This window comes from Cellulomonas sp. HD19AZ1, from assembly GCF_004535805.1.
In the GTDB taxonomy this organism is placed as follows: domain Bacteria; phylum Actinomycetota; class Actinomycetes; order Actinomycetales; family Cellulomonadaceae; genus Cellulomonas; species Cellulomonas iranensis.
In genome coordinates this window covers 113,301-169,671 of the sequence record NZ_SPHX01000008.1, presented here as the reverse complement: position 1 = coordinate 169,671, position 56,371 = coordinate 113,301, and the positions used below count along the sequence as shown (strand labels likewise).

The 56,371-nt window shown below is 74.9% G+C and carries 54 protein-coding genes (2 of these 54 only partly in view); 15 read left to right on the top strand and 39 right to left on the bottom strand.

The genetic code is table 11. The features are described from left to right. From E4A51_RS17680 to E4A51_RS17590, 19 genes are all read right to left on the bottom strand, one after another. Positions 1-1,105: the 5' portion of an RDD family protein gene (locus E4A51_RS17680; protein WP_134852530.1), read on the bottom strand. Its footprint begins 560 nt before the window's first position; 1,105 of the gene's 1,665 nt are visible here — the first part of the coding sequence; its start codon is at positions 1,103-1,105; its stop codon lies off the left edge, out of view. Between the two features lie 28 nt (positions 1,106-1,133). Then, on the bottom strand, positions 1,134-1,901 hold the full coding sequence (locus E4A51_RS17675) for a PP2C family serine/threonine-protein phosphatase (RefSeq protein ID WP_070320206.1): 768 nt from the start codon (positions 1,899-1,901) through the stop codon (positions 1,134-1,136). A 13-nt stretch (positions 1,902-1,914) separates the two neighbouring features. Continuing rightward, a complete protein-coding gene (locus E4A51_RS17670; protein WP_134852529.1) occupies positions 1,915-2,922 on the bottom strand; it encodes a polyprenyl synthetase family protein in 1,008 nt (335 codons plus the stop codon). A 91-nt stretch (positions 2,923-3,013) separates the two neighbouring features. Continuing rightward, entirely contained in the window at positions 3,014-4,678 is a 1,665-nt protein-coding gene (gene nuoN, locus E4A51_RS17665) for an NADH-quinone oxidoreductase subunit NuoN (protein ID WP_370297514.1), read from the bottom strand. A gap of 35 nt (positions 4,679-4,713) precedes the next feature. Further along, the gene (locus E4A51_RS17660) at positions 4,714-6,267 is read right to left on the bottom strand and encodes an NADH-quinone oxidoreductase subunit M (protein ID WP_134852528.1); all 1,554 of its coding nucleotides are present in this window, start codon (positions 6,265-6,267) and stop codon (positions 4,714-4,716) included. 25 nt (positions 6,268-6,292) lie between these two features. Next, on the bottom strand, positions 6,293-8,269 hold the full coding sequence (nuoL, locus tag E4A51_RS17655; RefSeq protein WP_134852527.1) for an NADH-quinone oxidoreductase subunit L: 1,977 nt from the start codon (positions 8,267-8,269) through the stop codon (positions 6,293-6,295). Positions 8,270-8,280: 11 nt separating this feature from the next. Then, the gene (gene nuoK / locus E4A51_RS17650; RefSeq protein ID WP_046529033.1) at positions 8,281-8,580 is read right to left on the bottom strand and encodes an NADH-quinone oxidoreductase subunit NuoK; all 300 of its coding nucleotides are present in this window, start codon (positions 8,578-8,580) and stop codon (positions 8,281-8,283) included. Further along, a complete protein-coding gene (locus E4A51_RS17645; protein WP_134852526.1) occupies positions 8,577-9,509 on the bottom strand; it encodes an NADH-quinone oxidoreductase subunit J in 933 nt (310 codons plus the stop codon). The genes nuoK and E4A51_RS17645 overlap by 4 nt, the downstream gene beginning before the upstream one ends. Next, the gene (gene nuoI, locus E4A51_RS17640; protein ID WP_226239410.1) at positions 9,506-10,189 is read right to left on the bottom strand and encodes an NADH-quinone oxidoreductase subunit NuoI; all 684 of its coding nucleotides are present in this window, start codon (positions 10,187-10,189) and stop codon (positions 9,506-9,508) included. The genes E4A51_RS17645 and nuoI overlap by 4 nt, the downstream gene beginning before the upstream one ends. 121 nt (positions 10,190-10,310) lie before the next feature. After that, complete coding sequence (gene nuoH, locus E4A51_RS17635; RefSeq protein ID WP_134852525.1) at positions 10,311-11,693, bottom strand: NADH-quinone oxidoreductase subunit NuoH; 1,383 nt, start codon at positions 11,691-11,693, stop codon at positions 10,311-10,313. Beyond that, complete coding sequence (locus E4A51_RS17630) at positions 11,690-14,356, bottom strand: NADH-quinone oxidoreductase subunit G (protein WP_134852524.1); 2,667 nt, start codon at positions 14,354-14,356, stop codon at positions 11,690-11,692. Before E4A51_RS17630 ends, nuoH begins: the two co-directional genes overlap by 4 nt. After that, on the bottom strand, positions 14,353-15,687 hold the full coding sequence (gene nuoF, locus E4A51_RS17625) for an NADH-quinone oxidoreductase subunit NuoF (protein WP_206120100.1): 1,335 nt from the start codon (positions 15,685-15,687) through the stop codon (positions 14,353-14,355). The genes E4A51_RS17630 and nuoF overlap by 4 nt, the downstream gene beginning before the upstream one ends. Next, entirely contained in the window at positions 15,687-16,574 is an 888-nt protein-coding gene (gene nuoE / locus E4A51_RS17620; RefSeq protein ID WP_134852522.1) for an NADH-quinone oxidoreductase subunit NuoE, read from the bottom strand. Before nuoE ends, nuoF begins: the two co-directional genes overlap by 1 nt. Next, positions 16,574-17,926, bottom strand: coding sequence for an NADH-quinone oxidoreductase subunit D (locus tag E4A51_RS17615; RefSeq protein WP_070320200.1), 1,353 nt, complete (start codon positions 17,924-17,926; stop codon positions 16,574-16,576). Before E4A51_RS17615 ends, nuoE begins: the two co-directional genes overlap by 1 nt. After that, complete coding sequence (locus E4A51_RS17610) at positions 17,926-18,747, bottom strand: NADH-quinone oxidoreductase subunit C (RefSeq protein WP_134852521.1); 822 nt, start codon at positions 18,745-18,747, stop codon at positions 17,926-17,928. The genes E4A51_RS17615 and E4A51_RS17610 overlap by 1 nt, the downstream gene beginning before the upstream one ends. Beyond that, a complete protein-coding gene (locus E4A51_RS17605; RefSeq protein WP_046529040.1) occupies positions 18,744-19,295 on the bottom strand; it encodes an NADH-quinone oxidoreductase subunit B family protein in 552 nt (183 codons plus the stop codon). The genes E4A51_RS17610 and E4A51_RS17605 overlap by 4 nt, the downstream gene beginning before the upstream one ends. A gap of 30 nt (positions 19,296-19,325) precedes the next feature. Then, on the bottom strand, positions 19,326-19,688 hold the full coding sequence (locus tag E4A51_RS17600) for an NADH-quinone oxidoreductase subunit A (protein WP_046529041.1): 363 nt from the start codon (positions 19,686-19,688) through the stop codon (positions 19,326-19,328). A gap of 81 nt (positions 19,689-19,769) precedes the next feature. Continuing rightward, positions 19,770-21,074: a geranylgeranyl reductase family protein gene (locus E4A51_RS17595; RefSeq protein WP_370297513.1), complete on the bottom strand. Its 1,305-nt coding sequence runs from the start codon at positions 21,072-21,074 to the stop codon at positions 19,770-19,772. 387 nt (positions 21,075-21,461) lie between these two features. Then, entirely contained in the window at positions 21,462-22,154 is a 693-nt protein-coding gene (locus E4A51_RS17590; protein WP_046529042.1) for a demethylmenaquinone methyltransferase, read from the bottom strand. A gap of 104 nt (positions 22,155-22,258) precedes the next feature. Between E4A51_RS17590 and E4A51_RS17585 the strand changes: the two genes are divergently transcribed. Continuing rightward, a complete protein-coding gene (locus E4A51_RS17585) occupies positions 22,259-23,590 on the top strand; it encodes an isochorismate synthase MenF (RefSeq protein ID WP_134852520.1) in 1,332 nt (443 codons plus the stop codon). Between the two features lie 199 nt (positions 23,591-23,789). Here E4A51_RS17585 and E4A51_RS17580 read toward each other — a convergent pair whose 3' ends face one another. From E4A51_RS17580 to E4A51_RS17570, 3 genes are all read right to left on the bottom strand, one after another. Then, on the bottom strand, positions 23,790-25,400 hold the full coding sequence (locus tag E4A51_RS17580) for a S1C family serine protease (protein ID WP_167748957.1): 1,611 nt from the start codon (positions 25,398-25,400) through the stop codon (positions 23,790-23,792). Between the two features lie 124 nt (positions 25,401-25,524). Further along, positions 25,525-27,402: a 2-succinyl-5-enolpyruvyl-6-hydroxy-3-cyclohexene-1-carboxylic-acid synthase gene (menD, locus tag E4A51_RS17575; RefSeq protein WP_134852518.1), complete on the bottom strand. Its 1,878-nt coding sequence runs from the start codon at positions 27,400-27,402 to the stop codon at positions 25,525-25,527. After that, positions 27,399-28,346 (bottom strand): o-succinylbenzoate synthase, encoded by a 948-nt coding sequence (locus E4A51_RS17570; RefSeq protein ID WP_070320552.1) that lies wholly within the window; start codon positions 28,344-28,346, stop codon positions 27,399-27,401. The genes menD and E4A51_RS17570 overlap by 4 nt, the downstream gene beginning before the upstream one ends. A gap of 106 nt (positions 28,347-28,452) precedes the next feature. Between E4A51_RS17570 and E4A51_RS17565 the strand changes: the two genes are divergently transcribed. After that, positions 28,453-29,436, top strand: a complete 984-nt coding sequence (locus tag E4A51_RS17565) for a 1,4-dihydroxy-2-naphthoyl-CoA synthase (RefSeq protein ID WP_070320553.1) — start codon at positions 28,453-28,455, stop codon at positions 29,434-29,436. A gap of 7 nt (positions 29,437-29,443) precedes the next feature. Here the strand turns inward: E4A51_RS17565 and E4A51_RS17560 are convergent, their stop codons facing one another. Together E4A51_RS17560 and E4A51_RS17555 are read right to left on the bottom strand one after the other, a co-directional pair. Next, positions 29,444-29,632 (bottom strand): hypothetical protein, encoded by a 189-nt coding sequence (locus E4A51_RS17560; protein ID WP_046529047.1) that lies wholly within the window; start codon positions 29,630-29,632, stop codon positions 29,444-29,446. Positions 29,633-29,803: 171 nt separating this feature from the next. Continuing rightward, positions 29,804-30,877 carry a DUF3048 domain-containing protein gene (locus tag E4A51_RS17555; RefSeq protein ID WP_134852517.1) on the bottom strand — a complete coding sequence of 358 codons (1,074 nt, stop codon included), beginning with the start codon at positions 30,875-30,877 and terminating at the stop codon, positions 29,804-29,806. Positions 30,878-31,038: 161 nt separating this feature from the next. Between E4A51_RS17555 and menE the strand changes: the two genes are divergently transcribed. Beyond that, entirely contained in the window at positions 31,039-32,196 is a 1,158-nt protein-coding gene (gene menE / locus E4A51_RS17550; RefSeq protein ID WP_134852516.1) for an o-succinylbenzoate--CoA ligase, read from the top strand. A gap of 80 nt (positions 32,197-32,276) precedes the next feature. Then, positions 32,277-33,146 (top strand): 1,4-dihydroxy-2-naphthoate polyprenyltransferase, encoded by an 870-nt coding sequence (locus E4A51_RS17545; RefSeq protein WP_134852515.1) that lies wholly within the window; start codon positions 32,277-32,279, stop codon positions 33,144-33,146. 53 nt (positions 33,147-33,199) lie between these two features. Here the strand turns inward: E4A51_RS17545 and E4A51_RS17540 are convergent, their stop codons facing one another. Beyond that, complete coding sequence (locus E4A51_RS17540; RefSeq protein WP_087510498.1) at positions 33,200-33,517, bottom strand: DUF4229 domain-containing protein; 318 nt, start codon at positions 33,515-33,517, stop codon at positions 33,200-33,202. Positions 33,518-33,597: 80 nt separating this feature from the next. On the opposite strand from E4A51_RS17540, the gene E4A51_RS17535 reads away from it, so the two are divergent. Further along, entirely contained in the window at positions 33,598-33,915 is a 318-nt protein-coding gene (locus E4A51_RS17535) for a PLDc N-terminal domain-containing protein (protein WP_070320557.1), read from the top strand. A 15-nt stretch (positions 33,916-33,930) separates the two neighbouring features. Here the strand turns inward: E4A51_RS17535 and ccsB are convergent, their stop codons facing one another. The 6 genes from ccsB to E4A51_RS17505 are packed head-to-tail and all read right to left on the bottom strand — an operon-like array spanning position 33,931 to position 39,735. After that, positions 33,931-34,965 (bottom strand): c-type cytochrome biogenesis protein CcsB, encoded by a 1,035-nt coding sequence (gene ccsB, locus E4A51_RS17530; RefSeq protein WP_070320558.1) that lies wholly within the window; start codon positions 34,963-34,965, stop codon positions 33,931-33,933. Further along, complete coding sequence (locus tag E4A51_RS17525) at positions 34,962-36,755, bottom strand: cytochrome c biogenesis protein ResB (RefSeq protein ID WP_134852514.1); 1,794 nt, start codon at positions 36,753-36,755, stop codon at positions 34,962-34,964. The genes ccsB and E4A51_RS17525 overlap by 4 nt, the downstream gene beginning before the upstream one ends. 58 nt (positions 36,756-36,813) lie before the next feature. Beyond that, the gene (locus tag E4A51_RS17520) at positions 36,814-37,746 is read right to left on the bottom strand and encodes a cytochrome c biogenesis CcdA family protein (protein ID WP_046529054.1); all 933 of its coding nucleotides are present in this window, start codon (positions 37,744-37,746) and stop codon (positions 36,814-36,816) included. Continuing rightward, the gene (locus tag E4A51_RS17515; protein ID WP_134852513.1) at positions 37,743-38,456 is read right to left on the bottom strand and encodes a TlpA disulfide reductase family protein; all 714 of its coding nucleotides are present in this window, start codon (positions 38,454-38,456) and stop codon (positions 37,743-37,745) included. Before E4A51_RS17515 ends, E4A51_RS17520 begins: the two co-directional genes overlap by 4 nt. 1 nt (position 38,457) lies before the next feature. Then, positions 38,458-39,114 carry a histidine phosphatase family protein gene (locus tag E4A51_RS17510; RefSeq protein ID WP_087510493.1) on the bottom strand — a complete coding sequence of 219 codons (657 nt, stop codon included), beginning with the start codon at positions 39,112-39,114 and terminating at the stop codon, positions 38,458-38,460. A 51-nt stretch (positions 39,115-39,165) separates the two neighbouring features. Next, positions 39,166-39,735 (bottom strand): MarR family winged helix-turn-helix transcriptional regulator, encoded by a 570-nt coding sequence (locus E4A51_RS17505; RefSeq protein WP_134852512.1) that lies wholly within the window; start codon positions 39,733-39,735, stop codon positions 39,166-39,168. A gap of 74 nt (positions 39,736-39,809) precedes the next feature. On the opposite strand from E4A51_RS17505, the gene E4A51_RS17500 reads away from it, so the two are divergent. Then, positions 39,810-40,355 carry a YceI family protein gene (locus tag E4A51_RS17500; RefSeq protein ID WP_046529057.1) on the top strand — a complete coding sequence of 182 codons (546 nt, stop codon included), beginning with the start codon at positions 39,810-39,812 and terminating at the stop codon, positions 40,353-40,355. Positions 40,356-40,429: 74 nt separating this feature from the next. On the opposite strand, the gene E4A51_RS17495 is transcribed toward E4A51_RS17500, so the two are convergent. Together E4A51_RS17495 and E4A51_RS17490 are read right to left on the bottom strand one after the other, a co-directional pair. Continuing rightward, complete coding sequence (locus E4A51_RS17495; protein WP_134852511.1) at positions 40,430-41,161, bottom strand: redox-sensing transcriptional repressor Rex; 732 nt, start codon at positions 41,159-41,161, stop codon at positions 40,430-40,432. 49 nt (positions 41,162-41,210) lie between these two features. Continuing rightward, positions 41,211-41,531 carry a glutaredoxin family protein gene (locus E4A51_RS17490; RefSeq protein ID WP_134852510.1) on the bottom strand — a complete coding sequence of 107 codons (321 nt, stop codon included), beginning with the start codon at positions 41,529-41,531 and terminating at the stop codon, positions 41,211-41,213. Between the two features lie 64 nt (positions 41,532-41,595). On the opposite strand from E4A51_RS17490, the gene E4A51_RS17485 reads away from it, so the two are divergent. Beyond that, positions 41,596-42,462, top strand: a complete 867-nt coding sequence (locus E4A51_RS17485) for an HAD family phosphatase (RefSeq protein WP_082740264.1) — start codon at positions 41,596-41,598, stop codon at positions 42,460-42,462. Between the two features lie 31 nt (positions 42,463-42,493). On the opposite strand, the gene E4A51_RS17480 is transcribed toward E4A51_RS17485, so the two are convergent. Together E4A51_RS17480 and E4A51_RS17475 are read right to left on the bottom strand one after the other, a co-directional pair. Then, a complete protein-coding gene (locus E4A51_RS17480) occupies positions 42,494-43,609 on the bottom strand; it encodes an arabinan endo-1,5-alpha-L-arabinosidase (RefSeq protein ID WP_206120099.1) in 1,116 nt (371 codons plus the stop codon). After that, positions 43,606-44,946, bottom strand: a complete 1,341-nt coding sequence (locus E4A51_RS17475; protein WP_134852509.1) for a TIM-barrel domain-containing protein — start codon at positions 44,944-44,946, stop codon at positions 43,606-43,608. Before E4A51_RS17475 ends, E4A51_RS17480 begins: the two co-directional genes overlap by 4 nt. A gap of 345 nt (positions 44,947-45,291) precedes the next feature. Here E4A51_RS17475 and E4A51_RS17470 point away from each other — a divergent pair, with 345 nt between their 5' ends. From E4A51_RS17470 to E4A51_RS17450, 5 genes are read left to right on the top strand one after another with little or no spacing between them, the layout of a single operon-like run. After that, positions 45,292-46,644, top strand: a complete 1,353-nt coding sequence (locus E4A51_RS17470) for a sugar ABC transporter substrate-binding protein (RefSeq protein ID WP_070320995.1) — start codon at positions 45,292-45,294, stop codon at positions 46,642-46,644. A 35-nt stretch (positions 46,645-46,679) separates the two neighbouring features. After that, a complete protein-coding gene (locus E4A51_RS17465; protein WP_082740213.1) occupies positions 46,680-47,642 on the top strand; it encodes a carbohydrate ABC transporter permease in 963 nt (320 codons plus the stop codon). Between the two features lie 11 nt (positions 47,643-47,653). After that, complete coding sequence (locus tag E4A51_RS17460; RefSeq protein ID WP_082740212.1) at positions 47,654-48,556, top strand: carbohydrate ABC transporter permease; 903 nt, start codon at positions 47,654-47,656, stop codon at positions 48,554-48,556. A 4-nt stretch (positions 48,557-48,560) separates the two neighbouring features. Further along, a complete protein-coding gene (locus E4A51_RS17455) occupies positions 48,561-49,910 on the top strand; it encodes an arabinan endo-1,5-alpha-L-arabinosidase (RefSeq protein WP_134852508.1) in 1,350 nt (449 codons plus the stop codon). Positions 49,911-49,946: 36 nt separating this feature from the next. Continuing rightward, entirely contained in the window at positions 49,947-50,576 is a 630-nt protein-coding gene (locus E4A51_RS17450; protein WP_046529062.1) for a YesL family protein, read from the top strand. Between the two features lie 65 nt (positions 50,577-50,641). Here E4A51_RS17450 and E4A51_RS17445 read toward each other — a convergent pair whose 3' ends face one another. The 4 genes from E4A51_RS17445 to E4A51_RS17430 form a co-directional block, all read right to left on the bottom strand. Continuing rightward, on the bottom strand, positions 50,642-51,658 hold the full coding sequence (locus tag E4A51_RS17445; RefSeq protein WP_046530731.1) for a LacI family DNA-binding transcriptional regulator: 1,017 nt from the start codon (positions 51,656-51,658) through the stop codon (positions 50,642-50,644). A gap of 218 nt (positions 51,659-51,876) precedes the next feature. Then, positions 51,877-51,975, bottom strand: a complete 99-nt coding sequence (locus E4A51_RS17440) for a 30S ribosomal protein bS22 (protein WP_003792170.1) — start codon at positions 51,973-51,975, stop codon at positions 51,877-51,879. Between the two features lie 202 nt (positions 51,976-52,177). Then, positions 52,178-52,414, bottom strand: coding sequence for a helix-turn-helix domain-containing protein (locus tag E4A51_RS17435; protein ID WP_046529063.1), 237 nt, complete (start codon positions 52,412-52,414; stop codon positions 52,178-52,180). Between the two features lie 231 nt (positions 52,415-52,645). After that, a complete protein-coding gene (locus E4A51_RS17430; protein ID WP_134852507.1) occupies positions 52,646-53,854 on the bottom strand; it encodes an acetoin utilization protein AcuC in 1,209 nt (402 codons plus the stop codon). Between the two features lie 192 nt (positions 53,855-54,046). On the opposite strand from E4A51_RS17430, the gene E4A51_RS17425 reads away from it, so the two are divergent. The 3 genes in view from E4A51_RS17425 to E4A51_RS17415 are tightly spaced (at most 47 nt apart) and all read left to right on the top strand, a layout consistent with a single transcriptional unit that may run on beyond the window. Further along, a complete protein-coding gene (locus tag E4A51_RS17425; protein ID WP_134852506.1) occupies positions 54,047-55,420 on the top strand; it encodes a TrkH family potassium uptake protein in 1,374 nt (457 codons plus the stop codon). Then, complete coding sequence (locus tag E4A51_RS17420; RefSeq protein ID WP_046529066.1) at positions 55,413-56,120, top strand: TrkA family potassium uptake protein; 708 nt, start codon at positions 55,413-55,415, stop codon at positions 56,118-56,120. The genes E4A51_RS17425 and E4A51_RS17420 overlap by 8 nt, the downstream gene beginning before the upstream one ends. 47 nt (positions 56,121-56,167) lie before the next feature. Then, on the top strand, positions 56,168-56,371 hold the beginning of the coding sequence (locus E4A51_RS17415) for a PPK2 family polyphosphate kinase (protein ID WP_134852505.1). 849 nt of this gene lie beyond the right edge of the window; only the first 204 of its 1,053 coding nucleotides appear in the window; it begins with the start codon at positions 56,168-56,170; its stop codon lies off the right edge, out of view.

Genomic DNA, 56,371 nt, shown 5'->3' with positions numbered 1-56,371 from the left:
GGTCCGGCGCCGGCGCGGGCGGGCGCGGCGCCGGCGGCCCCACGGGGGGCGGGGGCACCGGACCGCGGACGTCGCGCGGGGGCGGGGCGTACAGCGCGTCGCCGGGCGGGACGACGGCCCGGCCGGGGACCTGCGCGGGAGCGCCCGCCGGGGCCGTCCGCACCGCGGCGGCGGCCGTGGCCGTCGTGCGCACGACGCGCGTGCCCGACGCCTTGTCGTGCCACCCCCGGCTCTGCGGGCCCTTGTCCCACGCCGCCGACGCCGCGACCACCCAGTTGCCCACGAGGCACACCGGCGTGCCGAGCGCCACGACGAGCTGCCGCACGAACGCGCGCGGGACGCCCGGGGCCGCGCCCGTCCGCTCGTCGACCGTGCGGACGCCGAGCAGCCGGGCGCCGAGCGTGGTGCCCCGCAGACCCTCGGCGACGATCTGAGCGGCGCCGACCACGAGGCCGAGCGCCCACGCGAGCAGCGTGCCGTCGACGCCCGTGGCCAGCCCCAGCAGCACGCCCACGAGGCCCGCCGCGAACGCGAGCGCGAGGTCGATCGCGTACGCACCGACGCGACGCCCCACGGACGGCGGCACGTCCGCGCGCGCGCCCCCCGAGGCGCGCACGGCCGACCGCAGGTCGCGCACCGCCGCCGCCTCGAGACGCGGCGAGGACGGCGCGGCAGCAGGGACGCCCGGCCCCGGTGCGGCGGGGGTCGGCGGCGGCGCGACGGGCGACGACGACACAGGTGAGGTCGGCACGCCGGGTACCGACGGCGACGCGTCCGCGGCCGGCCCGGCGATCGGGTGCCCGGCGGACGACGCGGCCGCCCGGTCGTCGCCCGCGCGCGGGGTCGGCCACGCGGACGGCCGCGGAGCGTCCGCCGAGAGCGGGTCCGAGGAGAAGCCGTCCGCGCCGCCGCGGGCTGCGGCGCGGCGCCCCGAGAGCCCACCCACGGGGCGGGACGGGGTCTCCGGCGCGGCCTGCGCATCCTCCTCGCCGGACGTGCGGGCGATGAGCGGCACGCGCGCGCCGCACACGGCGCACGCCGTCGCGTCGGGCGCGAGCGGCATGCCGCAGGACGCACAGCGGGGGGCCGAGGCGCGGGTGCTCACGGACGATCCTCCGGGGTCGGGTGAGGCGTCATCGTCCCACGTCAGGGCCGGTGGGCGCGTCGGACGGGCGGGTGACGGCCACCGCGTCGACCACGACGACGGTCACGTTGTCCTGCGCGCCCGCGGCCAGCGCCTCGCGCACCAGCCGGTCGGCCGCCGCCTGCGGGTGACGCTCGGCACGCAGCACCGCCTGCACGCGTGCGTCCGGCAGCGCGTCGGTCAGCCCGTCCGAGCACACGACCATGCGGTCGCCCGGGCTGACGGGGAACATCCGCAGGTCCGGCTCGACGCGCGACGCACCGCCGCCCAGCACGCGCGTCACGACGTGCCGTCGCGGGTGGTGCGGCGCGTCCTCGACCGCGACCAGACCCTGGGCGACGAGCTCGGCGACCTCCGAGTGGTCGTGCGTGAGCTGCTCGAGGACGCCGCCGACCATGCGGTAGGTGCGCGAGTCGCCGACGTTGACCACGAGCCAGCACGGCACGCCCGCGTGCTCGGTGAGCACCACGCCGGACAGGGTCGTCCCCGGCCGCCGCTCCCCCTCGGCACGCAGCGCGCGCACCCGGCGGTGCGCCTCGCGCACGACACGCACCGCGTCGTCGAGGGACGGGTTCGTGCCGCCGAGCGAGCGCACGACGTCCACGGCGACGCTCGACGCGACCTCACCGGCCTCGTGCCCACCCATGCCGTCGGCGACGACGAACACCCCGTCGGAGGCCCACGCGGTGTCCTCGTTGCTGTCGCGCGCGGCCTGGTCGGTGGCGAGGGCGGACCGTAGCCGGACCCGGGTACCCATCACCACCGCCGCGTCACGACGCGCGGTCGACGAGCGCGTCCGCGAAGGCGACCAGCGCGTCCTTGACCGGCCCGGCCGGCAGCGGCGCGAGCTCGGTGACCGCCTGCCGCGCGAGCTCCACGGCCCGTCGACGCGTCTGCGCGACGACGTCGTGGTCGCGCAGCGCCGCGACCGCCGTGGCGAGGTCCGCGTCGTCCGTCAGGTCGCCGTCCAGCAGCGCGAGGACGTCGCGGTCCGCCGCGCCGCCCGACGCCGCCGCGACCCGCGACCGCAGCAGCAGCGCGGGCATCGTCGGGACCCGCTCACGCAGGTCCGTGCCGGGGGTCTTGCCCGTCACGGTGCCGTCGGACGTGAGGTCGATGACGTCGTCGGCGAGCTGGAACGCCACGCCGATGGTCTCGCCGAACTGCGTGACCGTGCGCACCACCTCCGCGCTGCAGCCCCCGAACATCGCCCCGAAGCGGGCGGACGTGGCGATGAGCGACGCGGTCTTGTCGGAGAGCACCTGCAGGTAGTGCGCGACGGGGTCCTCGTCCGCACCGGGGCCCACGGTCTCGTGGAGCTGGCCGAGGCACAGCCGCTCGAAGGTCTGCGCCTGGATGCGCACGGCCTCCGGTCCCAGCCCGGACACGAGCGAGGACGCGCGGGCGAAGAGCAGGTCGCCGGTGAGGATCGCGACCGAGTTGCCCCAGACCTCGTGCGCGGCGGGTGCGCCGCGACGGACCGGGGCCGAGTCCATGACGTCGTCGTGGTACAGCGTCGCGAGGTGCGTCAGCTCGACCACGGCGGCGGCGTCGACCACCTCGCGGCGCGCGCCGTCGCCGAGCTCCGCGGTCAGCAGCGTGAGCAGCGGGCGCAGGCGCTTGCCGCCCGCGTTGACGAGGTGGCTCGACGCGTCGTGCGCGATGGGGTCGGCGTACGTGACGGCGCTGCGCAGCAGCTCCTCGACGAGACCGAGGCGCCCCGTCAGGCGCTCGGCGAGCGCGGCGTCGTGCAACGGGAGGGCGAGAGCGGTCGTCACGGGACGAACCTATCCGCACCCTGGCGCGGTCGCGGAACCGGGAGCGCTCGGTGTCCGATCGCTCCCGGTTCGCGCAGCCACGACACGGACGTCACGGCAGCAGGACCGCCACCGAGGCGATGGCGTCCAGGACCGGCGACGGGGCGACGCCGAGCAGCACCGTGAGGACGGCGCACACCGCGACGGCGACGACCGTGAGCCCCTCGCCGGCCGCGACCGTCGTGGTCGCGCGCTCGGGCGCAGACGTGGCCACGGCGACGCCGGTCGCGGCGGCCTGGGTGCCCCCGTCCGCGACGTCGTCGGACGCGACCGCACCGACCGCGGGGGTCGGACCGGCCGGCGCGTCGTCGGCCGCGTCGTGCGGCGAGGTGAAGAACATCAGCACGATGATGCGGACGTAGAAGAACGCCGCGGCGGCCGAGGCCAGCACGCCGACGAGCGCGAGCTGCCAGGCGCCGCCCTCGACGGCCGCCGAGAAGACGGCGAACTTGCCGACGAACCCGGCCGTGAGCGGGATCCCCGCGAACGACAGCAGGAAGAGCGTGAACGTCACGGCCACGACGGGGTGCGTGCGACCGAGCCCGGCCCACTGCGGCAGGCGCGTGGCCTCGCCCAGCAGCGTGGTCGTGCCGTCCTCCCCCGGTCCCTGCTCGCGCACGAGCGACACGAGCCCGAAGGCGCCGACGGTCGCCGCGCCGTAGGCCAGCAGGTAGAACAGCACGGCCGTCAGACCGGCGTCGTCGAGCGCGACGACGCCCGTGAGCACGAAACCGGCGTGCGCGATCGACGAGTACGCGAGGAGGCGCTTGACGTCGGTCTGGACGAGGGCGGCGACCGTGCCGACGACCATCGTGAGGATCGCGACGACCCACAGGACGACGTCCAGGTCCCACGCCATGCCCGGGAGCATGCCGTACACGACGCGCAGCAGCGCGCCGAACGCGGCGACCTTGGTGCACGCGGCCATGAAGCCCGTGACGGGGGTCGGGGCGCCCTGGTAGACGTCGGGCGTCCACATGTGGAACGGCACGGCGCCGACCTTGAAGAACAGACCCGCGAGCAGCATTAGCGCGCCGACGACCAGCAGCCCCTCCATGCCGTTGGGCGTGGCCGTCGCGGCGGCGATGTCCGCGAACCGCAGCGAGCCGGAGTACCCGTACAGCAGGCCGATGCCGAACAGCATGATCGCCGAGACGAACGCGCCGAGCAGGAAGTACTTCATCGACGCCTCCTGCGACAGCAGGCGCCGGCGGCGGGCCATGCCCGACAGCAGGTACAGCGGCAGCGAGAGCACCTCGAGCGCCACGAACAGCGTCAGCAGGTCGGTCGTCGCGGGGAAGACCATCATGCCGCCGGTCGCGAACAGCAGGAGCGGGAAGACCTCCGTCTGGCGCAGCCCGCGGCGGCGCGCGAGCTCCTCGTAGTCCGAGCCGGGCACGGCAGCGGCCGCGGGGGCGAACGCGTCCTCGCCGCCCGTGACGCGGTCGGCCACGACGAGCGTGGACAGCAGCGCGAGCAGCGCGATCGTCGCCTGCAGCACCAGCGTGGGGCCGTCGACCACGAGCGAGCCGCCGAGCACGTCGGTGCCGCCCGTCCGCTCGGTGTCGGACCACAGCGCGGCGATCGCGACGATCGACCCTGCCAGCGCCGCGAGCGTGAGCGTGAGCTGCACCGCGCGGCGGTGCGCGGCGGGCACGAACGCCTCGACGAGCACGCCGACCACGGCGGTCAGCAGCACGACCATCACGGGGACCATCGGTCCCCACGCGATCTCGGGGACGGTGAAGCCGCTCACTGGTCGCTCCCTTCGGCACCGGCGGTGGCGATCGACACGGTCGGCGCGACGTCGTCGACGCCGACCTGCTCGAGGCTCACGTGCGCGGGTGGCCGCACGAGGTCGAGCGCGGGGCCGGGCAGGAACCCGAGCACGAGCATGAGCGCGACCAGCGGGCCGATCACCCAGCGCTCACGCGCGCCGAGATCGGGCGTGCTCGCGAGCTCGGGACGGACGGGGCCCGTGAACACACGCTGGTACAGCCACAGCACGTACAGCGCGGCGAGCACGACGCCGAAGGTCGCGGCCACCGCGACGCCCGGGTGCCGCGCGAACGTGCCGACGATCACGAGGAACTCGCTCACGAACGTCGACAGGCCGGGCAGCGACAGCGCGGAGAGGCCGACCACGAGGAACAGGCCGGCCATCACGGGCACGACCTTCTGCAGCCCGCCGAAGTCGCCGATCTGCTGCGACCCGCGGCGCGCCGCGAGGAAGCCCACGAGGAGGAACAGCCCACCGGTCGAGAGCCCGTGGTTGACCATGTAGAACGACGAGCCGGCGATCGACGTCGACGTGAACGCGAAGATCCCCAGGACGATGAACCCGAAGTGCGACACCGACGTGTACGCCACGAGCCGCATCATGTCCTTCTGCCCGATGGCGAGCAGCGCCCCGTAGAGCACCGAGACCACCGCGAGCACGACGATCACGGGCGCGGCCCAGCGCGACGCGTTCGGGAACAGCGGCAGGCAGAGCGTCAGCATCCCGAACGTGCCGACCTTGTCGAGCACGCCGACCAGCAGCGTCGAGGTGCCGGCCGGCGCCTGCTGCGCCGCGTCGGGCAGCCACGTGTGCACCGGGAACATCGGCGCCTTGATGGCGAACGCCAGGAAGAACGACAGGAACAGCCACTTCTCGACCGTGGGGTCGAGCGCCGTGCCGACGAGGTTCTCGGTGAGGAAGCCCTCCGGCCCGCCCGGTCCCTGCAGGTACAGCGCGATGACGCCGACCAGCATGACGAGGCCGCCGGCGAGCGAGTACAGCAGGAACTTCACCGCCGCGTAGCGCCGCTGGGCGCCGCCGAACGCGCCGATCATGAAGTAGACCGGGATGAGCATCGCCTCGAAGACGACGTAGAACAGGAACACGTCGCGCGCCGCGAACACCAGGACGATGAACGCCTCGAGCAGCAGCACGAGCGCCAGGTAGTGGCGCAGCCGGTCCGTGGGCCCGCTGACCGAGCCCTGCTCGCGCCAGGCGGCGAGCACGACGAGCGGCACCAGGACCACCGACATCGCGATGAGCGCGAGCCCCACGCCGTCGACGCCGAGCGCCCACGAGACCCCGAGCGCCGGGATCCAGGGGTACGTCTCGACGAGCTGGTGGGTCGCGGCGTCCGCGACGTCGAACGCGGAGAACGCGGCGACGACCAGCGCGACCTGCGCGAGGGCGAACCCGAGCGCGACGGCGCGGGTGTGGCGACGGGCGCCGGTGGGCAGGACCCACAGCGCGACCGCGCCGAGCAGCGGCAGCACCACCAGGGCGCTGAGCCAGGGGAAGTCCGACATCAGTTCTCGCTCTCCTCCGACTCGATCAGCCGCGTACGGCCAGGACGACGACCGCGAGCACGACCACGCCGACGACCATCACCGCGGCGTACGAACGGGCGAAGCCGTTCTGCGCGCGGCGCACGAGGTCGCCGATCCCGACGGTCACGCGCGCCAGACCGGTGACGGCGCCGTCGACGACGGCCTTGTCCCCGTAGACCAGCGACCGCGTGAGGTACTGCCCGGGCTCGACCAGCACCGCGTCGTTGACCGCGTCCTGGTAGAGGTCGACGCGCGCGGCGCGCGTGAGCACCGTGCCGACGGGCGGCACGACCGGGACGGTGGACACCGCGTACCGGCGCCACGCGAGCGCGAGGCCGAGCGCGACGGCGATGAGCGTGAGGCCGATGAGCACGGGCACGCCCAGCACGGGTTCCTCGTGCTCGGCGTGGCCGACCGACGGCTCGAGCCACGTGACGAACCCGACGGCCTGCAGCACCCAGCCGAGCGCGACCGAGCCGACCGCGAGGACGGCCATGGGCACCCACATGAGGGCGGGCGACTCGTGCGGGTGCTGCTCCTTGCCCTCGCGCGTGGTGCTCCAGCGCTTCTGCCCCTCGAACGTCATGAAGAACAGGCGGGACATGTAGAAGGCCGTGATGCCGGCGCCCAGCAGCGCGACGGTGCCGAACACCCACGCGCGCCACGGCTGGCCGTCGACGGGCACGAACGCGGCCTCGATGATCTTGTCCTTGCTGAAGAACCCGGCGAACGGCGGGATGCCGAGGATCGCGAGCCAGCCGGCCATGAACGTGAAGTACGTGATCTTCATGTACCGGCCCAGTCCGCCGAAGCGGCGCATGTCGACCTGGTCGTCCATGCCGTGCATGACCGACCCGGCGCCGAGGAACATGCCGGCCTTGAAGAAGCCGTGCGTGACCAGGTGGAAGATCGCGAACGCGTACCCGATGGGCCCCAGGCCCGCGGCCAGCACCATGTAGCCGATCTGGGACATGGTCGACGCGGCAAGCGCCTTCTTGATGTCGTCCTTCGCGCAGCCGACGACCGCCCCGAACAGCAGCGTGATCGCCCCGATGATCGCGACGACGAGCTGCGCGGTGGGCGCACCGGCGTAGATCACGCCCGAGCGCACGATGAGGTAGACGCCCGCGGTGACCATGGTCGCGGCGTGGATGAGCGCGGAGACCGGCGTCGGGCCCGCCATCGCGTCGCCCAGCCAGGACTGCAGCGGGAACTGCGCCGACTTGCCGCACGCCGCGACGAGCAGCGCGATGCCGATCAGCGTGAGCGTCGACTCCGAGGTCTGCGCGACGTTCGCGTGCACGGTCGAGAAGTCCAGGCTGCCGAAGGTCGCGAACATCAGGCCCATGGCGACCAGCAGCCCGACGTCGCCGACGCGGTTGGCGACGAACGCCTTCTTGGCGGCGACCGCGTAGGGCGTGTGGTGGTTCCAGAAGCCGATGAGCAGGTAGGACGCGAGGCCCACGCCCTCCCAGCCGACGAACAGCAGCGCGTACGAGTCCGCGAGGACCAGCAGCAGCATCGCCGCGACGAACAGGTTGAGGTACGCGAAGAACCGGCGCCGCGCGGCGTCGTGCTCCATGTACGCCACGGAGTAGACGTGGATGAGCGTGCCGACGAACGTCACGAGCAGCACGAACGTGAGCGACAGCGGGTCGACCCGCAGCCCGGCGTCGATGCTCAGGGCGCCCGCGTCGAGCCACGTGCCGAGGTGCACGTCGTGCACGCGCTGCTCGGCCGGCAGGCCGAGCATGCCCAGCAGCAGCACGAGGCCCACGACGAACGACCCGGCCGAGGCCAGCACGCCGAGCCAGTGGCCCCAGCGGTCGGAGCGGCGCCCGAGCAGCAGCAGGACCGCGGCCGAGAGCAGCGGCAGCGCGACCAGCAGCACGGCGGCGTCGGCGCCGGGCCAGTCGGCGGCCACGACGGGCTCGACGGCCGGCACGACGGCAGGGGCCGTCAAAGAAATCAGGGTGTGCACGTCGGAGCCCCTCAGCTCTTCAGCAGGTTGACGTCGTCGACCGACGCCGAGCGTCTGGTCCGGAAGATGGTGACGATGATCGCCAGCCCGACGACCACCTCGGCGGCCGCGACGACCATGACGAAGAACGCGAGCACCTGGCCGGACAGGTTGCCGTGCATGCGCGAGAACGTCACGAGGAGCAGGTTCGTCGAGTTGAGCATGAGCTCGACTCCCATGAACACGATGATCGCGTTGCGCCGCAGCAGGACCGTCGTGGCGCCGATCGCGAACAGGATCGCGGCCAGCACCAGGTAGTGGGTGAGGCTCACCGGGCCCCCTCCTCGTCGTCGGTCTCGGTGGCGTCGGTGCCGGGGGTGCCCGGGGTCGGTGCGGTCCGGCCGTGCGGGTCGTCGACGTCGCGGTTGGACGTGAACGTCCCGGCGCCGGACGCCCAGCCGCCCGCGAGCACGCGGTCGATCCGCGCGGCGTACTCGCGCGCGTCGGCCTCCTGGCCGCGCACGCGCAGCACGCGCGGCACCGAGGCCTCGATCGGGCGACCCTCGGGGTCGAGCGCGGGCACGTCGAGCGCGTTGTGCCGCGCGTACACGCCGGGGGCGGGCAGCGACACGGGGTAGCCGCCCTCGCGCAGGCGACGCTCGGCGCGCTCGCGCTGGCCGACCTTGCGCGTCAGCCGCTGGCGGTGCGTCAGCACCAGGGCGCCGAGCGCCGCGGTGACGAGCAGCGCGCCGACGACCTCCATCGCGAACACGTGCTGGCCGAAGATCACGTGCGCGATCGCCGTCGGGTTGGAGCCGTCGTTGACCTCGGTGATGCCGACCGGCGCGCCGTAGGTGGCGCGCCCCACGACGCCCGCGAGGACGACCGCGAGGCCGATCCCGGCGAGTGCGCCGATCCAGCGCTGGCCGCGGATCGTCTCGACGAGCGAGTCGGAGCGGTCGACGCCCACGAGCATGAGCACGAAGAGGAACAGCATCATGACGGCGCCGGTGTAGACGACGACCTGCACGACGCCCAGGAACTCGGCGCCCTGCGCGACGTACAGGAACGCGAGCGAGATCATGACCAGCACGATCGCGAGGGCCGCGTGCACGGCCTTGCGGGCGAACAGCAGGCCGAGCGCCGCGAGCACCATGATCGGGCCGAGCACCCAGAACAGGACGGCCTCGGCCGTGCTGGTCTGACCGGACTCGGTCAGGGCGCCGGCGGCCGCCGGCAGCACCGTGAGGACGTGGCTCACCGGGCACCCCCCTGGCGGTGCGCGCCCGCCGTGATCTCCCGCTGCGCGAGGCGCGTGGCCCCGAGGTCCGGCACGACCGCGCCCTTGGCACGGTTCTCCGGCAGCGTGGGGTCGTCGGGGCGGTGCTCGGCGACCCACGCGACCTGCTCGTCGGTGGTGCCGGTGACCTCGCCCCGGTAGTACTCGGTGTCGGTCGTGCCCTCGACCATGGGGTGCGGCGTGGACAGCTGCCCCTCGCGCAGGGGCGCGAGCAGGTCCTGCTTCTCCCAGATCATGCCCGGCCGGGTGGGGCCCGCGAGCTCGTACTCGTTGGTCATCGTGAGCGCCCGCGTGGGGCACGCCTCGATGCACAGGCCGCAGAAGATGCAGCGCAGGTAGTTGATCTGGTAGACGCGCCCGTACCGCTCGCCGGGCGAGAACTGCTGCTCGGGCGTGTTGTCGGCGCCCTCGACGTAGATCGCGTCCGCGGGGCACGCCCACGCGCACAGCTCGCAGCCGATGCACTTCTCGAGGCCGTCGGCGTACCGGTTGAGCTGGTGCCGGCCGTGGTAGCGCGGCTTGGTGGGGACGCGCTCGCGCGGGTACTGCTCCGTGACCGTGGGCCGGAACATGTTGGAGAACGTCACGCCGAACCCGGCGACGGGCGCCAGCAGCTCGCCGAGGCCCGACCGCTTCTCGATGAGCGAGCGGTACCCCTCGGCGGCCGGGCGGTCGACCTCGCCGCCCGTGCGTCCGGTGCGCTGCACCTGGCCGCCCGACGACGCGGGCGTCGCGCCCGGGCGGGCCTTCTTCTTGCGCTGCTCAGCCACCGCGCACCTCCAGCGGGGTCTCGGGTCCGGACGGGTCGCCCGCGTCGGTCGCGGTCGCGGCGAGGCGACGCTGCGCGCGCGGCGAGGGCGGGAGCACCTGCCCCGGCAGGGGCGGGACGGGGTAGCCGTCCGCGAAGGGGTCGATCTCCTGCGGTCCGGTCGGGCCCGGCTCGGGCGCGGGCGTCTTCTCCGGCACCAGGAACGACACGACGAGGCCGACGAGCACGAGGCCCGCGAGCACGAACAGCAGCGTGCGCAGGTCGACGTCCCACAGCTGGCGCGCGGCCTGCACGAGCGAGACGCACACGACCCACGCGAGCGCGGCCGGGATGAGGACCTTCCAGCCGATCTTCATGAACTGGTCGTAGCGGAACCGCAGGACCGACCCGCGGATCCACACGAACAGGAACATGAACATCCAGACCTTGGCGACGAACCACAGGACCGGCCACCAGCCGGTGTTGAACATGCCGTCGTTGATCGCCGAGAGCGGCCACGGGGCGCGCCAGCCGCCGAAGAACAGCGTGGTCGCGACCGCCGAGACGTTGAGCATGTTGATGTACTCGGCGAGGAAGAACCACGCGAACTTCATCGACGAGTACTCGGTGGTGTAGCCGCCGACGAGCTCGCCCTCGGCCTCGGGGAGGTCGAACGGCAGACGGTTCGTCTCGCCGACCATCGAGATGACGTAGATGACGAACGCGGGCAGCAGCGGCAGGAACCACCACACCGAGGTCTGGGAGTCGACGATCTGCGACGTCGACATCGAGCCCGCCATGATGAAGACCGACACGAGGGACAGGCCCATCGCGAGCTCGTAGCTGATGACCTGCGCGGTCGAGCGCACGCCGCCGAGCAGCGGGTACGTCGAGTTGGAGGACCAGCCGCCGAGCACGATGCCGTACACGCCGACCGACGCGCACGCGAGGATGTACAGCACCGCGACCGGGAAGTCGGTGAGCTGCAGCGGCGTCACGACGCCGAAGATGCTCACCTCGGGCCCGAACGGGATGACCGCGTACACGAGCAGCGAGCACAGCACCGCGATCATCGGCGCGAGGATGTAGACGAGCTTGTCGGCCGCCTTGACGGTGATGTCCTCCTTGACCAGGAGCTTCATCGCGTCGGCGAGCGACTGCAGCAGGCCGAACGGGCCGTGCACGTTCGGGCCGGGCCGCAGCTGCATGATGCCGACCACGCGCCGCTCGAACCAGATCGCGATGAGCACGCTGGTCAGCAGGAACACGATGATCGCGACGGCCTTGAGCAGCCACACCCAGAAGACGTCGTTGCTGAAGTCGGCGACGACGGGCGCGACGGCGCCGTCCCCGACCGCGCTCGGCAGCGCGGTCAGCGCCGCGGGCAGCACGCTCATGCCTGCTCCTCCTCGTCCGCGCGGACGCCGGCGACCGCGTCGGCGGCGTCGCCGCTCACCGGGCCCGTCGCGCCGTCCACGACCAGGGGTGCGTCCGACGCCCCCGCGCGCTCGAGGCGCACGACCGTGCCGGCGACCGCGCCGAGCACGTCGCGGACCGCCGCGCCGCGCGGGTTGGTCGGCAGCCACACCACGTGGTCCGCCATGTCGGTGACCTGCACGGGCACGGTGACGGTGCCGCGGTCGGTCGAGACGGCGACGTCGTCGCCGTCCGCGAGGCCCGCCGCCTGCGCGGTCGCGGGCGACACGCGCGCGACGGTCCGCTTGGCGGTGCCGGCGAGGTACTGCTCGCCGTCCTGCAGGCGGCCCGCGTCGAGCAGCTGGTGCCACGTCGCGAGCACGGCGTGGCCCGGCGGCACCGCGGGAGGCTCGGCCGGGGCCGTCGCGGGCGCGTCGCCGCGCGCGCCGGCCCAGCCGCCGAGGCGGTCGAGCTCGTCGTGCACGGCCGTGAGCGTCTGCAGCCCGAGGTCGACGCCGAGCGCGTCGGCCAGGCGGTCGAGCACGCGGTGGTCGGCGAGCTGCGTCGTCGTGAGCGCCTGCGGGAAGGGTCGCGGGCGGCCCTCCCACGTGACGAACGTGCCGGGCTTCTCGACCGGCGGTGCGACGGGCAGCACGACGTCGGCACGGTCGGTGACCTCGCTGCGCCGCACCTCGAGCGACACGACGAACGGCACCGTGTCGAGCGCGGCGCGCGCGAGCACGGGGTCCGCGTGGTCGGCCGGGTCGACGCCGCCCACGACGAGCGCGCCCAGGCGCCCCTCGGCGGCGGCGGCGAGGATCTCGTCCGCGCTGCGGCCGGGCGCGGCGGGCAGCTCGTCGACGCCCCACGTCGCGGCGATGTCGGCGCGTGCGGCCGCGTCGGCGACCGGGCGGCCGCCGGGCAGCAGGGTCGGCAGCGTGCCGGCCTCGATCGCGCCGCGCTCGCCCGCGCGGCGCGGGACCCAGGCGACGCGCGCGCCGGTGCGCTCGGCGAGCCGCAGCACCGCCGTGAGCGTGCCGGGGACGGTCGCCGCGCGCTCGCCGACGACGATCACGGCGCCCTCGGCGGCCAGCGCGTCGGCGGTCGCGCCGAGCACGTCGTCCGCACCCGTCGCGATCGCGTCGAGCACCTCGGGCTCGGTGCCGGGCGCGGCCGCGAGGAGCGTGCCGTCCAGACGCTCGAGGCCGCGGCTCGCGAGGGCCGCGACCGAGAACACGCGCGTGCGGCCCGCGACCACGGAGCCGCGCAGCCGCAGGAAGACGATGCCGCCCTCCTCCTCGGGCTCGTACGCGACGCACAGCACGGCGGGTGCGGCGACGAGGTCGCCGAACGTCACCTGCAGCGTGCGCCCCGCGACGTGGTGCGCGAGGAACGCGGTCTCCTCGGCCGAGTGCGGCCGGGCGCGGTGGTCGACGTCGTTGGTGCCGAGCGCGACGCGCGCGAGCTTGCCGTACGCGTACGCGTCCTCGAGCGTGAGGCGGCCGCCGGGCAGCACGCCCACGCCCGCTCCCGCGATCGCGGCCCGCAGGCCCTCGGCCGCCGTGTCGAGCGCCTCGACCCACGAGCACGGCTCGAGCTCGCCACGCGTGCCGTCCGCGTTGCGGCGCCGCACCATCGGGGTGGTGACGCGGTCGGGCGCCGACTGCCAGTGGAAGCCGAAGCGGTCCTTGTCGGTGATCCACTCCTGGTTGACGACCGGGTCGTCGCCCGCGAGGCGGCGCAGCACGACGCCGCGCCGGTGGTCGACGCGGATGGCCGACCCGTTCGCGTCGTGCTCGGCGACGCCCGGCGTCGAGACCAGGTCGAACGGACGCGCACGGAACCGGTACGCGGCCGACGTCAGCGCGCCCACGGGGCAGATCTGCACGGTGTTGCCCGAGAAGTACGACGCGAACGGGCGCCCGCTGGTGTCGACCGTCGACGCGCCGACCGGCGCGTCGCCCGCGAACCCGAGCACCTGCGTGTCGAACGTGCCGATCTGCTGCTGCGCACCGCGCTTCTGCAGGTCGATCCACACGTCGCCCGCGATCTCCTCGGAGAACCGCGTGCAGCGCTGGCACAGCACGCACCGCTCCCGGTCGAGCAGGATCTGCGTCGACACCGCGATCGGCTTGGGGAACGTGCGCTTCACGTCGACGAACCGCGTCGCCGCCCGGCCGTTGCTCATGGCCTGGTTCTGCAGCGGGCACTCGCCGCCCTTGTCGCAGACCGGGCAGTCGAGCGGGTGGTTGATGAGCAGCAGCTCCATGACGCCGTGCTGGGCCTTGTCGGCCTCGGGCGACGTGTGCTGCGTCTTGACCTGCATGCCGGGCGTCGCCTCGAGCGTGCAGGACGCCTGCGGCTTCGGCATCTTCGCGACGTTGCCGTCGCGGCCGGGCGCCCACACCTCGACCAGGCACTGCCGGCACGCACCCGCGGGCGCGAGCAGCGGGTGGTCGCAGAACCGCGGGATCTGGATGCCGAGCTGCTCGGCGGCGCGGATGACGAGCGTGCCCTTGGGCACGGTCGTCTCGATGCCGTCGACCGTGAACGTCACGGTCGCCTCCGGCTCGGGCGCGGTGACCGGCGGCGCGGCCGGCACGAGCGGCGTGCCCGAGGTGTTCCTCGGGGTCGTGATCGTCATGCGTGCACCCCCGCGAGCTGCGTGCGACGACGCGGCGTGTAGTCGAAGAGCGCGCTGCGCTCGGGCGGGAACAGGACGTCGGCGGGCGTGTGCGTGCCCGCCTCGAACTCCTCCCGGAAGTACTTGATCGCGCTCGTCACGGGGCTCGTCGCCCCGTCGCCGAGCGCGCAGAACGCGCGGCCCAGGATGTTGTCGCACAGGTCCAGCAGCAGGTCGATGTCGGCGCTCGTGCCCTGACCGGCCTCGAGGCGCGCCATGATCTGCGCGAGCCAGAACGTGCCCTCGCGGCAGGGCGTGCACTTGCCGCACGACTCGTGCTTGTAGAACTGGATCCAGCGCGACACCGCGCGGACCACCGACGTCGTCTCGTCGAAGATCTGCAGCGCGCGCGTGCCGAGCATCGACCCCGCCTTGCCGACCGACTCGTAGTCGAGCGGCACGTCGAGGTGCTCGGCGGTGAAGATCGGCGTCGACGACCCGCCGGGCGTCCAGAACTTCAGCTCGTGGCCCTCGCGGACCCCGCCGGCCATGTCGAGCAGCTCGCGCAGCGTGATGCCCAGCGGCGCCTCGTACTGGCCGGGGCGCGTCACGTGCCCCGACAGCGAGAAGAGGCCGTGGCCCGCCGAGCGCTCGGTGCCCATCGACGTGAACCACTCGGCACCGCCGCGCAGGATGCCCGGCACCGACGCGATCGACTCGACGTTGTTCACGACCGTGGGGCGCGCGTACAGGCCCGCGACCGCGGGGAACGGCGGCTTGAGGCGCGGCTGGCCGCGCAGGCCCTCGAGCGAGTCGAGCAGCGCCGTCTCCTCGCCGCAGATGTACGCGCCGGCGCCCGCGTGCACCGTGATCTCGAGGTCGAAGCCCGACCCGAGGATGTCGGTGCCGACGTACCCGGCCTCGCGCGCCTCGCGCACGGCCTCCAGCAGGCGGCGGTAGACGTGCACGACCTCGCCGCGCAGGTAGATGAACGCGTGGTGGCAGCCGATCGCGTAGGACGTGATGATCACGCCCTCGATGAGCTCCTGCGGGCTCGCCATCATGAGCGGGATGTCCTTGCAGGTGCCCGGCTCGGACTCGTCGGCGTTGACGACGAGGTAGCGGGGGCCGCCGTCGGGCGCGGGCAGGAAGCCCCACTTCATGCCCGTCGGGAAGCCGGCGCCGCCACGACCGCGCAGGCCCGAGTCCTTGACCGTCGTCACGACGTCGGCGGCGGGCATGCCGAGCGCGCGCCGCAGGCCGCGGTAGCCGCCGTCGGCCTCGTAGCGCGCGAGCTTCCACGACCGGTCCGCGTCCCAGTGCGCGGACAGCACGGGGGTCAGGGTCGTCATCACGACTCCTTCGCGTCGTCGGACTTCTGCTTGCGCTGCTCGCCCGTGGGCGAGGTGTCGGCCGGGGTCGTCGGCGCGTGCTGCGCGCTCGACCGCTCCTCGCCGACCTCGGGCGCACCGTCGTCGACCTGCGCGGCCGTCGCGGCGGCCCGCTCGTCGGCGTCGAACGACGGGGCCGTCCAGCCGCGCTCCTTGGCGAGCGCCGTGCCGCGCAGCGTGGCCTCCCCCGCGCCCACGCCCTCGTCGGCGCGGCCGTCGGGGAACCCCGCGAGCACGCGGCTGATCTCCTTGAACGTGCCGACCTGCGACGCTCCGCGCGTCGGCGCCACCGGCTCGCCCGCGACCAGCCTGTCGACGACCTCGACCGCCGAGGCGGGCGTCTGCTCGTCGAAGAACTCCCAGTTGACCATCATGACCGGCGCGTAGTCGCAGGCCGCGTTGCATTCGATGCGCTCGAGCGTGATCGCCCCGTCGGGGGTCGTCTCGTCGTGCCCGACCCCGAGGTGCTCGCTGAGCTCCTCCCAGATCGCGTCGCCGCCCATGACCCCGCACAGCGTGTTGGTGCACACGCCCACCGTGTACGTGCCGTTGGGGTGCCGCTTGTACTGCGTGTAGAACGTCGCGACGGCCGACACCTCGGCGGTCGTCAGGCCCAGGTGCGCCGCGCAGAACGCGATGCCGCGCGGGCTGACGTAGCCGTCCTCGGACTGCACCAGGTGCAGCATCGGCAGCAGGGCCGAACGGGCCTGCGGGTACCGCGCGACGATCTCGTCGGCGTCACGCGTCAGGCGCGCGCGCGTCTCGTCGTCGTAGCCGGTGGCGTGCCGCTCGCCGGGCACGCGACCGTGCCCGTGCGGCGCGGCCGCGTCTGCGTGCTCGACGGACATCAGCGGTCCACCCCTCCCAGCACCGGGTCGATCGACGCCACGGCGACGACCACGTCGGCGATCTGCCCGCCCTCGCACATCATGGAGACGGCCTGCAGGTTGTTGAACGACGGGTCGCGGAAGTGCGCCCGGTACGGCTTGGTGCCGCCGTCGGACACCAGGTGCACGCCCAGCTCGCCGCGCGGGTGCTCGACGGTCTGGAACACCTGGCCCGCGGGGACGCGGAAGCCCTCGGTGACCAGCTTGAAGTGGTGGATCAGGGACTCCATGGAGGTGCCCATGATCTCCTTGATGTGGTCGAGCGAGTTGCCCATGCCGTCGGTGCCGATCGCGAGCTGCGCGGGCCACGCGACCTTCTTGTCGGCCACCATGACCGGGCCCGGCTTCGCGAGCCGCTCGAGGCACTGCTCGACGATCCGCATCGACTGGTAGCACTCCTCGATGCGCAGCAGCAGCCGGCTCCACGCGTCCGCGCCGTCGTTGACGGGCACGTCGAAGTCGTACGTCTCGTAGCCGCTGTACGGGTTCGCCTTGCGCACGTCGTACGGCAGGCCGGTCGAGCGCAGGATCGGACCCGTGACGCCCAGGGCCATGCAGCCCGCGAGGCTCAGCGTGCCGACGTCCTTCATGCGCGCGTGCAGGATCGGGTTGGCCAGCATGAGGTCCTCGAGCTGGCGCAGGTAGCCCCGCACCTTCCCGAGCGCCTCGCGGACGGCGTCGATCGAGCCAGGGGGCACGTCCTGCGCGACGCCGCCGGGGCGGATGTACGCGTGGTTCATGCGCAGGCCCGAGATCATCTCGAAGATCTTGAGGATCTCCTCGCGGGCCGTGAACCCGAGGATCATGATCGTCGTGGCGCCGAGCTCGTTGCCGCCCGTGGCCAGGAAGACCAGGTGCGACGAGATGCGGTTGAGCTCCATCATCAGCACGCGGATGACGCTCGCGCGCTCGGGCACGTCGTCGGTGATGCCGAGGAGCTTCTCGACCGCGAGGCAGTACGCGGCCTCCTGGAACAGCGGCGCGACGTAGTCCATGCGGGTGCAGAAGGTCACGCCCTGGGTCCAGGTGCGGAACTCCATGTTCTTCTCGATGCCCGTGTGGAGGTAGCCGATGCCGGCCCGGGCCTCGGTGACGGTCTCGCCGTCGATCTCGAGCATGAGGCGCAGCACGCCGTGCGTCGACGGGTGCTGGGGCCCCATGTTGACGACGATGCGCTCCTCGCCGAGGCGAGCGGCCTCCTCGGCGATCTGCGACCAGTCGCCGCCGGACGCCTCGAACGAGGGCACGCCCTCGGTCTGGTCCTGCGGGACGCTGCGGGTCGCGTGGGGGGTGTGCGACGTGGGGGCGGTCATCAGCTGTACGACCTCCGCTGGTCCGGGGGCGGCACGGTCGCGCCCTTGTACTCGACCGGGATGCCCCCGAGGGGGTAGTCCTTGCGCTGCGGGTGGCCCGGCCAGTCGTCGGGCATCTGGATGCGCGCGAGGCCGGGGTGCCCGTCGAACACGATCCCGAAGAAGTCCCAGGTCTCGCGCTCGTGCCAGTCGTTGGCGGGGTAGACCCCCGTGGTCGACGGGATGTGCGGGTCGGCCTCGGGCGCCGCGACCTCGAGCCGCAGCCGGCGCCCGTGCGTCACCGAGACGACGTGGTAGACGGCGTGCAGCTCGCGGCCCGCGTCGTGCGGGAAGTGCACGCCCGAGACCCCGAGCGACAGCTCGAAGCGCAGGTCGGGGTCGTCGCGCAGCGCGCGGGCGACCTCGACGAGGTGCGCGCGGGCCACGACGAGCGTGAGCTCGCCACGGTCGACGACCACGGCCTCGACCGCGTTCGCGTACCCCGTGCCGGACTCGTCGAGCAGCTCGGTGAGGACGTCGACGACCTCGTCGAACCAGCCGCCGTAGAGGCGCTCGCTCGGACCGGGCATCGCGACCGTGCGCACGAGGCCGCCGTAGCCGGACGTGTCGCCCGTGCCGTGCGCGCCGAACATGCCGGTGCGCACGTCGACCACCTCGAGCGGCGTGCGGGCGCCGGCGTCCGCCGGCAGGTTCTGCGACCCGGCCTCGAGGGCCGCCGCGCTCGTGCGCTGCGCACCCACGGGTGCGCTCTCGCCCGGCTTCACGGCGGCCGACGCGTCGGCCTTCTCGCCCGCGGGCGTCGTCCTCTTCTCGTCGGTCATCGCAGCAGCCCCGTCATGTGCGACGTCGGCGTGGCGGCCATCGCGGCCTCCTGCGCCTTGCGCGCGGCCTCGGCCCGGTTGACGCCCAGCGGCTGGTCCTGGATCTGCTGGTGCAGCGCGAGGATCGCGTGCAGCAGCATCTCGGGCCGCGGCGGGCAGCCGGGCAGGTAGATGTCGACCGGCACGACGTGGTCGACGCCCTGCACGATCGCGTAGTTGTTGAACATGCCGCCGGACGACGCGCACACGCCCATCGACAGGACCCACTTGGGCCCCGGCATCTGGTCGTAGACCTGCCGCACGATCGGCGCCATCTTCTGGCTCACGCGCCCGGCCACGATCATGAGGTCCGCCTGGCGCGGCGACGCGCGGAAGACCTCCATGCCGATGCGCGAGATGTCGTAGCGGCTCGTGCCCGCGGCCATCATCTCGATCGCGCAGCACGCGAGCCCGAAGGTCACGGGCCACAGCGACGCCTTGCGGAAGTAGCCGACGAGGTCCTCGACCGTCGTCAGCAGGAAGCCCGAGGGCGCTTCCTCGATGCCCATGTCAGACCCTCCTCGTCCCCGTCGTCTCCGTCAGTCCCACTCCAGGCCGCCGCGCTTCCACTCGTAGACGAAGGGCACCGTGATCAGCAGCAGGAACGCGAGCATCGCGACCAGGCCGAACGTGGCGAGCTCCGCGAAGCTCACCGCCCAGGGGTAGAGGAACACCACCTCGATGTCGAACACGATGAACGTCATCGCGACGAGGTAGTACTTGATCGGGAACCGCCCGCCGCCGATCGCGTGCGGGGTCGGCTCGATGCCGCACTCGTAGGCCTCGAGCTTGGCGCGGTTGTAGCGCTTGGGTCCGAGGATCGCGCTCGCACCGACGCCGCCGAGGGCCAGGACCGCGGCGATCCCGATCATCACCAGGAGCGGGACGTACGGGTTGCTCATCGGGCTGTCCTCCTCGTCGTCGAGGCCGGTCCGCTGCGGGGCCGGCGGTGGGGGTCGGGCGCGTGCGTCACGGTGCGGGGCTCATGCGTCCGGCGCCAGCCGGGCGAGCCCGGCGATCACGCGGTCGACCACGTCCCCGCCGCGTGGCTCGTAGCAGTCGGACAGCAGCTTGAGCACGAACTTCATGAGCAGCGGCCGCGGCAGGCCGTAGCGCGTGCACAGCTGCATGATGCGCGGGTGCTCGATGAGCCGCACGAAGACGCGCCCGAGCGTGTAGTAGCCGCCCAGGTCGTCCTTCATGCGGTGCTGGTACGTCGCGAACGCGCGCTCGCGGCCCGCCGCGGACCCGCGCGCCAGGCCCTGCGCGAGCGCGTCGGCGGCGACACGCCCGGCCTGCAGGCCGTACGCGATGCCCTCGCCGTTGAACGGGCTGACCATGCCGGCCGCGTCGCCCGCGAGCAGCAGGCCGTTCGCGTACAGCGGGCCGCGGTTGAACCCCATCGGCAGCGCGGCACCGCGCACCGGCGCGACCTGGTTGTCGGGCGTGAACTCCCACTCGGCGGGGGCGTTCGCCATCCACCGCGCGAAGAGGTCCTTGTAGTCGACCTTGGTCGCCGCGGCCGTCGAGGACACCGAGCCGAGCCCGACGTTCGCGGTGCCGTCCCCGAGCGAGAAGATCCAGCCGTAGCCGGGCATGAGGTTCGAGCGCCCGGGGGCGCCGTCCCACAGCTCGAGGTGCGACTCCATCCACGGGTCGTCGTGCCGCGGCGTGCGGAAGTAGGTGCGCACGGCGACCCCCATCGGGCGGTCGTCGCGCTTGGTGCGGCCCACCGCGGTCGCGAGCCGCGCGGACACGCCGTCCGCGGCGACCACGACGGGCGCGCGGTACTCCACCTGGTCACCCGCGTCGACCGTGCGGCGGCCGTCGGACGCCACGGCCCGCGCACGCACGCCGACGACGCGGCCGGTGCGCTCGTCGCGCACGGGGCTCGTGACCGACGTGCCCTCGAGCAGCTTGGCGCCCGCGGCGCGCGCGTGCTCGGCGAGGGTCTGGTCGAACGACGTGCGCGCCCGCGCGAGCCCGTAGGACGGGTAGCTCGACAGCTCGGGCCAGGGCAGCTCGAGGCGGTGGCCGCCGCCGATGACGCGCAGGCCGCGGTTGCGGATCCAGCCGTCCTCCTCGCGGATCGGCACGCCCATGCGCACGAGCTCCGAGACCGCGCGCGGCGTCAGGCCGTCGCCGCAGATCTTGTCGCGCGGGAACGTCGCCTTCTCGAGGAGCAGCACGTCGAGCCCGGCGGCCGCGCAGTGGTAGGCCGTCGATGCGCCTGCGGGACCTGCGCCGACGACGATGACGTCGGCGTCATCCGTCGGTACGCGCACCACGCTGGGACCCCACTTGTGACGATGTTCACGTGCAACTCCGGCGAGTGTAACCACGCCCCCAGGGCCTGTCTGCGAAGGTTTGGCTTACCTTGGTAGACCCCCGGGACGATGGTCCCGGGACGCGTGCCGAGCAGGGGTGACACCCCCTCCGGGGCGCCGCGGACCGCACCGTCGACGCCCGGTCCGTCCCCATCGTCCCGCGCGGCGGCCGCGTCCGCACCGCGGGTGCGGCCGTCCGGGCGGTCCGAACGGCCGGCCACCGGGCCGCGCGGCGCGACGATCGTCACACCCGAGACGTCCGCGGACGCCGCGAGCCCGCCCCGCCGGGCGGCGGGACGGGCTCGTCGACAGAGGTCAGGACAGCCCCCGGGAGAGGCCGTCGCGACGTCAGGGACGCACGGCGCGGTGCAGCGCGACGATGCCGCCCGACAGGTTGCGGTAGGCCACCTGGTCCCACCCCGCGCGACGCACCTGACGCCCCAGCGCGCGCTGGTCCGGCCACTCGCGGATCGACTCGGCGAGGTACACGTACGCCTCGGGCGACGTGGACACCGCACGCGCCACCGGCGGCAGCGCCCGCATGAGGTAGTTCGTGTAGACGACGCGGAACGGCGCGAACGTCGGGCGCGAGAACTCGCACACCACGAGGCGGCCGCCCGGGCGCGTGACGCGCAGCAGCTCGGCGAGCGCGGCGTCGACGTCCGACACGTTGCGCAGCCCGAAGGACATCGTGACCGCGTCGAACGACGCGTCCGCGAACGGCAGGTGCAGCGCGTCGCCCGCGACGAACGGCAGGTCGGGCCGCCGCCGGCGCCCCTCGCGCAGCATGCCCGTCGACAGGTCGCACGGCACGACGTGCACGCCCGCGTCCGCGAGCGGCTCGCTCGACGTGCCGGTGCCCGCCGCGAGGTCGAGCACCGTCTCGCCCGGCTGCGCGTCGAGCGCGGCGAGCGTCGCGCGACGCCACGCCCGGTCCTGGCCGAGCGAGAGGACGTCGTTGGTCAGGTCGTACCGGCGCGCGACCGCGTCGAACATCGACGCGACGTCGCGGGGGTCCTTCTCGAGCGTGGCACGGGACATGCGTCCCATCGTCTCAGGTCCACGGGCCCGGACGTGCCGCACGTCACCGAGCGTGGCGCCCCGCCGGTCCGCCGCGGCCCCCCGCGCGTCCTACGCTGACGACGATGAGCACGCCGAACCGGGCCGCCGCGGGCGCCCACGTCCCGCAGCACCTCGTGGTGCGCACCGTCGCGATCCACGACCTGCCGACCGGTGACCACCCCGACCCCGCGGACCTGCTCGACCTGCTGCCGCCCGACGCGCCGCTCGCCTGGGTGCGCCGCGGCGACGGCCTGGTCGGCTGGGGCGAGGCCGTGCGCATCGAGGTCGGCGGCCCCGACCGGTTCGCCGACGCCGAGCGCGCGTGGCAGGACGTGCTCGCGCACGCGGTCGTCCGCGACGAGGTGCGGCTGCCCGGCACGGGACCCGTCGCGTTCGGCTCCTTCGCGTTCGACGGCTCCTCGGCCGCGGGCGGCGTGGTCGTCGTGCCCCGTGTGGTCGTGGGGCGGCGCGACGGCCGCACGTGGCTGACGACGCTCAGCACGGGCGCCGCGCTCGGCCCCCTGCCGCGGCTCGCCGAGCTCGCACCCGCGCGCACGCCCGCGGCCTGCCCCGGCGAGGTCGCGTACACCGACGGCGCGGTCACGGCCGACGCGTGGCTCGACGTCGTCGCCGACGGCGTGGCCGCGATCCGGGCCGGTGAGGTCGACAAGGTCGTGCTCGCGCGCGACGTGCACGCGCGCACCGAGCACCCGCTCGACGTGCGCTGGGCGCTGGGCCGGCTCGCCGAGCGGTACCGCTCGTGCTGGACGTTCAGCGTCGACGGCATGATCGGCGCGACCCCCGAGCTGCTCGTGCGCTCCGAGCGCGGGCTGGTCACCTCGCGCGTGCTCGCCGGGACGATCCGCCGCACGGGCGACGACGACGCCGACGTCGCCCGCGCCGGGATCCTCGCGCACTCCTCGAAGGACCTCGAGGAGCACGAGTACGCGGTCGCGTCCGTCGCGCGCGCGCTCGCGCCGTACTGCTCGTCGACCAACGTCCCCGACGTGCCGTTCGTGCTGTCGCTGCCGAACGTGCTGCACCTCGCGTCCGACGTCACGGGCGTGCTCGCGTCGCCGCAGGGCGACGACGCGCACCCGTCGTCGCTCGCGCTGGCCGCCGCGCTGCACCCCACGGCCGCCGTGTGCGGCACGCCGACCGCCGCGGCGCGCGACCTCATCGCGCGCATCGAGGGCATGGACCGCGCGCGCTACGCCGGCCCGGTCGGGTGGTTCGGCGCCGACGGCGACGGCGAGTGGGGCATCGCGCTGCGCTCCGCCGAGGTGGACCGCACCGACCCGCACCGCGTGCGCCTCTTCGCGGGCTGCGGCGTCGTCGCCGCGTCCGACCCCGCCGCGGAGCTCGCGGAGTCGCAGGCCAAGCTCGTGCCGATGCGGTTCGCGCTGTCGTCCTGACGCCGGGCCGCGCGCCGTCCGTCCGGCGGGCCCGCCGGACGCGGACGTGCCGCAGGCCCGCCGCGGGAGGGGACTGCCCGCGACGGGCCTGCGGTGCGGACCGGCCCCAGGGGGTGGGCCGGCGCGCCGGGCAGGGTCCTCACGGACCCGCCCCGGTGCGGGGGGCGGGGCCCGGCGTGCCGCCGGCCCCGCCGTAACGTCAGCCCTGGCCCTGCTGGCCCTGCTGCTCCTGCTGCTGACGCTGCTGGAACCACTGCCAGAGCTGCTCGGGGGTCATGCCGCCCGGCAGCTGGCCCTGCTGGTCCTGACCGCCCTGCTGGCCCTGGCCCTGCTGGTTCTGGTCGGTCGTGTCGGGACGCGTGGCGAGCGTGACGTCGAGCTCGATGGTCTTCCCGTCGCGCACGACCGTGAGGGTCGCGTCGTCGCCCGACGACATGCCCCGCACGAACGCGGTGAGCGACTCCGCACCACCGACCGGGTCCTTGCCGATCGCGACGATGACGTCGCCCTGCTGCACGCCGGCCGCCGCGGCCGGCGAGCCGTCGCTCACGGTCTGCACGACCGCGCCGCGGCGCGTCACGCCGTCGGCCGTGGCCGTCCCGTCCGCGAGCGTCACGCCGAGGTAGGCGTGCTCGGCCTGGCCGTCCTGGATCAGCTGACCCGCGATGTTCTTGGTGACGTTCACCGGGATCGCGAAGCCGAGGCCGATCGAGCCCGACTGCTGGCTGAGCGTCGCGATCGACGACGTGATGCCGATGACCCGGCCCGTCGCGTCGAACAGCGGCCCGCCCGAGTTGCCGGGGTTGATGGCCGCGTCGATCTGGATCGCGTTGGTCACGGCCGCCTCGCCGCCGTTCTCCTGCGTGGAGACCGGACGGTCGACCGCGGACACGATGCCGGTGGTCACCGTGTTGGCCAGGCCGAGCGGGTTGCCGACCGCCATCACCGGGTCGCCGACCGCGACCTCGTCGGAGTCGCCGAGCGCCGCGGCCTTGAGGTCGGAGGGCGCGTCGACGAGCTTGACGACCGCCAGGTCGGTGCTCGCGTCGGTGCCGACCACCTGGGCCTCGAACATGCGCCCGTCGGTCAGCGTGACCTGCACGTTGCCCTCGGCGCCCGCGACCACGTGGTTGTTCGTGAGCACGTGGCCCGCGTCGTCGATGATGACGCCCGAGCCCTGCGCCTCGCCCGAGGACGTCTTGACGTCGATGGCCACGACGGACGCCTGCACGGCGGCCGCGACGGCCTGCCAGTCCGGGTTCTCGTTCGACGAGCCGGAGACCGGCACGTTCTCGGCGGTCGAGCGGCCGACGTCGGCGAGCGACGCCGAGCGCTGCGACGACCCGGGAGCGGCGTCGCCGACCAGACCGCCGACGCCGGCGACCGCGCCGCCGCCCACGAGCACGCCGATCACCGCGGCCGACGCGACCCAGGCCCACGCCCGCGAGCGCTTGCGGGCCGGGGGCTCACCCGGGGCCGCCCACGGGTCCGCGCCGGGCGGTACCGCGCCGGGGCCGCCCGGGGCGCCGACGCCGAACGCGGCACCCGGGGCGTGGTGCCCCTCGGCGCCGACCGCGGCGGGCTGCGGCGCGGGCTGCTGGGGCGCCGGCTGCTGCGCCGCGCGCTGCGCGGCCTCGTAGCGGGCCCACTGCTGCGCGGGCGTCAGCCGCGCCGGGGCCTCCTGGTGCGCGGCCGGCGCGGCCGGCGCGTGCGGGGTCGGCAGCGGCTGGGTCGCGTCGGGTGCGGGCAGCGGCTGCGTCGGGTGGTCCTGGGGGTGGTGGCCGTGCTGCGGCTCGGGTGTGGTCGTCATGGCTGCCTCCTTGTCGACACCTATGACACCGCGCCGGGCTGGGACGGCACTTCAGGGGACCTGGAGGTTTCCTGTGAGTCCGCCAGGTGCGGTGGACGTGGCCGCGCGGCGCACGTCCACCGGGTCAGTCCCGTGCCGTGAGCGCCGCGTCGACGGCCGTCGCGACGTCGGCGGCGAGCCGCTCCCCCAGCGCGCGCCGGTGCGCACGGTCGACGCGCACCTCGACGACGCTCGTGCCGGTGCCCGGCGCCGCGAGCGCCGGCAGCAGGCCGTCGGTGTCGACGACCCGCGTGTGCCGCACGCCGTACGCCGCGCACAGCGCCGCGACGTCCACGCCGTGCGGCGTGCCGAACACACGCTCGAACACGTCGGCACGGCCCGGCTCGCCGTGCTCGAGGGTCGTGAACACCGAGCCCCCGTCGTCGTTCGCGACGACGAGCTGCAGGTCCGCCGCGGCCTCGCCCGCGCCGCGCAGCAGGCCGCCGACGTCGTGCAGGAACGTCAGGTCGCCCAGGTACGCGCGCACGCGACGGTGCGGCAGCGCGAGGGCGACACCCGTCGCGGTCGCGATCGTGCCGTCGATGCCCGCGAGCCCGCGGTTCGCCAGGACCAGCGGCGCGGCGTCCCACCGCGCGACCAGGTCGAGGTCGCGGACCGGGTTGGACGAGCCGACCACCAGCACGTCGTCCGGGGCGCTGGCGCGCGCGACGGCCCGCGCGAGCGCCCACCCGCTGACGCGCGGGCCGCTGCGCGAGCGGCGCGCGTCCTCGGGTGCGTCGAGCAGCCGGGCGAGCACGTCCTGCGCCGCGGCGTCGGCCGCGCGCCACGCGTCGAGCCACCCGGCGGGCGCACCCACCCGGCCCTGCCGCATGCGCGCCGGCACGTCGAGCAGCACCTGCGAGGCGTTGCGGGCGGCGTCGGGCCAGTCGGTGCCGCGCGGCGCGACCACGAGCACCTCGACGTCGGGGCGCGCGAGCAGCGCCTGCACGGGACGCGTCAGCGTGGGCCGGCCCAGCACGACGACGCGCCCCACGCGCCCGCCCAGGCGCGGGTCGGCCAGCAGCAGCCGGTACGCGCCGATCGCGTGCGCCCCCTGCCGCGCGCCGGACGACGGCTCGGCGAGCAGCGGCCAGCCGTTGGCCGCGGCGAGCCGCGCCGCGGCGGGCCCCGCACCGTCGCCCGCGACGACGACCGTCGGCACCGCGCCGCGCGCGCGTCGCGAGGGCCGCGCGCCGTCGCCCGCCGGCTCGCCGACGATCACGGGGAGGGCGCCCGTCGCGGGCGACGCCTCGGCCGGCTGGCCGCGACCGACGACGTGGGTCAGCCCCGCCTCCGACGGGCGCGGCCACGGCGTCCGCCCGGGTGCGAGCGGGTCGCGGTACGCGAGGTCGAGGTGGACGGGCCCGGGGTCGCCCGTGCGCGCACCGGTCGCGGCCGCGAGCGCGCGCGACGCCGTGCGTCGCAGGTCGCGGTCCTCGCCGGGGCGCCCCGTGGGCGCGGGCACGTCGACCGCGAGCCGCACCGCGCTGCCGAAGATCCCGGCCTGCTCGGTGGTCTGGTTGGCGCCCGTGCCGCGCAGCTCGTGCGGACGGTCGGCCGTCAGCAGCACGAGGGGCAGGCCGCTGTGGTGCGCCTCGAGCACGGCCGGGTGCAGGTTCGCCACGGCCGTGCCGGACGTCGTGACGACCGCGACCGGCCGCGGCGGCCCCGGCGTGCGCTCGCCCGCGTGCGCCGAGCCCTTCGCGAGCCCGAGCGCGAGGAACCCCGCGTCCCGCTCGTCGATGCGCACGTGCAGCCGCAGCGCGGGGGCCCCCGCGGGGCGCTCGCCGTCGGGCCGCGCGGCGTCGGCCACCGCGTACGCGAGCGGTGCGCTGCGGGACCCCGGCGCGAGCACGACGTCGCGGACGCCGAGCGCCGCGAGCGCCTGCACCAGCACGCGCGCCGCGGTGACCGAGGGGGCGTCGTCCGGGGCGTCGGGGGCGGGGGTCACGGGCGCCATCATGCCCGAGCCCGCACGGCCGCGAGACGCCCGCCCCAGCGCGCGGCGACGTCCTCGGGGGCGGTGGCCGCGGCCAGCAGCGCGGGCGTGGGCTCGGGGCGCCGCACCGCGATCGCGCCGTCGCGCGGGAGCAGCGGGTCCTCGACGAGGTCGGCCGCGAGCAGCGCGGCGGTCGCGAGGCCGCACGCGTGCGGCAGCTCGGGCAGCGCCGCGGCGAGCGCGAGCCCGGCGGCCAGCCCGACCGAGGACTCGAGCGCCGAGGACACGACCACGGGCAGGTCCAGCTGCTCGGCCAGGCGCAGGCACGCGCGCACGCCGCCGAGCGGCTGCACCTTGAGCACGACCACGTCGGCCGCGTGCCGGCGCGCGACCGCGAGCGGGTCGTCCGAGCGACGCACGGCCTCGTCGGCCGCGAGCGGCACGTGCGTGCGGCGGCGCAGCGCGGCGAGGTCCTCGACGCCCGGCACGGGCTGCTCGGCGTACTCGAGGCCGCCCGCGGCGCGGTCGAGCGACGCGAGCACGCGCACCGCGGTGTCGACGTCCCACGCCGCGTTCGCGTCGACGCGGATCGCGCCGTCCGGGCCCAGCGCGTCGCGCACCGCCTCGAGCCGCGCCTCGTCCGCGCCGGCCGGCTGACCGGGCTCGGCGACCTTGACCTTCGCGGTGCGGCACCCCCCCGAGGCCGTGACGATCCGGTGCGCGTGCTCCGGGTCGACCGCCGGCACGGTGACGTTGACCGGCACGTGCGTGCGCACCGGCGCGGGCCAGCCCTCGTCGGCGGCCTCCCGCGCGGCACGCCACCAGCGCACGGCCGCCGCGTCGTCGTAGTCCCAGAACGGGCTGAACTCGCCCCACCCCGCGTCGCCCCGCAGCAGCACGCCGTCACGGCGCGTCAGCCCCCGGAACCGGGTGCGCAGCGGCACGTCCCACACCACGAGGTCCGGCATCGCGCTCACCACGCACCCAGGCTATGCCGCACGCACCGGCCGGCCGGTGCCCGCGCGGCGCACCACCGCGCGTCCCGGCGCCGACGCGCGTCGCTAGGGTGGCCGCGTGAGCGAGAGCGGTGCCCCTGCCCCCCTGCCCGAGCGTGTCTCCGAGACCTTCGACCCCGCGCGGTGGCGTGACGTCGAGGGGTTCGCGGACCTGACGGACGTCACCTACCACCGCGGGTACGCGCGCCCCACGCGCGAGCAGGCGGCCGCCGGCGCCGTCGCGCGCGACCTGCCGGTCGTGCGCGTCGCGTTCGCCCGCCCCGAGGTCCGCAACGCCTTCCGGCCGCACACCGTCGACGAGCTCTACGCCGTGCTCGACCACGCACGCACCACCTCCGACGTCGGCACCGTGCTGCTCACCGGCAACGGACCGTCCCCCAAGGACGGCGGCTGGGCGTTCTGCTCGGGCGGCGACCAGCGCATCCGCGGCCGCGACGGCTACCGGTACGCCGAGGGCGAGACCGCGGAGGCCGTCGACCCGGCCCGCGCGGGGCGCCTGCACGTCCTGGAGGTGCAGCGGCTGATCCGGACCATGCCCAAGGTCGTCGTCGCGCTCGTCAACGGCTGGGCGGCCGGCGGCGGGCACTCGCTGCACGTCGTCGCGGACCTGACGATCGCGAGCCGCGAGCACGCGCGGTTCATGCAGACCGACGCGAACGTCGGCTCGTTCGACGGCGGCTACGGCTCGGCGCTGCTCGCCCGCCAGGTGGGGCAGAAGCGCGCGCGGGAGATCTTCTTCCTGGCCCGCGAGTACTCGGCGGACGACGCGTACCGCTGGGGCGCCGTCAACGACGTCGTGCCGCACGCGGAGCTCGAGGAGGCCGGGCTCGAGTACGCGCGCGTGGTCGCGACGAAGTCGCCGCAGGCGATCCGCATGCTCAAGTTCGCGTTCAACCTCGCCGACGACGGGCTGGCCGGTCAGCAGGTGTTCGCGGGCGAGGCGACGCGGCTGGCGTACATGACGGACGAGGCCGTCGAGGGGCGCGACGCGTTCCTGCAGCGGCGCGACCCGGACTGGTCCGGGTTCCCGTACGCGTACTGACGCCGCGTCAGCCCTGGCTCATCCAGGTCATCATCTCGACGAGCGTCGCGACGACCGCGCCGCCGCCCACGAGGAGCGCGACGAGCACGAGACCGGCGGCGACGACGGCGACCGCCGAGCGGACCGAGTGGTCCTCGGGGTCGCGACGCGTGCGGGCGGGGCGGACGGAGGCGGGGAACGTGGTGTGTGCGGCCATGCCCTCAGCCTCGCCGCCGGCACCCCGCGCGCGCGTCGCACCGCGGGTGGGTCGTGGCGGGCGCGGCCCCGGCCGGAGGGTGGAGCCGGCTCCCCCGCGGGGACGACGGACCGGACCCGGTCGTCGTCCTGAGGTATCGACCCCGGGCACCGCGGCGCCCGGGTCGGACCGTCAGGAGACGGTGAGCGTGCCGCTGCCGGCGGGCACGAGCTCGACCCACGTGTTGCCCGGCGCCAGCGTGGCCTCGGAGCCGTCGGGCAACAGCAGCCGCAGCGGCTGGTCCTGGGCGTCCTTCTGCCAGCGCACCGGGAGCGTCTTGCCCCCGGTCGCGAGCACCGCGTCGCCCGACCCGACGAGCTCGTAGGTCGGCACGGGCGCGCCGCCCTGCGCACCGAACTCGGTGTTGGGGTGCCCGGCCGTGATCGCGACGACGTTCACGGCGGACAGCCGTGCGCCGCTCGCGGCGGTCGCGGGGCTGCCGCCCTCCGACCGCAGCCACGTGCCGCTCGCGGCGTCCCACGACCACACCGGGTGCGACTGCCCCGACAGGCGGAGGTCGAGCGTGGTCGCGGGCGTGCCGCCGACCGTCGCGGACGCCTGCTCGGCCGACCGCGCGAACGCGAACTGCTGCGCGGGTGCGGTGCGGCCCGCCTCGGCGGTGGCCCACCACCGCGCGGGGTCGCCGTACACGTTGTGCGGCGCCTTGCGCGCCTTCGACCGGTACATGCCGGGCGCGCCCGCGTCGTGCGACACGATCTGCACGCCCGCCTGCTGGGCGAGCGCGAGGATGCCGGGCTGCCCCCCCGAGTAGACGAGCAGGCCGCCGAGCGGCGCGACGATGAGCGGGTCCATCGGGCGCACCGAGCGGATGGGCCCGACCTCCTCGGGCACCTGCGACTGGAAGACCGCGACGAAGCGCGACACCTCGAACTCGACGATGGTCTCCCACACGACGTCCGCCTGCTCGAGGCCCGTCTGCGGCCGCGCGGCCGCGGTGTTCTCGATCTTGACGGCGATCGCCGGGCGAGGGTCGGGCTGCCCCGCGACACCCGTGAGGGGCCAGACCGGCGCGACCTCCGGGGTCGGGACGGCGCCCTTGTCGACCGCGACGTCGGCGCGCTGGGTGACCGTCGGCGCCGGCTCCGCGGGCTGCGAGCCGCAGGCCGCGAGCGCGAGCGCGCCCACGACCAGCAGGGCCGCACCCCGTCCGCGGGCCGCCGCGTCCCTGCGTGACGTCGCCGCCATCGTGTCTCCCGTCCCCCGCTCGCGCGGTTCTCGTCGTGCGTGACGGGGCGTCGTGCCCCCTCCCGCTCCCGGACCGCGGGCCACTCTACGACCACGTCGGGGCGCCTCTGCCCGGGACGCGCCCCGCGGACCCCGGCGGCGCGACCACCTAGGCTGTCCGGGTGGAACGGCCGCTGCGTGACGTGCCCGCCGGTGCGGCGGACCTCGTCGGCGCGCTGTCCGCCGCGCTCGACGGCACCGGGCCCGCGGTGCGCTGCCTCGAGACGACCCCCCGCGAGGGGCTCGCGCACGTGCCCTCCGACGTGGCGGTCGTCGTGCGGACCTCGGGCTCCACGGGTCGCCCGCGGGACGTGATGCTGACGGCCGCCGCGCTGCGGGCGTCGGCCGACGCGACCGCCGAGCGGCTGCACGGCCCGGGGGCCTGGCTGCTCGCGCTGCCCGTGCACCACGTCGCGGGCCTCCAGGTCGTCGTGCGGGCCCTGCTCGCGGGGGCACCGCCGCGGGTGCTGGCCGACGGGCCGTTCCGGGCCGCGACGTTCGCCGCGGCGGCCCGGGCCGCGACCGCGGGCCCCGGCCCGCACTACACGTCGCTCGTGCCGACCCAGCTGGTGCGCGTGCTCGACGACCCGGGCGCGACCGCGGCGGCGCGCGCGTTCGACGCGATCCTCGTGGGCGGTGCCGCGTGCCCGCCGCCGCTGCTCGCACGCGCCCGCGCCGCGGGCCTGCGGGTCGTCACGACCTACGGCATGACCGAGACGTGCGGCGGCTGCGTGTACGACGGCCGGCCGCTCGCGGGCGTGCGGGTCGCGGTCGACGCCGAGCAGCGGATCAGCCTGAGCGGGCCCGTGCTCGCCGCCGGGTACCTGCACCGGCCGGACCTCGACGCCGCGACGTTCACGACCTCCGGCGACGAGCGCTGGCTGCGCACCGCCGACCGCGGACGCGTCGACGACGGCGTGCTGCACGTGCTCGGCCGCCTGGACGACGTCCTGGTCACGGGCGGCGTGAAGGTCGACCCGCACGCGGTCGAGGACGTGGTCGCCGCGCTGCCCGGCGTGCGCGAGGTCTGCGTGGTCGGCGTGCCCGACCAGCACTGGGGGCAGGCCGTGGTCGCGCTCGTCGTCACGCAGGACGGCACGCCGCCGCCGCTGACCACGCTGCGCACCGCCGTGGCCGCGGCGCTCGGTCCCGCGAGCGCACCCCGTCAGGTCGTCGTCGTCGACGCGCTGCCGCTGCGCGGTCCCGGCAAGCCCGACCGGCGCGCCGCCGCACGCGTGGCGCTCGAGCGCACCGCGGTGCACCCGCCCGGCTCGCCGTGAGCCCGGCTGCGACCCGCCCCGTCCCCTCCCCGCCGCCGCGCCGCACCGCGGCCGCCCCGACGTCCTCGAACAGGAGCACCATGGCCTCCGCCTCCGACTGGGTCGCCGGTGCGCGACCGCGCACGCTGCCCGCCGCGGTCGCGCCCGTGCTCGTGGGCACCGGTGCCGCGGCGCAGGCCGACGGCGCGCTGACGGGCCGCGCGCTGCTCGCGGCGGGCGTCGCGCTCGCGCTGCAGGTGGGCGTCAACTACGCGAACGACTACTCCGACGGCGTGCGGGGCACGGACGTCGACCGCGTGGGACCCATGCGGCTGACCGCGTCGGGCGCCGCCCCCGCGACGCACGTGCGCGGTGCCGCGTTCGCGGCGTTCGGCGTCGCTGCGCTCCTGGGCCTGTGGCTCGTGGCGCTGTCCGGCGCGTGGTGGCTGCTGGGCGTCGGTGCGCTGGCCGTCGTCGCGGCGTGGACCTACACCGGCGGCCGGCGGCCGTACGGGTACCGCGGGCTCGGCGAGGTCGGCGTGTTCGTGTTCTTCGGCCTGGTGGCGGTGCTCGGCACGACGTACACGCAGCTCGGCTCCGTCACGTGGCCGGCCGTCGTCGGCGCGGTCGCGGTCGGGCTGCTCGCGTGCGCGCTGCTCATGGCGAACAACCTGCGCGACGTGCCGACCGACGCGGTGGTCGGCAAGCGCACGCTCGCCGTGCGGCTCGGCGAGCACCGCGCGCGCCGCGTGTACGCGGTGATGGTGGTCCTGCCGGTGCTGCTGGGTGCGGTGTGCGCGCTCGCCGCGCCGTGGTCGCTGCTGGTGCTGCTGCTGCTCGCACCCGCGGTGGTGCTGGCGGTCGTGGTGCTGCTGGGCGCCCGCGGGATCGCGCTCGTGCCGGTGCTCGCGGGCACGGGCGCGCTCGAGCTCGGGTTCGGCGTCGCGCTGGGGCTCGGCCTGGCGCTCTGACGGAGGGGTCGCGGACCCCTCGGCCCGACCGGTCGCGGACCGGTCGCGGACCGTCAGGTCCCGGCAGGCCGTCGGCCTTCGGGCCACTCCCGCACGGCACCGCTCGACCCCTCGGCCTCGGCGTCCTCCGCGTCGGCGTCGGCCGCCTCGCGCGCCGTACGGCCGCCCCGCGCGCGACGCTGCTCGGCGCGCTCCGCGAGCCAGAGGGCCGCGCGGTCCCGCTGCCGGCCCAGGAGCACGTAGGACAGCCCCCACGCGAGGAACGCGGCCAGGAGCGGCGCGAGCCACGAGCGCATGCCGGCCCACCACAGCAGACCGGTCGCGGCGGCGAACAGCACGAGACGCAGCACGGAGTAGACGACGACGGGCACCCGCCCAGCGTAGGTCAGGACGACGCCCGTCCGGACCGCGGCGGACCCCACCCTGACGGGTCGCCGTCTAGGGTGGACAGGTGCTCAGGTACCTGCCGTTCGTGCTGATCGCCGCCTTCGCGCTGTACTGCGCGTTCGACGTGCTGGGCAGCGACGCTCGTCGGCGGCGGGGCGTGCCGACGCTCGTGTGGGTCCTCGTGGTGCTGCTGCCGGTGCTGGGGGGCGTCCTGTGGCTGCTCGTGAGCCGCAGCGCGCCGGCCCCGGGCCAGTCGCGTGCTGCGCGCGGGCCGGTGGCACCCGACGACGACCCCGAGTTCCTGCGCCGGCTCGACCTCGAGCGGCGTCGACGCGAGCAGCAGGCGCGCGGCGACGACACCGACGACGCCGCGTCCGCCTGACGCGCCCGGCGGGCCTCAGAGGCCCGAGTAGGAGTGCTTCCCCGTGATGAACAGGTTGACGACCGTGAAGTTGGCCAGGACGACCGCGTAGCCGACGAACACGATGTAGGCGGCGCGACGCCCGGCCCACCCGCGCGTCGTGCGCGCGTGCAGGTACGCGGCGTAGACGACCCACGCGACGAACGTGCCGACCTCCTTGGGGTCCCAGCCCCAGTAGCGGCCCCAGGCCTCCTCGGCCCAGATCGCGCCGCCGATGAGCGTGAACGTCCACAGCACGAAGCCGACGGCGTGCAGGCGGAACGACAGCGCCTCGAGCCGGCGCGCGTCGGGCACCTGCTCGAGCCACGCGAACGCGGGACCGGTCACGCGCGCACCGTGGAACGCCTGGCGCAGGCCGTCCGCGCGACGCCACGGACGCTCGAGCCGCGAGCGGCCCTCGGCGCGCGCGTCCTGCAGGACCTGCAGGACGGACGTCGCGAACGCGACCGTGAAGACGCCCGTCGCGAGGATCGCGACGCCCACGTGGATGACGAGCCAGTAGCGCTGCAGCGCGGGCTGCACCGCGTCGGCCTGCACGTGCAGCGTGTTGAGCGCCAGCACGAGCGCGAGCACCGCGATGCCCGTCACGAGCACGCCGAGGAACGCGATCGCGCGCCGGCGCTGCACGACCACGAGCACGGCCGTCGCGCAGAACGTGCCGACGATCGTGAACTCGTACATGTTGGCGGTCGGCCAGCGGCCCGCGGCCACGCCGCGCAGCACGATCGCGACGAGCAGCAGCGCCGTGCCGAGCACGAGCGTCGAGCCGGCGATGCCGGCCGCGCGGCGCCGCGGCGCGGGCGCCGCCGGTGCTGCGGGTGGCGCGTCGGCCGTGAGGACGTCCCCGCCCGACGTGGCGCCGGCACCCACGACGGCCGGCCGGCGCGCGGCACGCACGGCCTGCGCGGCCTCGGTCGCGCGCGCGAGGTCGATCGCGTACGCGACCAGCGCGATGGTCAGCGCTGTCGCGGCCGACCAGACGAACAGGTCGCTCAGCTCGGCGACGTTCATGTCCTGTCCTCCTGCGGATCGGGCCCGGGGTCGCCGTGGGGCGCCGCGGGCTGCGCACCGAGCACAGCGGTGAGGACACGGTCCAGCTCGGGCTGCAGACCGACGTCGTCACCGCGGGCGAGGCCGGCGGCGGTCACCACTGTAGCCGCGCCCCCGGGACCTTCGTCCTGCGGGGCGCCGGCTCGGGGCGCGGCGCGCAGCCAGAGCCGCCGACGCGGCGCGAACAGCGACGCCATGAGCCCCGCGAGCGCGAGCAGCGCGAACGTCAGCACCCACGCGAGCGACGGGTCGTGCCGCAGGTCGAGCGCGACGAACCGCGGCATGTCGTCGAAGGTCAGCGTGCCGAGCCCGTCCGGCAGGTCGACCGTCTCCCCCGGCCGCACGTACAGCGTGACGACGTCGCCCGCGTCGTCAACGGCCTGCTGCATGCGCGACTCGTCGAGCCGGTAGACGTTCTGCGGGACACCCGTGTCGAGGCCGAGGTTGCCGCGCCACACCGACAGCACGAGCAGCGGGTCGGCCGGCTGCGGGTCGACCGAGCGCCACAGGCCCGGGGCCGCCTCGACGGCGGTGGGCAGCAGGAACCCGACGAGACCGACCTGGTCCTGCCCGCCCGAGACGTCGGGCACCTTGACGACGCCGCGCGACGTGTACACCTCGTCCTGCGGCAGGAAGGGCACGGCGTCCGAGAACGCGACCTCGCCCGCGGCGTCGTGCACCGTGAGGTGCGGCGCGTAGCCGTTCCCCATGAGGTACACCTTGGCGCCGCCGGCGACGATCGGGTGGTTGACCTTGATCTGCTCGGGCGTGGGTTCGCCGCCGGGCTCGGTGACGGTGACGTGCGCGGTGAAGTCGCGCGACTGCAGCGTGCGCGGGTCGAACCGCGACTCGAAGTCGTCGAGGCGCAGCGTGAACGGCTCGAGGTCGGCGGGGTCGAACGCGCTGCCGCGCTCGAACGAGTCGTACCCGGCCTGCACGTTCGCGAAGCCCGTGCCCTGCACGACGATCGCCTGCCCGCGGTAGTGCAGCAGCTGCCCGGTCGCGACCGAGACCAGCAGGCCGAGCAGCGCGAGGTGGAACACGAGGTTGCCGGTCTCGCGCAGGTAGCCGCGCTCGGCGGACACCGACCACGTGCCGCGGCCCTCGTCGTGCACGTCGACGCGGAACGCGGGGACGCCGAGCCGGCGCCGGCGCAGCACGGCCGCCGCGCGCTCGGCGACCGCACGCGGCGCGTCGTCGGACGTGCCGGCGCCCTGGGCGGGGAAGCGGCCGAGGCGGCGCGGCGTGCGGGGCGGGCGGCCGCGCAGCGCGGCCAGGTGCACGCGCGTGCGCGGCAGGATGCAGCCGATGAGGGAGACGAACAGCAGCAGGTAGACGGCCGAGAACCACACCGACGCGTACACGTCGAAGAATCCGAGCCGGTCGAGCCACGGGCCGACGTCGGGGTGCTCGGTGAGGTACTCGGCGACGCGCGCGGGGTCCTGCGGCCGCTGCGGGAACACCGAGCCGGGCACGGCGGCGACCGCGAGCAGCACGAGCAGCAGCAGCGCGACGCGCATGCTCGTGAGCTGGCGCCACGCCCACCGCAGCCAGCCGACGGGCCCGAGCGCGGGCAGGGCCGCGGGCTCGGGACTCGTGCCGTCGGCGCCGGTCGTCGTGCCACCGGCCGGCGCGTCGGCACCGGACGCGTCGTCGGACGCCGCGGTACGCGCCGCGTCGTCGCTGAAGGCGTCGTCGAGGCCCTCGGGCCGGTAGCCGGGGCGGGCGGCCTCGCGCGGTCGGTCGGTCACGTCGTCAGCCTCGCCGCCACCTGGGCACCCGTCTCGACAACCACCTGCGCACCCACCTTCACAGCACCGGGACGAACGGGTCGGCGCCGGTCAGCAGGCCCTGGAGCCAGGCGGCCCACGTGCCCCACGCGCCCGTGACGAGCGCGACGCCGAGCACCACGAGGACGGCACCGCCGGTGCGCTGCACCGCGAGCCGGTGCCGCCCGAGCCACGCGACGGCCCGCCGCGAGCGCTGCAGCCCGACGGCGACGAGCGCGAACGGCAGGCCGAGGCCCACGCAGAACGCGACCGCCAGCAGCGCACCGCGCCCGGCCGAGCCGCCCGTGAGCGACAGCGTGAGGATCGCCGCGAGCGTCGGTCCGATGCAGGGCGTCCAGCCGAGCCCGAACGCGACGCCGAGCAGCGGCGCACCCCACAGACCGGTGCGCGGCGCGACGTGCGCGCGCCGCTCGCGCTGCAGGAACGGCACGGCGCCGAGGAACGCGAGACCCATGACGACCGTGACGGCGCCGAGCACGCGGCTCACCGGGTCCTGCCACTGCCACAGCACCGCGCCGAGCGAGCCCGCGAGCGCGCCGAACGCGACGAACACGGCCGAGAACCCGGCGACGAACAGCGTCACGCCGAGCACGAGCACGCGGCGGCCACCTGAGGCGTCGGACGGGTCGGGCGCGGTCCGGACGCGCGCTCCCGTCGCGGGAGCGGGGCCGGTCACGGGGACGGCCGCGGCGGCGTCGCCGCTGGGCGTGCCGTCGCCGACGCGCACGACGTCGGTCGCGTCGACCAGCCCGAGCGCGGCGCCCGGCGTGCGGCGGGGCCCGCCGGCGGCGAGCCCGCCGAGCAGACCCGCGTAGCCGGGCAGCAGGGGCAGCACGCACGGCGACGCGAACGACACGAGGCCGGCGAGCAGCGCGACCGGGACCGCGAGCAGCAGCGAGCCCCCGGCGACGGTCGAGCCGACGTCGAGCGCGAGCGCGCCGCCCCCGGTCACCGCGGTGCGTCCGCGGTGTCGACGGGGTCGACGGCCGCCGGGTCGGCGGCAGCACCACCGGTCGCGCCCGGGGCGGGCGCGGGCGTCGCGTCCGGGCCGGCGTCGCCCTCGGCGAGCAGCTCCTCCACGAGCGAGCGGAGCACCGAGCCGTCGGCGAGGCCGAGCACGCGCGCGGCGACGCGACCCTGCCGGTCGAGCAGGACGGTCGTGGGGACCGCGCTGACGGGCACGACGCCCTGCAGCGCGGCGACCGCGGCGCCGCTGGTGTCGTCGAGCGACGGGTACGGCACGGCGAGCTCGCGCTGGAAGGCCTGCGCGGTGCCGGCCGCGTCGCGGCTGTTGATGCCGAGCACGTGCAGGCCCTGGTCGGCGTAGTCGGTCGCGACGGCCGCGAGGTCGGGCGCCTCGGCGCGGCACGGCGGGCACGCGGCGTACCAGGTGTTGAGGAGCACGACGTCGCCGCGCAGCTGTGCGAGGTCGTGGGCGCCGCCCTCGTAGTCGGTCCCGGCGATGTCGACGGGCCCGACGCGGTCGGCGGGCGCCCACGTCGTGGTCGACCCGTCGCCGGACTGGTAGCCCTGGTCGACGACGTCGTCGGGCGTGCCGGACCCGTCGCCGGCGGCGCAGCCGGCGAGCACGACGGCGAGCGCGGCCGTCGCGGCGAGCACGCGCGCGGCCCGGCCGGTGCGGGAGGTGCGGGAGGTACGCACGTCAGGCCCCGGGGACCTGCGACGCGCCGGGCAGCAGCGCCGCGGCGGGCTCGCCGTAGCCGACGCCCACGAGCGTGTCGTCCTCGAAGCGCAGGCTCGTGAGGGACGCGAGCGAGCACTGCCGCTTGCGGGGGTCGTGCCACAGGCGGCGGTTCTCGAGCGCGAGGCGCGTGACCCAGATGGGGAGCTGGTGGCTGACGAGCACGGCCTCGTGGCCGCGGGCCGCGACGCGGGCGGCGTCGACGGCCGCGAGCATGCGGTCGACCTGCTCGACGTACGGCTCGCCCCACGACGGCCGGAACGGGTTGCGCAGGTGGGGCCAGTGCGCGGGGTGGCGCAGCGAGCCGTCGCCGACGCCGAACCGCAGGCCCTGGAAGTGGTTCTCGGCCTCGATGAGGCGCTCGTCGGTGCCGAGCGCGACGCCGAACGCCTCGGCGATGGGGGTCCCGGTCTCCTGCGCGCGCTGCAGCGGCGAGGCGGTGACGACCACGACGTCGCGGCGCGGGGCTCCCTCGTCGCCCGCGAGCGTGCGCGCGACGAGCTCGGCCATCTGCTGCCCGCGCTCGGAGAGCCGGTAGCCGGGCAGGCGGCCGTAGAGCAGGCCCGTGGGGTTGTGGACCTCACCGTGGCGGAGCAGGTGGACCGTCGTGGTGACCATGCGCACAGTCTCGCAAAGTCTCCTGTGTGCCCGGCGCCGGGACGTGGGCCCTCAGGCGCTCGCGGCGGTGACGTCGCTCACGTCGCCCTGGTCGCGGGCGCGCTCGCACGCGGGCGTGCGCAGGTGGTCGACGACGACCTGCATCGCGGCGCCGAGCGCCGCGAGCTGCGCGTCGTCGAGGACGTCGACGAGGTGCCGGCGCACGGACTCGACGTGACCGGGCGCGGCGGCGACGAGCACGCGCCAGCCGTGGTCGGTGAGGACGCACGCGACGCCGCGCGCGTCGCCCGGGACGGGCTCCCGGCGCACGAGGCCCGCGCGCTCCATGCGCGCGACGGTGTGCGTGAGGCGGCTGCGGGAGTGCGCGAGGTCGTCGGCGAGCTCGGACATGCGCAGCGCGCGCCCCGGGGCCTCGGAGAGCCGGACGAGGACCTCGTACTCCCCCAGCGACAGGCCGCTGCCGCAGTCGAGCTCGCGCGCGAGCACGTCGAGCAGGAGCGCGGTGCCGTCGCGGAACGCGCGCCAGTGCTCCTGCTGGTCCGCGGCGAGCCAGCGCACGTCGTCGGTCGGCGCGGCGTCGGTCACGGCGGGCTCCTCACGGTCGGGGGTTGCGGCTCGCATCCCACTGTAGTAGAAATATCAACCACCGCATACTTGTTGTGTCAACGATTCTCGTCGATCCCCCGGAGGAACCCATGTCCGCTCTGCCCGCCGGCCTCACCACCGGTACCTGGAACATCGACCCCTCGCACACCGAGGCGTCCTTCACGGTCCGCCACGCCGGCATCTCGAAGGTCCGCGGCACCGTCGCGGTCACCGGCGGCGCCCTCACCGTCGGCGAGGACCTCGAGTCGTCCGCCGTCTCGGTGACGCTCGACCCGTCGACCGTCACGACCGGTGACGCCAACCGCGACGGCCACCTCAAGGGCAACGACTTCTTCGACGTCGAGGTCTTCGGCGAGTGGACCTTCGTGTCGAAGGCCGTCCGCGAGGCCGGCTCGTCCTACGTGGTCGTCGGCGACCTGACGATCCACGGCGTGACCCGCGAGGTCGAGCTCGAGACCGAGTTCAACGGCACCGCCGTCGACCCGTTCGGCAACACCCGCGCCGGGTTCGAGGCCACCACGACGATCTCCCGCAAGGAGTTCGGCCTCACGTGGAACGCCGCGCTCGAGGCCGGCGGCGTGCTCGTCGCCGACAAGGTCCGCATCGACCTCGACGTCTCGGCCATCAAGGCCTGACGCACCGCAGCACCGTCCCGCGAGGGCGCGACCGCACCGGTCGCGCCCTCGCGGCGTCTCACCCGCAGGCGGGGCTACGACGCCCCGCCGCCCGCACCGCGCGCACGGTCGTGGAACGCCAGGATCTGCAGCTCGGACGCGACGTCCACCGCCCGCACGTCGACGTGCGGCGGCACGCGCAACGTGCCCGGCGCGAACGTCAGGACCCCCACGACCCCCGCGGCCACGAGCTCGTCGCACACGCGCTGCGCGACCGCGGCCGGCGTCGTCAGCACCGCGATCGTCGCGCCCGCGCGCGCCACCACCCCCGCGAGGTCGTCCGCGGGCTCGACAACGAGCCCCGCGACCGTCGTGCCCACGACCGCCGGGTCGGCGTCGACCAGCGCCACGAGCGAGAACCCGCGCTCCGCGATGCCCGCGTAGTTCGCGAGCGCGTGCCCCAGGTTGCCGACGCCGACGAGCACCACGCGGCGCACGTCGGACAGCCCCAGCGCCACCGTGACCTGCTCGCGCAGGTGCTCGACGTCGTACCCCACGCCGCGGCGGCCGTACGACCCGAGGTGCGACAGGTCCTTGCGCAGCTGCGCGGGCGTCACCCCGGCCCGGTGCGCGAGCTCCTCCGAGGACGTCAGCACGGCACCGCTCGCGGCCGTCGCCTCGAGCGCGCGCAGGTAGCCCGGCAGCCGCGCGACCGTCGCCGGCGGCACGGCCTCGCCGCGGCGCGTCCCGCGACCGCCGTCGCGGCCCGCACCCCGGCCCGCACCCCGGGCGGTGCCGCCGCGTGCGGCGGTGCGCCGAGCGTCCACGTCGACCCCCCGAGCCTCAGCGCCGGGAGCACCCGGCGACGACGTCACGCTAGAGCCTGCCGCCGCCCGCCGCGAGGGCCCTGCGCAGCCGGCCCTCGTCGATGCGCCAGTAGCCGCGGCGCACGCCGTCGACGTCGACCACCGGGACCATCTCGCCGAGCTCGTCCGCGGGCGGCACGCCGTCGGGGCCGGGCACGTCGACGTCCACCTCGACCCACGTCGCGCCGACCTCCGCGCACACCCGCGCGACCAGCGCCCGCGCGTCGTCGCACAGGTGGCACCCGGCGCGCCCGTACAGCACGACCCGCGCCGGCGTCCCGTCCGCCGCGGCGGTCGCCGCCGACCCCTGCCCGTCACCCGTCCGCGTCACGGCGCCACGCTAGCGCGCGCGGACGCGCCGACCGCCGCCCCGCGCGGGTCGTTACAGTGGCCGGGTGCACGCGGGCCAGGGGAACGACGAGCCGGCCGTCGTCGCCGCCACCGTCGAGACGCCGCGGGCCGACCTCGTGCCGGACGGGACGCGCGTCGCGGCCTTCTTCGACGTCGACAACACGATCATCCGCGGCGCCAGCGCGTTCCACCTCGCGGTGGGCCTGTACCGCCGCGGGTTCTTCCGCAACCTCGACCTCGTGACGTTCGCGTTCCAGCAGGCGCGCTACCGCGCATTCGGCGAGAACCGCCGCCAGATCGACGAGGTCCGCTCCCGCGCGCTCGAGATCATGCGCGGCCGCTCGGTGGCCGAGGTCACCGCGATCGCCGAGGACGTCTACGACGAGGTCCTCAGCCTGCGCATCTACCCCGGGACGCGGGCGCTGCTCGACGCGCACCTCGCGGCGGGGCACGCGGTGTGGCTCGTGACCGCCACCCCCGTCGAGATCGGCGAGCTCATCGCGCGGCGCCTCGGCGCGACGGGCGCGCTCGGCACGGTCGCGGAGCACGACGAGGGCTTCTACACCGGACGGCTCGTCGGCGACCTGCTGCACGGCGAGGCCAAGGCCAGCGCGGTGCGCGCGCTCGCGGAGCGCGAGGGCTACGACCTGGACCGGTGCCACGCGTACGGCGACTCGACCAACGACGTGCCGATCCTGTCGACCGTCGGCCACCCGTGCGCGATCAACCCCGACGGGCGCCTGCGCCGGCACGCCGCGGAGGTCGGGTGGCCCGTGCGGGAGTTCCGCCACCGGCGCACGCAGGCCCGCCGCGGCGTCAACGCCGCGAGCCTCGCGGGTCTGGTGTGGGCAGGCGCGGTCGTCGTGCGGGCGGTGCGACGCTCGCTGCGACGACGCGTGGGCGGCCTGTGACGGCACGGGCACCCGCCCCGTCGCCCGCGCGTCAGCCCGCGCCCTGCGCCTGCTCCTCGCGCGTCGTCGCGACCGGCCAGCCCTCGTCGTCCCACGCGAGCTCGCGGATGCCGAGCCGGAAGTCGCCGCCCTCGGCGGCGTCGTACCAGTGGAACGCCAGGTAGCCCTTCGAGTACGACTGACCGCCGGGGCCGACCATGTCGCCGCGCGTCGCGAGCAGCGGCTCGCCGCCGCCCGCGGCCAGGTCCCGGCCCTCACGGTCGACGTACGGCCCGGTGACGTCGCGGGATCGGCCGACGGCCATGTTGTAGGTCGAGTCGGAGCCCTGGCAGCACGAGTCGCGCGAGACGAAGAGGTAGTACCAGCCGTCGCGCTCGGCGAGGTACGGGGCCTCGATCGCGTTGGGCGAGCCGATGCGGCTCGCGATCGTCACGGGCTGCGCGTCGGGGTCGGCGAGCGTGCCGTCGGGCCACGCGAGCTCGATCAGCTGGATGCCGCCCCAGAAGGACCCGAACGCCATCCACGGCGTGCCGTCGACGTCGACCACGCCCGCGTCGATCGCGTTCCAGTTGTCCTCGCCCGGGGTCGAGGAGATCACCTCGCCCCGGTCGACCCACGCGTAGGCGGGGTCGTCGGGGTCGAGCGTCGTGTTCGTCATGAGCCCGATCACCGACCGGTTCGAGCCGAACGTCGACGCCGCGTAGTACAGGTACCAGGTGCCGTCGTGCTCGACGACCTCGGGCGCCCAGAAGTTCTCGACCCCCGGCACGGCCTCGTACACCCAGCGCGGGCGCGTGCCGGCCTCCCAGACGGTGCCGATGTCTTCCCACGTGCGGCCGCCGTCGGTCGAGCGCCGGATCTGCGGCGCGCCGAGCCCGACGCGCACGTCCCCGGTCGAGAACACGTACCAGGGCTCGCCCTCGTCGCCGACGACGAGCGCCGGGTCGTGCGTGCGCAGGTCACCGGCCAGCTCGAGCGCGGTCGCCGCGGGCGCGGCGGGACGCGTGAGCAGGACCGCACCGCCGCCGACGAGCAGCGCGGCCACGACCCCGACCGCCGCGAGGGCCCACGCCCGGCCGCGGCGCCGCGGCCGGGCGTCGGGCGCGGGCGGGGCGTCCGGCGCGGGCCCGGCGGGCGCGTCCGTCACGCGGCGCCCTCACGACGCGCGGGCTCGAGCGCGACCCACCGCACGCCGTGCTCGGGCACGTCGAGCGTCAGCACGCCGTCGTGCTCGGCGGCGGTCGCGCGCGGGTAGGGCAGCGGCGCTGCGTCCCACAGGTCGCGGGCCGTCCAGCGGTGGGCGCTCGCGGCGGCGTCGCCCACCAGCGCGGACAGCGGCAGGTGCTCGGTGCGCACGCCGGTCCCGGTCCAGAACACCGCGACGTAGCGCGTGGCCTCGGTGCCGGACCGCGCACCCCACACGACGACCTCGCCGTCGCCCGCGGGCTCGCGCTGCAGCTCGCGGCCGTCGACGCCGGTGCGCAGCACGTGCCCGACCGCGGGCGTCGTGAGCAGCGCGATCGTCGCGTCGTCGGACGTCGGCAGGTCGCCGCCCATCATGAGCGGCGAGCGGGCCATGACCCACAGCGTGAGGAGCGTGCGCTGCTCGTCGGGCGTGAGGCGCGACGCGCGGTCGTCGCCGCGCTCGGCGCGGATCCCGATGCGCCCCAGGGGCAGCATGTCGGCGTCGGCCCAGCCGCCGGGCTGCTGGAACGGCGCCCACCGCGCGAGCCGCGCGAAGTTGGCGTGCACGTCCTCCCAGCGGTCCCAGAGGTCGTCGCACACGCGCCACATCTGCGCGTGCTCGCGCAGCACGGGCAGGTGCGCGGTGGACAGGCGCGTGCCGGGCGACAGCGACAGCACGATGTCGCGCCCCGAGCGCGCGATGGCGCGCGACCACGCGGTGATCGCGTCGGCGTGGAACGGCGCGAGCATGTCGTCGACCTTGACGAAGTCGACGCCCCACGACGCGAGCTGTGCGACGAGCCCGTCGAGCCAGGCCTGCGCGGCCGGGTGGGTGTGGTCGAGCCCGTACATGTGGCCGTTCCACGTGCAGACGGACGACGTGTCGGCGACGTCGGCGGTCGTGACGACCGCTCCGTCGGGGCTCACGACGGGCAGCGCGGCGGCGACCGCGGTGCGCGGGATGCCGCGCAGCACGTGGACGCCGAGCTTGAGCCCGAGCGCGTGCACCTGCGCGGCGAGCTCGGTGAAGCCGCGGCCGCCGGCGGCCGAGGGGAAGCGCGCGGGGTCGGGCTGGGGGTAGCCGTGCTCGTCGAGCACGAGGCCGCTGCCGTCGGTGTAGCCGTGCGCGCGGGCCGCGGGGTCGGACCAGTCGATGTCGACGACGACCGTGTCCCACCCGTGCGGGAGCAGGTGCTCGGCCATGAAGCGGGCGTTGGCCAGGACCTCGGCCTCGGTGACGGTCGTGCCGTAGCAGTCCCAGCTGTTCCACCCCATGGGCGGGGTGAGGGCCAGCGTCATCGTCGACTCCTTCTACATCGTTGTAGAGTCGACTCTGCCGCACCGTGCGGCGCGGCGTCAAACCCACGCGTGGCGCACGGCACGCACGAGCGTACGTCGCGGGGGCCGACGGCCCCGACGGCCGGGCGTTACCCGATCGTGGCTTGACCGGGAGCCGGTGCCCGTGTCAGTTTGTGCAACGTTGTAGATCAACGTTGTAGAGACGTTGCAGCATCGGAGAGGTCAATGACGACCAGCAGGAGCGACGGGCGACGCGCAGGGGCGCCGCAGCGCCCCCGGGCCACCGGGACCGCGGCTCCGCACGGACGTGGACCTGACCGACCCACCACCACGGGAGGCAGGCAGATGAAGAAGAGCAGGCTGGTCGTCGGCGCGACCTGTGCCGCGCTGGTCGGCGCGCTCGCGCTCACCGCGTGCAGCAGCGACGGCGGCGGCGGTGACGACGGGAGCAAGAAGATCACCTTCATGTTCCGCGGCGGCCCCGACGAGAAGAAGGCCTACGAGGCCGCGATCGACAAGTACACCGAGGCCACGGGCGTCGACGTCGAGATGATCGTCACCGACGCCGACCAGTACGCCACCAAGCTCCAGGCCGCGGTCGCCGGCAACAACGTGCCCGACGTGTTCTACATCGAGCAGGCGTCGCTGCAGTCCTACGTCGCGTCGGGCGTGCTGCTCGACATCACCGACCAGGTCGAGGCGTCCGACGTGGACCTCGACAACCTCTGGGAGTACGGCGTCGACTCCTACCGCTTCGACGGCACGCTCCAGGGCACCCCCGAGGGCCGCCTCTACGGCCTGCCCAAGGACATCGGCCCGTTCTCGTTCGGCTACAACAAGACCATGCTCGAGGCCGCGGGCATCCCGCTGCCCGACAAGGACACGCCGCTCACGTGGGAGCAGTTCGTCGAGATCTGCAAGCAGCTGACGACGGACACCGACGGCGACGGCGCCGTCGACCAGTGGGGCACCGGGCTCAACGTCCAGTGGAACCTGCAGTCGATGGTGTGGAGCAACGGCGCGGACTTCATCGACGCCGACCGCACCACGGTCACGGTCGACACCCCCGAGTTCGCCGACGCGCTGCAGAAGTTCGCCGACCTCACCACCGTCGACGCCGTCACGCCGTCGGCCTCCGACGCGGCGACGCTCGACACGTACCAGCGCTGGATGGCCGGCGAGATCGGCTTCTTCCCCGTCGGCCCGTGGGACGTCAGCGTCTACAACGACCTCGACTTCGACTACGACCTCATCCCCTGGCCCACCGTCGGCGACGGCGGGACGGCCACGTGGGTCGGGTCGCTCGGCATCGGCGTCTCCGCGACGTCGAAGCACCCCGACGAGGCCGTCGAGCTCGTGACGTACCTGTCGGCCGACGCGCAGGCGCAGCAGACGCTCGTCGACGCGAACATCCAGGTCCCCAACCTCATCGACGTCGCGACGGACTGGGCGCAGGCCGCCGACGCCGAGCCGGCCAACCGCCAGGAGTTCCTCGACATCGCGCAGGACTACGGGCGCGCGATGCCCGCGGCCTTCACGTACGGCGCCGCCTGGTACGACGAGCTCTGGACCAACATCCAGCCGGTCCTCGACGGCAAGCAGACCGCCGCCGACTACCTGGCCGACGTGCAGCCGCGCATGCAGGCGCTGCTCGACGAGTCCATCGCCAACGCCGAGCAGGCGTTCGCCGGACGCTGACGCACCGCGGTCCCGCACCAGAGAGGACCCACCCGATGTCGCGTCCCGAGGCCGTCACGGCCCCACCGGCGGCCGTCGCCGCCGACGGCCGGCCCCCGCTGCGCACCCGGCGCGAGCGCAACCGCCTGCACCGCACCGAGGCCCTGTGGGCGCTCGCGTTCGTCGCCCCGCCCGTGCTCGGGTACCTGCTGTTCACGCTCTACCCGCTCGGGTTCGCCGCGTACGCGTCGCTCACGAGCTGGAACGGGCTGGGGCCGATGCGTTTCATCGGCATCGACAACTACACGCGCCTGCTGAACGACGACTACTTCCGGCAGACGCTCTTCAACACGTTCTTCTACATGATCGGCATCCCGATCGGCCTGACGCTGTCGCTGCTGCTGGCCCTCGCGCTCAACCGGCGCATCGTCGGGCGCACCGCGTTCCGCACCATCTACTACGTGCCGGTCATCTCGTCGCTCGCGGCCATCGCGATCGTCTGGCAGTTCGCCTACAACGGCGACTTCGGGCTCGTGAACCAGGTCCTCGCGTGGTTCGGGATCGACGGCCCCAACTGGCTGCAGAACACCGCGACCGTCAAGCCCGCGATCATCCTCATGATGATCTGGAAGGGCCTCGGCTACTCGATGCTGCTCTACCTGGCGGCCATCCAGTCGGTGCCGGCCTCGCTCTACGAGGCCGCGTCGCTCGACGGCGCGAGCTGGTGGCAGCAGCTGCGCGCGATCACCATGCCCATGGTCCGCCCGGTGACGTTCTTCCTGGTCGTCACGAACATCATCGCGGGCGCGCAGATCTTCACCGAGATCAACATCATGACGCCCACAGGCGGCCCCGAGTTCAGCTCGGCGTCGCTGGTCTGGTACATCTGGCGCCAGGCCTTCCGCTACCAGCAGATGGGGTACGCGACGGCCATGGCGGTCGTGCTCGGCATCCTCGTCTTCGTCATCACCCTGATCCAGTTCCGCCTCAACCGGCGCAACAGCTTCAGCATCGACTGAGGGACGCAGCCATGACCACCATCCCCGCCCTCCCGCGCGCCGGCCGGCCCGCGCGGACCGCCGCCCCCGCGCGCGGCGCACGGCGCGAGTCGCGCGCCGTCAACGTGATCCTCTTCGTCGTGCTCGCGGTCTTCGCGATCGCGATGGTCGCACCGCTCGTGTGGATGTTCACGACCGCGATCAAGACCAAGGCCGAGGTGTTCGCGCTGCCGCCCGTGCTGTGGCCCGCCCAGCCGCAGTGGGACACGTTCGTGCGCATGTGGAACGAGGCACCGATCCTGTCGGGCTTCCGCAACTCGTTCATCGTCGCGTCGACCGTGACGATCGTCGGCTCGGCGACGTCCGCGATCGCGGCGTTCGCGCTCGCGAAGCTGCGGCTGCCCGGCAAGAACGCGATCTTCCTCGGCCTGCTGACGGGCCTCATGGTCCCCTACCCGACGATCATGATCCCGCAGTTCGTGATGTTCTCGCGGCTGCACTGGGTCGACACCCTGCTGCCGCTGATCGTGCCGCTGCTGTTCGGCAACATCATCATGATCTTCTTCATCCGGCAGTACCTCGAGACCGTCCCGGACTCGCTCATCGAGGCCGCGAAGATCGACGGCGCGTCGTACCTGACGATCTTCGGCCGCATGATCGTGCCGATGATCCGGCCCGCCATCGCGGCGCAGTTCATCCTGTGGTTCATGACGATCTGGAACGACTACCTCGCGCCGATCCTCTACCTGAACTCGCCGGGCAAGCAGACGCTGCAGGTCGTCATCGCGAACCTCAACGTCGAGTACGCCACGCAGCGCGACTACCCGCTGATCATGGCGGCGTCGTTCGTCGCGCTGCTGCCGATCCTCGTGGTGTTCCTCGTCTTCCAGCGGCAGATCATCGAGTCCGTCGCGCTCACCGGCACGAAGGGGTAGCGCCGTGACGACCCTCGACCCGGCCGCGGACGTCCTGGACACCACCGGCTGGGGGGCGGAGCACGCCCACGACCCGACCGCGGTGCGCGACGACGACGGCACCTACTGGCTGTTCTCCACGGACGCGTGCTCCGACGGGCCGGTGCGCGGCGGCGTGCAGGTGCGCCGCTCCGACGACCTCGTGACGTGGACCTTCCACGGGTGGGCGCTGCCCGGCGTGCCGCGCGCCGCGGTCGACGTGGGTGCCGCCGGCCTGTGGGCGCCCGAGGTGGTGCGCGTGGGCGGGCAGTGGCGCATGTACTGGTCCGCGTCGTCGTTCGGCTCGCGCCGCTCGGCGATCGGTCTGGCGGTCGCCGACCACCCCGCGGGGCCGTGGCACGAGCGCGGACTCGTGGTGACGAGCCCCGCGGTGCCCGCGGACGCGACGGGCACGCCGCACGGCGACGGCCCGCCCAACGCGATCGACGCCGCGTACGCGGTCGACACGAGCGACGGCCGCGAGCGGCACTGGCTCGCGTACGGCTCGTTCTTCGGGGGCGTCCACGCGGTCGAGCTCGACCCCGCCACGGGGCTCGCGCTCGACGCCGGCCGGGACGGTGCGGCCGCCGCGCCCGGCGTGCTGCTGGCCCGGCGCGCCCCCGAGGTCGAGGGCGCGGTCGAGGGCGCCTACCTGCTCCCCCGGCCCGGCGGCGGGTGGGCGATGCTCGCGTCCTGGGACTCGCTGTTCTCGACGTACCACGTGCGCGCGGCCGTCGCCGAGCACGTCACGGGCCCCTACCGCGACCGCCTCGGCCGCGACCTGCGCGCACCCGCCGCCGACTCCGGCACCGTGGTGCTCGCGGGCCACCGCCTCGACGGCGGGCCGGGGCTGCGCGCACCGGGGCACGGTGCGGTGCTCACCGAGCCCGCGTCGCCGCGGCGCCCCGGCCGGCAGACGTTCGTGCACCACGTGCGCGACGAGGACGCCCCGACGCGGCACCGCGTGCAGGTGCGCCGCCTGGTGTGGACGCACGACGGCTGGCCGCTGGTGTCGCCGCAGCCGTGGGCGGGCCCGGGACGCGAGGTCGACGACGAGTCGACCTGGCCCGCCGACCCGACCGTGCTCGACGGCGCGTGGGAGGTGCTCGACGTCGGCGCCGACCCGGCCGTGGTGCAGCGCACGCGGACCGCGGCGCTGGACCTGACGGACGTGCGCGCGCTCGGCGCGGGCCGCTTCACGGCCCGCCGGTCCGACGGCGCCGCGGTGTCGCTCGTGGCGTTCCCGGGCTGGGACGCCGTGCGCGACGTCGCCGCGACGGTCGTCGTGGCCCTCGACGACCGCGGCCGCGTGACCGCCGCGACGCGCCCCGCGTAGGCCGGACCGGGACGAGCGGGCTGGGAGGATCGGGGCGTGGACGCGCACGGGTGGGCCGCCGGGGTCATGACGGCCCTGCGGTGGGTCGCGCACGTGCTGGCCGTGCAGGCGCTGCTCGTGCTCGGCACGCTCGCGGGCGGTGTGGTGCTGGGGCTCGCGCCCGCGCTCGACGCGGGCGGCCGCGTGCTGGCGCGGCTGCCCGCGGGCGACCCGTCGCCGCACGTGTGGGCGGAGTTCTGGCGTGCGTGGCGCGCCGGGTGGCGGCGCGCGAACGTGGTCGCGGCGCCGCTGGCGGCCGTCGGCGCGCTGCTCGCGGTCGACGCGTGGGTCGTGACGGCCGCGGACGGGCCGGTGCGCGCCGCGCTCGGGCTGGGCCTCGGGATCGTCGGCGCGTGGACGCTCGTCGTCCTCGCGTACCTGCCGGCGGTGCTGCGGCGGTACTGCGACCCCGCGCCCGCCGCGTGGCGGTTCCTCGCGCTCGCGCCGGCGCTCGGACCCGGAACGGCGCTCGCCGTGCTGCTGGCGGCCGTCGTGTGGGCCGCGACGTGCTGGGTCGCTCCCCCGGTCGCGGTGCTCGGCGGCCTCGCGGTGCCGCTGCTGGCCACCGGCTGGCTCGTCGACGTGCGGCTGGACCGGCTCGACGCGCGCGTGGCCGCGGCAACCTGAGGCGACACCCGACGACGCCCGGAGGGGCGCGCCGGTCCGCGAGCCGACGGACGGCAGCGAGGGCGTCAGCCGGCGGCGTGCTCGCCGAGCGTCGACGCGCGCGCGACGACGGAGAAGTCCGCGACGACCTGCTGGTAGGGACGGTCGGCGTCGGGCGCCTCGATGCGCGCGAGCAGCAGGTCCACGGCGGTGGTCGCGATCTCCTCGCGCCCCGGGTGCACGGTCGACAGCGTGGGCGAGGAGTACGCGGTCTCCTCGATGTCGTCGAAGCCGATGACGGCGACCTGCCCCGGCACGTCGACGCGCCGCAGGTGCAGCGTGTGCAGCGCACCGAGCGCGAGCGCGTCGTTGAGCCCGAAGACCGCGTCGATGCCGAGGTCGGCGTCGAGCAGGCGCGCCATGGTCTCGGCGCCCGTCGCGCGGTGCCAGAGGCCCGCCTCGCCGACCAGCGCCGGGTCGAACGGCAGGCCGTTCTCCTCGAGCGCGGCCGCGTAGCCCTGCACGCGCAGCGCGGCCGACCCGACGGTCTCCCCCGCGTGCGCGCCGACGACCGCGATGCGGCGCCGGCCCTGGTCGATCAGGTGCTGCGTCGCGGCCTTGGCGGCCTCGACGTTGCTCATGGTGACGTGGTCGGCGGGGCCGCCGAAGATCCGCTCGCCGAGCAGCACCAGCGGGTAGTCGACGCCGTCGAGCTCGTGCACGTCGTCGGGCCCCAGGCCCAGCGGCGAGTAGATGAGGCCGTCGGTGAACTGGCGGCGCGCGCCGCGCAGCACCTCGATCTCGCGCTCGCGCACCGCGCCGGTCTGCTCGATGAGCACGGTGAGGCCGCGCGCCTCGGCGGCGCGGATGACGGAGTCGGCGAGCTCGGCGAAGTACGGCAGCGACAGCTCGGGGACCGCGAGCCCGACGAGACCCGTGCGCCCGCGCCGCAGGTTCCGGGCCGTGACGTTGACCTGGTAGCCGAGGTCGGCGATGGCCTGCTCGACCTTCTCGCGCGTCGAGTCGCGGATGTACGGGTAGCCGTTGACGACGTTGGAGACGGTCTTGATGGACACACCGGCCCGTGCGGCCACCTCGTGCATCGTCACAGCACCGCTGCGTCGTCCGTTCACGTGCGTCCTCGTCCTCGTCGCGACCTCGTCGTGCGTCGGGCTGCCGGCCCGCGCACAGCGTGGCAGACGACCGTCAGCCTACATCGTTGTAGAGATCGCGGGGAAGCCTTCCGTGCTCGGACACACGTCGGGCCCGGTCGTCCGACCGGGCCCGGGGTGCACTGCGCGCCGCCGGAGCGGCGCGCGGCTCACTTCTTGTTGCGACGCTGGTGACGCGTCTTGCGCAGCAGCTTGCGGTGCTTCTTCTTCGCCATGCGCTTGCGACGCTTCTTGATGACGGAGCCCATGTGCGGTCCTCACTCGTGTCCGGTCACGGCCCCGGGAGCCGTGAGTGGTGGTCGATCGACGCGGTGCGCGTTGCTGATCGCCCACGCACGCAGAAGTCCGGGGCCCCACCTTACGCGATCGGGCCCCGCGTCCGCGAACGGCGGTCGCCGTCCGCACGACGTGCGCCCCGGCCCGAGGCGGCTCGGGTGCCCGCCCGCGGGGTCAGGACGAGCGACGCTCCTCGTCGACGGCGTGCGTCTCGACCGTCGCCGACGAGCGCAGGTAGGCGTCGAGCGCGTCCTGCGGGACCCGGAACGACCGACCCACGCGCACCGCGGGCAGCTCGCCCGCGTGCACCAGGCGGTACACCGTCATGCGGGAGACCCGCATGAGGTCCGCGACCTCGACGACGGTGAGGAACCGCACGCGTCCCTGCGGCCCGCCCTGCGCGTCGCTCATGTCCCGGCCCTCCTGGTGGCCGGGCCCTGCGCCGGCGTCGCGCACCCGAGAACCGGGTGCCGCCTCAACGATAGTGGCGCGTGTGACGCATGGGGAAGCCGGGACACCCGCACGGCGCACGACGGCACCCGAGCGGCCCAGCCGCCGACGCGACCCGCCCGCGCCACGGACCGGCACGCCACCGTCGGACCGGCCGCCGGCTCGCCCCGCGCGCCCCCCACGGGTGCCCGCTCAGTCGAGCTCGGGGTCCAGCCCCAGCGACGGGAACACGGCCGTGCGCGTCGCGCGCACCGCGCGGTCCACGTCGTCCGCCGGGTCGTACCCCGCCGACCACGGACGGAACGACGCGCTCGCGTGGTCCGTCATCACCGGCACCGCGTCGCGGCCGTAGCGCTGCCGCACCACGTCCAGCCAGACCTGCGGCACGCGCGTCGCCGGGTCGACGGGCCGGTGCGCGGCGACGCCCAGCAGGTGCGTCCACGTGCGCGGCACGACGTCGAGGATCGCGTACCCGCCGCCGCCCAGCGCGACCCACCGGCCGTCGCTCACGTCGTGCGCGAGGTCGTGCAGCAGCACCGCCGCCGCGCGCTGCGCGTCGACCGACACCCGCAGCGTCGCGAGCGGGTCCATGCGGTGCGTGTCGCAGCCGTGCTGCGTCACCAGCACGTCCGGCGCGAACTCGCGCACCACCGCGGGCACCACCGCGTCGACCGCCCGCAACCAGCCCGCGTCGTCGGTGTGCGACGGCAGAGCGACGTTCACGGCCGTGCCCTCCGCGCCCGGGCCGCCGGTCTCGCCCGGGTACCCCGTGCCCGGGAACAGCGCGAAGCCCGTCTCGTGCACCGACACCGTCAGCACGCGCGGGTCGTCCCAGAACACCGCCTGCACGCCGTCGCCGTGGTGCGCGTCCACGTCGACGTACGCGACGCGCTGCGCACCGGTCGCCAGCAGCGCCCGGATCGCGACCGCCGCGTCGTTGTAGACGCAGAACCCCGACGCGGCGCCGGGCATCGCGTGGTGCAGCCCGCCGCCGACGTTCACCGCGTGGTCCGCCTCGCCGCGCCACACCGCGAGCGCCGCGTCGACCGTGCCCTGCACGACCCGCGCCGCTGCGTCGTGCATCTGCGGGAACACCGGGTCGTCGCGCGTGCCCAGCCCGCGCACCAGGTCCGGCACGCCGCGCTCGGCCGCCGCGTGCACGGCCGCCACGTAGGCCGGGTCGTGCACGGTCGCCAGCAGCGCGTCCGACGCGGGCTCCGCGCCGACCACCTCGACCCCGGGCGCGTCGAGCAGCCCGAGCTGGGCCGCGAGCGCGACGGTCAGGTCGATGCGGTCCGAGGTCATGGGGTGCCCGAACCCGAAGTCGTACGCGAGGAGCTCGGTCGCCCACACGACGCGCAGGGTCGAGGACGCGGCGCGCGTCGCGTCCGGGGCCGTCATGCGCCCACGCTCCCACCGCCGCCGGGCGGGTGTCGACCCGACGGGCCGTGCCGCCACCCGTCCGGACGGACGAGGCACGCCCGTCCCCGGCGTCGCGCGTCACGTGCCGTCGGTGCGTGCGCGCCCCCGGCACGTGCCAGAGTGTGCCTGAGGGCACGTGAGTCACACGCGCGAGGCACAGCGGGAGGCGGGATGGCGGCGGGGCCCGGCCTGCTCTGGCGCGCGCGCGAGTACGTCGACCGGTCCGCCCGGCAGTCCCCCGCCCGCCTCGCGCTCGGCGTGTTCGCGCTCGTCATCGCGATCATCACCGTGCTGCTCTCGGCGCCCTGGGCCACCGCGCACGGCGGCCGTGCGCCCCTCATCGACGCGCTGTTCACGGCGACGTCCGCAACCACCGTCACCGGGCTGGTCGTCGTGCCCACGGGCGCGTACTGGTCCACGTGGGGCCTGGTCGTCATCCTCGTCGCCATCAAGATCGGCGGGCTCGGGGTCATGACGCTCGCGTCGCTGCTCGGCATGGCCGTGTCGCGGCGCATCGGGCTCACGCAGCGCCTCCTCGTGTCGTCGGAGACCAAGGTGACGCGGCTCGGCGAGGTCGGGTCGCTCGTGCGGACCGTCATCGTCACGTCCACCGTGCTCGAGATCGCGATCGCGCTCGTGCTGTTCCCGCGGCTCGTCGTCCACAACGAGGCCGTCGGCGAGGCCGCCTGGCACGCGCTGTTCTACGCCGTGTCGGCGTTCAACAACGCGGGCTTCGTGCCGACGCCCGAGGGGCTCGCGCCGTTCGTGTCGGACTGGTGGATGCTCCTGCCGATCATCGTCGGCGTGTTCATCGGCTCGCTCGGCTTCCCCGTGATCCTCAACGTCGCCAACCACCTGCGCGAGCCGCGCCGCTGGAGCCTGCACTCCAAGCTCACCATCACCACGAGCATCGGGCTCGTCCTGTTCGGCTCGGTCGTCGTCGCCGCCTTCGAGTGGACCAACCCCGGCACGTTCCGGCCGCTCGACCCCGGCGGCACGGCGCTCGCGTCGCTGTTCGCGGGCGTCATGCCGCGCTCGGGCGGGTTCTCGACCGTCGACGTCGGGCAGATGCACGAGGGCACCTGGCTGCTGCTCGACGCGCTGATGTTCGTCGGCGGCGGGTCCGCGTCCACCGCGGGCGGCATCAAGGTCACGACGCTCGCGGTCATGCTGCTCGCGATCGTCGCCGAGGGGCGCGGCGACCGCGACGTCGAGGCGTTCGGCCGGCGGATCCCCCGCGAGTCGCTGCAGGTCGCGATCGCCGTCGGGTTCGTCTCGGCGACGATCGTGCTCGTGTCGTCGTTGCTGCTGCTGGCGATGACGGGCCTGACGCTGGACCGCGTGCTGTTCGAGGTGATCTCGGCGTTCGCGACCGCGGGCCTGTCGACGGGCATCACGCCCGACCTGCCCACGCCCGCCAAGTACGTGCTCGTCGTGCTCATGTTCATCGGCCGGACCGGCACCATGACGCTTGCGGCGGCGCTCGCGCTGCGCAACCGTCGTCGTGTCATCCGCTACCCGGAGGAGAGACCCATCATTGGCTGACAGCCTGCGCGCGGGCGGCGGCGAGCCCCGCACGGCACCGCGCACCCCCAAGAAGGACTCCGGCGTCCTCGTCATCGGCCTCGGGCGGTTCGGGTCGGCGATCGCCGCGACCCTCGACCGGCTCGGCCAGGACGTGCTCGCGGTCGAGCGCAACCCCGACCTGGTGGCGCAGTGGTCGGGCCGCATCCCGCTCGTCGAGGCCGACGCGGTCAACCCCGACGCGCTCGAGCAGCTCGGCGCACGCGAGTTCCCCGTGGCCGTCGTCGGTGTCGGGTCGTACCTCGAGGCGTCGGTGCTCATCACGGGCAACCTCGTCGACATCGGCGTGCCGCAGATCTGGGCCAAGGCGATCTCGGGCGAGCACGCGCGCATCCTGCAGCGCATCGGCGCGCACCACGTCGTGCTGCCCGAGGCCGACGCCGGCTCGCGCGTCGCGCACCTGGTCAGCGGCAAGATGCTCGACTACATCGAGGTCGAGGACGGCTTCACCGTCGTGAAGATGCGCCCGCCGAAGGAGACGCAGGGCTTCACGCTCGCGCAGTCCAAGGTGCGCGAGCGCTACGGCGTGACCATCATCGGCGTGAAGTCCCCCGGGATCGACTTCCAGTACGCGACGCCCGAGACCCGCATCTCGGCCAACGACCTGGTGATCGTCGGCGGCCACGCGGACCTGCTCGAGCGGTTCGCCGCGCGGCCCTGAGCGACGGCGTCGACCCGGCGACCGCACCAGCAGGGAGGGGCACGCGCATGGCGAAGGCGCCGGGCAGGAAGTCGGGCAAGACGTCGGGCAAGACGTCGGGCAAGAAGTCGAGCACGACGACGCGCGAGAAGGCGAGCAAGAAGGCGAGCAAGGCGTCCGGCACGAAGGCGGGCACGACGACGTCGGAGACGACGGCGGGGAAGAAGCACGCCCCCGACCCGGCGTCCGTCCCGACCGCGGCGGCCGACGAC

Bases quoted from the DNA above. Each gene is read 5' to 3' on its own strand.
- E4A51_RS17675 (WP_070320206.1), bottom strand. From the start codon at position 1,901: ATGGGTACCCGGGTCCGGCTACGGTCCGCCCTCGCCACCGACCAGGCC.
- nuoN (WP_370297514.1), bottom strand. From the start codon at position 4,678: ATGGTCCCCGTGATGGTCGTGCTGCTGACCGCCGTGGTCGGCGTGCTC.
- E4A51_RS17660 (WP_134852528.1), bottom strand. From the start codon at position 6,267: ATGTCGGACTTCCCCTGGCTCAGCGCCCTGGTGGTGCTGCCGCTGCTC.
- nuoH (WP_134852525.1), bottom strand. From the start codon at position 11,693: ATGAGCGTGCTGCCCGCGGCGCTGACCGCGCTGCCGAGCGCGGTCGGG.
- E4A51_RS17630 (WP_134852524.1), bottom strand. From the start codon at position 14,356: ATGACGATCACGACCCCGAGGAACACCTCGGGCACGCCGCTCGTGCCG.
- nuoF (WP_206120100.1), bottom strand. From the start codon at position 15,687: ATGACGACCCTGACCCCCGTGCTGTCCGCGCACTGGGACGCGGACCGG.
- nuoE (WP_134852522.1), bottom strand. From the start codon at position 16,574: ATGTCCGTCGAGCACGCAGACGCGGCCGCGCCGCACGGGCACGGTCGC.
- E4A51_RS17615 (WP_070320200.1), bottom strand. From the start codon at position 17,926: ATGACCGCCCCCACGTCGCACACCCCCCACGCGACCCGCAGCGTCCCG.
- E4A51_RS17610 (WP_134852521.1), bottom strand. From the start codon at position 18,747: ATGACCGACGAGAAGAGGACGACGCCCGCGGGCGAGAAGGCCGACGCG.
- E4A51_RS17605 (WP_046529040.1), bottom strand. From the start codon at position 19,295: ATGGGCATCGAGGAAGCGCCCTCGGGCTTCCTGCTGACGACGGTCGAG.
- E4A51_RS17600 (WP_046529041.1), bottom strand. From the start codon at position 19,688: ATGAGCAACCCGTACGTCCCGCTCCTGGTGATGATCGGGATCGCCGCG.
- E4A51_RS17590 (WP_046529042.1), bottom strand. From the start codon at position 22,154: ATGTCCCGTGCCACGCTCGAGAAGGACCCCCGCGACGTCGCGTCGATG.
- E4A51_RS17585 (WP_134852520.1), top strand. From the start codon at position 22,259: ATGAGCACGCCGAACCGGGCCGCCGCGGGCGCCCACGTCCCGCAGCAC.
- E4A51_RS17580 (WP_167748957.1), bottom strand. From the start codon at position 25,400: ATGACGACCACACCCGAGCCGCAGCACGGCCACCACCCCCAGGACCAC.
- menD (WP_134852518.1), bottom strand. From the start codon at position 27,402: ATGATGGCGCCCGTGACCCCCGCCCCCGACGCCCCGGACGACGCCCCC.
- E4A51_RS17570 (WP_070320552.1), bottom strand. From the start codon at position 28,346: ATGCCGGACCTCGTGGTGTGGGACGTGCCGCTGCGCACCCGGTTCCGG.
- E4A51_RS17560 (WP_046529047.1), bottom strand. From the start codon at position 29,632: ATGGCCGCACACACCACGTTCCCCGCCTCCGTCCGCCCCGCCCGCACG.
- E4A51_RS17555 (WP_134852517.1), bottom strand. From the start codon at position 30,877: ATGGCGGCGACGTCACGCAGGGACGCGGCGGCCCGCGGACGGGGTGCG.
- E4A51_RS17545 (WP_134852515.1), top strand. From the start codon at position 32,277: ATGGCCTCCGCCTCCGACTGGGTCGCCGGTGCGCGACCGCGCACGCTG.
- ccsB (WP_070320558.1), bottom strand. From the start codon at position 34,965: ATGAACGTCGCCGAGCTGAGCGACCTGTTCGTCTGGTCGGCCGCGACA.
- E4A51_RS17510 (WP_087510493.1), bottom strand. From the start codon at position 39,114: ATGGTCACCACGACGGTCCACCTGCTCCGCCACGGTGAGGTCCACAAC.
- E4A51_RS17505 (WP_134852512.1), bottom strand. From the start codon at position 39,735: ATGCGAGCCGCAACCCCCGACCGTGAGGAGCCCGCCGTGACCGACGCC.
- E4A51_RS17500 (WP_046529057.1), top strand. From the start codon at position 39,810: ATGTCCGCTCTGCCCGCCGGCCTCACCACCGGTACCTGGAACATCGAC.
- E4A51_RS17475 (WP_134852509.1), bottom strand. From the start codon at position 44,946: ATGACGCTGGCCCTCACCCCGCCCATGGGGTGGAACAGCTGGGACTGC.
- E4A51_RS17470 (WP_070320995.1), top strand. From the start codon at position 45,292: ATGAAGAAGAGCAGGCTGGTCGTCGGCGCGACCTGTGCCGCGCTGGTC.
- E4A51_RS17465 (WP_082740213.1), top strand. From the start codon at position 46,680: ATGTCGCGTCCCGAGGCCGTCACGGCCCCACCGGCGGCCGTCGCCGCC.
- E4A51_RS17460 (WP_082740212.1), top strand. From the start codon at position 47,654: ATGACCACCATCCCCGCCCTCCCGCGCGCCGGCCGGCCCGCGCGGACC.
- E4A51_RS17445 (WP_046530731.1), bottom strand. From the start codon at position 51,658: ATGCACGAGGTGGCCGCACGGGCCGGTGTGTCCATCAAGACCGTCTCC.
- E4A51_RS17440 (WP_003792170.1), bottom strand. From the start codon at position 51,975: ATGGGCTCCGTCATCAAGAAGCGTCGCAAGCGCATGGCGAAGAAGAAG.
- E4A51_RS17435 (WP_046529063.1), bottom strand. From the start codon at position 52,414: ATGAGCGACGCGCAGGGCGGGCCGCAGGGACGCGTGCGGTTCCTCACC.
- E4A51_RS17430 (WP_134852507.1), bottom strand. From the start codon at position 53,854: ATGACGGCCCCGGACGCGACGCGCGCCGCGTCCTCGACCCTGCGCGTC.
- E4A51_RS17425 (WP_134852506.1), top strand. From the start codon at position 54,047: ATGGCGGCGGGGCCCGGCCTGCTCTGGCGCGCGCGCGAGTACGTCGAC.